50 protein-coding genes and 1 riboswitch (2 of these 51 only partly in view) are annotated in these 57,671 nt (G+C 56.7%); of the genes, 22 read left to right on the top strand and 28 right to left on the bottom strand.

The genetic code is table 11. The features are described 5' to 3' along the window. From nadC to hofC, 4 genes are all read left to right on the top strand, one after another. On the top strand, positions 1 to 156 hold the final stretch of the coding sequence (gene nadC / locus ACOTXI_RS10620) for a carboxylating nicotinate-nucleotide diphosphorylase (protein ID WP_021240514.1). Its footprint begins 738 nt before the window's first position; 156 of the gene's 894 nt are visible here — the last part of the coding sequence; the start codon falls outside the window, past its left edge; the stop codon is at positions 154 to 156. A gap of 174 nt (positions 157 to 330) precedes the next feature. Then, positions 331 to 768 (top strand): prepilin peptidase-dependent pilin, encoded by a 438-nt coding sequence (ppdD, locus tag ACOTXI_RS10615; RefSeq protein WP_008501967.1) that lies wholly within the window; start codon positions 331 to 333, stop codon positions 766 to 768. A gap of 10 nt (positions 769 to 778) precedes the next feature. After that, on the top strand, positions 779 to 2,161 hold the full coding sequence (gspE, locus tag ACOTXI_RS10610) for a type II secretion system protein GspE (protein ID WP_023326701.1): 1,383 nt from the start codon (positions 779 to 781) through the stop codon (positions 2,159 to 2,161). After that, the gene (hofC, locus tag ACOTXI_RS10605) at positions 2,151 to 3,335 is read left to right on the top strand and encodes a protein transport protein HofC (protein ID WP_058654210.1); all 1,185 of its coding nucleotides are present in this window, start codon (positions 2,151 to 2,153) and stop codon (positions 3,333 to 3,335) included. The genes gspE and hofC overlap by 11 nt, the downstream gene beginning before the upstream one ends. A 41-nt stretch (positions 3,336 to 3,376) precedes the next feature. Here the strand turns inward: hofC and ACOTXI_RS10600 are convergent, their stop codons facing one another. Next, a complete protein-coding gene (locus tag ACOTXI_RS10600) occupies positions 3,377 to 4,420 on the bottom strand; it encodes a GMP reductase (RefSeq protein ID WP_023293282.1) in 1,044 nt (347 codons plus the stop codon). A 228-nt stretch (positions 4,421 to 4,648) separates the two neighbouring features. Here ACOTXI_RS10600 and coaE point away from each other — a divergent pair, with 228 nt between their 5' ends. Genes coaE through yacG form a run of 3 tightly spaced genes read left to right on the top strand, consistent with a single transcriptional unit; the run spans position 4,649 to position 6,216 of the window. Then, positions 4,649 to 5,269 (top strand): dephospho-CoA kinase, encoded by a 621-nt coding sequence (gene coaE / locus ACOTXI_RS10595; protein WP_008501971.1) that lies wholly within the window; start codon positions 4,649 to 4,651, stop codon positions 5,267 to 5,269. Next, on the top strand, positions 5,269 to 6,012 hold the full coding sequence (gene zapD, locus ACOTXI_RS10590; RefSeq protein ID WP_008501972.1) for a cell division protein ZapD: 744 nt from the start codon (positions 5,269 to 5,271) through the stop codon (positions 6,010 to 6,012). The genes coaE and zapD overlap by 1 nt, the downstream gene beginning before the upstream one ends. Positions 6,013 to 6,021: 9 nt before the next feature. Beyond that, on the top strand, positions 6,022 to 6,216 hold the full coding sequence (gene yacG / locus ACOTXI_RS10585) for a DNA gyrase inhibitor YacG (RefSeq protein ID WP_021240519.1): 195 nt from the start codon (positions 6,022 to 6,024) through the stop codon (positions 6,214 to 6,216). A gap of 25 nt (positions 6,217 to 6,241) precedes the next feature. On the opposite strand, the gene mutT is transcribed toward yacG, so the two are convergent. The 23 genes from mutT to leuO form a co-directional block, all read right to left on the bottom strand. After that, the gene (gene mutT / locus ACOTXI_RS10580; protein ID WP_008501974.1) at positions 6,242 to 6,643 is read right to left on the bottom strand and encodes an 8-oxo-dGTP diphosphatase MutT; all 402 of its coding nucleotides are present in this window, start codon (positions 6,641 to 6,643) and stop codon (positions 6,242 to 6,244) included. Positions 6,644 to 6,700: 57 nt separating this feature from the next. Further along, entirely contained in the window at positions 6,701 to 9,406 is a 2,706-nt protein-coding gene (secA, locus tag ACOTXI_RS10575; RefSeq protein WP_008501975.1) for a preprotein translocase subunit SecA, read from the bottom strand. Between the two features lie 58 nt (positions 9,407 to 9,464). Continuing rightward, positions 9,465 to 9,968, bottom strand: a complete 504-nt coding sequence (gene secM, locus ACOTXI_RS10570; RefSeq protein WP_072205873.1) for a secA translation cis-regulator SecM — start codon at positions 9,966 to 9,968, stop codon at positions 9,465 to 9,467. Positions 9,969 to 10,246: 278 nt separating this feature from the next. Further along, positions 10,247 to 11,164 (bottom strand): UDP-3-O-acyl-N-acetylglucosamine deacetylase, encoded by a 918-nt coding sequence (gene lpxC / locus ACOTXI_RS10565; protein ID WP_008501977.1) that lies wholly within the window; start codon positions 11,162 to 11,164, stop codon positions 10,247 to 10,249. A 101-nt stretch (positions 11,165 to 11,265) separates the two neighbouring features. Further along, on the bottom strand, positions 11,266 to 12,417 hold the full coding sequence (gene ftsZ, locus ACOTXI_RS10560) for a cell division protein FtsZ (RefSeq protein ID WP_008501978.1): 1,152 nt from the start codon (positions 12,415 to 12,417) through the stop codon (positions 11,266 to 11,268). Positions 12,418 to 12,480: 63 nt separating this feature from the next. Continuing rightward, positions 12,481 to 13,737: a cell division protein FtsA gene (gene ftsA / locus ACOTXI_RS10555; protein ID WP_006173845.1), complete on the bottom strand. Its 1,257-nt coding sequence runs from the start codon at positions 13,735 to 13,737 to the stop codon at positions 12,481 to 12,483. Further along, positions 13,734 to 14,576: a cell division protein FtsQ gene (gene ftsQ / locus ACOTXI_RS10550; protein WP_008501979.1), complete on the bottom strand. Its 843-nt coding sequence runs from the start codon at positions 14,574 to 14,576 to the stop codon at positions 13,734 to 13,736. The genes ftsA and ftsQ overlap by 4 nt, the downstream gene beginning before the upstream one ends. Position 14,577: 1 nt before the next feature. Then, positions 14,578 to 15,498, bottom strand: a complete 921-nt coding sequence (locus ACOTXI_RS10545) for a D-alanine--D-alanine ligase (protein WP_008501980.1) — start codon at positions 15,496 to 15,498, stop codon at positions 14,578 to 14,580. Beyond that, positions 15,491 to 16,966, bottom strand: coding sequence for a UDP-N-acetylmuramate--L-alanine ligase (gene murC / locus ACOTXI_RS10540; protein WP_008501981.1), 1,476 nt, complete (start codon positions 16,964 to 16,966; stop codon positions 15,491 to 15,493). The genes ACOTXI_RS10545 and murC overlap by 8 nt, the downstream gene beginning before the upstream one ends. Positions 16,967 to 17,022: 56 nt before the next feature. Beyond that, complete coding sequence (gene murG / locus ACOTXI_RS10535) at positions 17,023 to 18,087, bottom strand: undecaprenyldiphospho-muramoylpentapeptide beta-N-acetylglucosaminyltransferase (RefSeq protein ID WP_008501982.1); 1,065 nt, start codon at positions 18,085 to 18,087, stop codon at positions 17,023 to 17,025. Then, positions 18,084 to 19,328, bottom strand: a complete 1,245-nt coding sequence (gene ftsW / locus ACOTXI_RS10530; protein ID WP_008501983.1) for a cell division protein FtsW — start codon at positions 19,326 to 19,328, stop codon at positions 18,084 to 18,086. The genes murG and ftsW overlap by 4 nt, the downstream gene beginning before the upstream one ends. Next, on the bottom strand, positions 19,328 to 20,644 hold the full coding sequence (gene murD / locus ACOTXI_RS10525; RefSeq protein ID WP_008501984.1) for a UDP-N-acetylmuramoyl-L-alanine--D-glutamate ligase: 1,317 nt from the start codon (positions 20,642 to 20,644) through the stop codon (positions 19,328 to 19,330). The genes ftsW and murD overlap by 1 nt, the downstream gene beginning before the upstream one ends. Positions 20,645 to 20,646: 2 nt before the next feature. Next, positions 20,647 to 21,729: a phospho-N-acetylmuramoyl-pentapeptide-transferase gene (mraY, locus tag ACOTXI_RS10520; RefSeq protein WP_008501985.1), complete on the bottom strand. Its 1,083-nt coding sequence runs from the start codon at positions 21,727 to 21,729 to the stop codon at positions 20,647 to 20,649. Beyond that, positions 21,723 to 23,081 (bottom strand): UDP-N-acetylmuramoyl-tripeptide--D-alanyl-D-alanine ligase, encoded by a 1,359-nt coding sequence (gene murF, locus ACOTXI_RS10515; RefSeq protein ID WP_008501986.1) that lies wholly within the window; start codon positions 23,079 to 23,081, stop codon positions 21,723 to 21,725. Before murF ends, mraY begins: the two co-directional genes overlap by 7 nt. Continuing rightward, on the bottom strand, positions 23,078 to 24,565 hold the full coding sequence (gene murE / locus ACOTXI_RS10510) for a UDP-N-acetylmuramoyl-L-alanyl-D-glutamate--2,6-diaminopimelate ligase (RefSeq protein ID WP_023326692.1): 1,488 nt from the start codon (positions 24,563 to 24,565) through the stop codon (positions 23,078 to 23,080). Before murE ends, murF begins: the two co-directional genes overlap by 4 nt. After that, a complete protein-coding gene (locus tag ACOTXI_RS10505) occupies positions 24,552 to 26,318 on the bottom strand; it encodes a peptidoglycan glycosyltransferase FtsI (RefSeq protein ID WP_008501988.1) in 1,767 nt (588 codons plus the stop codon). The genes murE and ACOTXI_RS10505 overlap by 14 nt, the downstream gene beginning before the upstream one ends. Positions 26,319 to 26,333: 15 nt before the next feature. After that, positions 26,334 to 26,699 carry a cell division protein FtsL gene (gene ftsL, locus ACOTXI_RS10500; RefSeq protein ID WP_008501989.1) on the bottom strand — a complete coding sequence of 122 codons (366 nt, stop codon included), beginning with the start codon at positions 26,697 to 26,699 and terminating at the stop codon, positions 26,334 to 26,336. Further along, a complete protein-coding gene (gene rsmH, locus ACOTXI_RS10495; RefSeq protein ID WP_021240527.1) occupies positions 26,696 to 27,637 on the bottom strand; it encodes a 16S rRNA (cytosine(1402)-N(4))-methyltransferase RsmH in 942 nt (313 codons plus the stop codon). The genes ftsL and rsmH overlap by 4 nt, the downstream gene beginning before the upstream one ends. 2 nt (positions 27,638 to 27,639) lie before the next feature. After that, positions 27,640 to 28,098, bottom strand: coding sequence for a division/cell wall cluster transcriptional repressor MraZ (gene mraZ, locus ACOTXI_RS10490; RefSeq protein ID WP_058654212.1), 459 nt, complete (start codon positions 28,096 to 28,098; stop codon positions 27,640 to 27,642). A 600-nt stretch (positions 28,099 to 28,698) separates the two neighbouring features. Continuing rightward, the gene (gene cra, locus ACOTXI_RS10485) at positions 28,699 to 29,706 is read right to left on the bottom strand and encodes a catabolite repressor/activator (RefSeq protein ID WP_008501993.1); all 1,008 of its coding nucleotides are present in this window, start codon (positions 29,704 to 29,706) and stop codon (positions 28,699 to 28,701) included. A gap of 179 nt (positions 29,707 to 29,885) precedes the next feature. Beyond that, positions 29,886 to 30,377 (bottom strand): acetolactate synthase small subunit, encoded by a 492-nt coding sequence (gene ilvN, locus ACOTXI_RS10480; protein ID WP_008501994.1) that lies wholly within the window; start codon positions 30,375 to 30,377, stop codon positions 29,886 to 29,888. A 1-nt stretch (position 30,378) separates the two neighbouring features. Further along, positions 30,379 to 32,103 carry an acetolactate synthase 3 large subunit gene (gene ilvI, locus ACOTXI_RS10475; protein ID WP_008501995.1) on the bottom strand — a complete coding sequence of 575 codons (1,725 nt, stop codon included), beginning with the start codon at positions 32,101 to 32,103 and terminating at the stop codon, positions 30,379 to 30,381. A gap of 380 nt (positions 32,104 to 32,483) precedes the next feature. Next, positions 32,484 to 33,428 (bottom strand): transcriptional regulator LeuO, encoded by a 945-nt coding sequence (leuO, locus tag ACOTXI_RS10470; protein ID WP_025912169.1) that lies wholly within the window; start codon positions 33,426 to 33,428, stop codon positions 32,484 to 32,486. Between the two features lie 606 nt (positions 33,429 to 34,034). Here leuO and leuL point away from each other — a divergent pair. From leuL to leuD, 5 genes are all read left to right on the top strand, one after another. After that, a complete protein-coding gene (leuL, locus tag ACOTXI_RS10465) occupies positions 34,035 to 34,121 on the top strand; it encodes a leu operon leader peptide (protein WP_071530973.1) in 87 nt (28 codons plus the stop codon). A gap of 91 nt (positions 34,122 to 34,212) precedes the next feature. Next, complete coding sequence (leuA, locus tag ACOTXI_RS10460) at positions 34,213 to 35,784, top strand: 2-isopropylmalate synthase (RefSeq protein ID WP_021240530.1); 1,572 nt, start codon at positions 34,213 to 34,215, stop codon at positions 35,782 to 35,784. Beyond that, positions 35,784 to 36,875, top strand: a complete 1,092-nt coding sequence (gene leuB / locus ACOTXI_RS10455) for a 3-isopropylmalate dehydrogenase (protein ID WP_021240531.1) — start codon at positions 35,784 to 35,786, stop codon at positions 36,873 to 36,875. The genes leuA and leuB overlap by 1 nt, the downstream gene beginning before the upstream one ends. Positions 36,876 to 36,877: 2 nt before the next feature. Continuing rightward, positions 36,878 to 38,278 (top strand): 3-isopropylmalate dehydratase large subunit, encoded by a 1,401-nt coding sequence (gene leuC, locus ACOTXI_RS10450; protein WP_058654213.1) that lies wholly within the window; start codon positions 36,878 to 36,880, stop codon positions 38,276 to 38,278. Between the two features lie 10 nt (positions 38,279 to 38,288). Then, positions 38,289 to 38,894: a 3-isopropylmalate dehydratase small subunit gene (gene leuD, locus ACOTXI_RS10445; RefSeq protein ID WP_021240533.1), complete on the top strand. Its 606-nt coding sequence runs from the start codon at positions 38,289 to 38,291 to the stop codon at positions 38,892 to 38,894. Between the two features lie 58 nt (positions 38,895 to 38,952). Here leuD and ACOTXI_RS10440 read toward each other — a convergent pair whose 3' ends face one another. Both ACOTXI_RS10440 and sgrT read right to left on the bottom strand, forming a co-directional pair. Then, positions 38,953 to 40,131: a sugar efflux transporter gene (locus tag ACOTXI_RS10440; protein ID WP_058654214.1), complete on the bottom strand. Its 1,179-nt coding sequence runs from the start codon at positions 40,129 to 40,131 to the stop codon at positions 38,953 to 38,955. Positions 40,132 to 40,251: 120 nt separating this feature from the next. Next, positions 40,252 to 40,404: a glucose uptake inhibitor SgrT gene (gene sgrT, locus ACOTXI_RS10435; protein WP_008502002.1), complete on the bottom strand. Its 153-nt coding sequence runs from the start codon at positions 40,402 to 40,404 to the stop codon at positions 40,252 to 40,254. 88 nt (positions 40,405 to 40,492) lie between these two features. Here sgrT and sgrR point away from each other — a divergent pair, with 88 nt between their 5' ends. The 4 genes from sgrR to thiQ all read left to right on the top strand — a co-directional run bounded on the left by sgrR (position 40,493) and on the right by thiQ (position 45,577). Then, complete coding sequence (gene sgrR / locus ACOTXI_RS10430) at positions 40,493 to 42,148, top strand: HTH-type transcriptional regulator SgrR (RefSeq protein WP_058654215.1); 1,656 nt, start codon at positions 40,493 to 40,495, stop codon at positions 42,146 to 42,148. Between the two features lie 36 nt (positions 42,149 to 42,184). Beyond that, a riboswitch (TPP riboswitch) is annotated at positions 42,185 to 42,285 on the top strand. Between the two features lie 31 nt (positions 42,286 to 42,316). Beyond that, on the top strand, positions 42,317 to 43,309 hold the full coding sequence (thiB, locus tag ACOTXI_RS10425) for a thiamine ABC transporter substrate binding subunit (protein ID WP_421633872.1): 993 nt from the start codon (positions 42,317 to 42,319) through the stop codon (positions 43,307 to 43,309). Further along, positions 43,285 to 44,895 carry a thiamine/thiamine pyrophosphate ABC transporter permease ThiP gene (gene thiP, locus ACOTXI_RS10420; RefSeq protein WP_058654217.1) on the top strand — a complete coding sequence of 537 codons (1,611 nt, stop codon included), beginning with the start codon at positions 43,285 to 43,287 and terminating at the stop codon, positions 44,893 to 44,895. The genes thiB and thiP overlap by 25 nt, the downstream gene beginning before the upstream one ends. Continuing rightward, entirely contained in the window at positions 44,879 to 45,577 is a 699-nt protein-coding gene (thiQ, locus tag ACOTXI_RS10415) for a thiamine ABC transporter ATP-binding protein ThiQ (protein ID WP_025912163.1), read from the top strand. Before thiP ends, thiQ begins: the two co-directional genes overlap by 17 nt. Positions 45,578 to 45,605: 28 nt before the next feature. On the opposite strand, the gene ACOTXI_RS10410 is transcribed toward thiQ, so the two are convergent. Further along, positions 45,606 to 46,373, bottom strand: coding sequence for a DedA family protein (locus ACOTXI_RS10410; RefSeq protein ID WP_058654218.1), 768 nt, complete (start codon positions 46,371 to 46,373; stop codon positions 45,606 to 45,608). Between the two features lie 128 nt (positions 46,374 to 46,501). Continuing rightward, positions 46,502 to 47,347 (bottom strand): arabinose operon transcriptional regulator AraC, encoded by an 846-nt coding sequence (gene araC, locus ACOTXI_RS10405; RefSeq protein ID WP_023293301.1) that lies wholly within the window; start codon positions 47,345 to 47,347, stop codon positions 46,502 to 46,504. Between the two features lie 337 nt (positions 47,348 to 47,684). On the opposite strand from araC, the gene araB reads away from it, so the two are divergent. The 6 genes from araB to rluA form a co-directional block, all read left to right on the top strand. Then, positions 47,685 to 49,394: a ribulokinase gene (araB, locus tag ACOTXI_RS10400; protein WP_058654219.1), complete on the top strand. Its 1,710-nt coding sequence runs from the start codon at positions 47,685 to 47,687 to the stop codon at positions 49,392 to 49,394. A gap of 10 nt (positions 49,395 to 49,404) precedes the next feature. After that, entirely contained in the window at positions 49,405 to 50,907 is a 1,503-nt protein-coding gene (araA, locus tag ACOTXI_RS10395; protein ID WP_058654220.1) for an L-arabinose isomerase, read from the top strand. An 88-nt stretch (positions 50,908 to 50,995) separates the two neighbouring features. Further along, the gene (gene araD, locus ACOTXI_RS10390; protein ID WP_058654221.1) at positions 50,996 to 51,691 is read left to right on the top strand and encodes an L-ribulose-5-phosphate 4-epimerase; all 696 of its coding nucleotides are present in this window, start codon (positions 50,996 to 50,998) and stop codon (positions 51,689 to 51,691) included. A 74-nt stretch (positions 51,692 to 51,765) separates the two neighbouring features. Then, positions 51,766 to 54,123: a DNA polymerase II gene (polB, locus tag ACOTXI_RS10385; protein ID WP_058654309.1), complete on the top strand. Its 2,358-nt coding sequence runs from the start codon at positions 51,766 to 51,768 to the stop codon at positions 54,121 to 54,123. A gap of 128 nt (positions 54,124 to 54,251) precedes the next feature. Next, positions 54,252 to 57,158 (top strand): RNA polymerase-associated protein RapA, encoded by a 2,907-nt coding sequence (rapA, locus tag ACOTXI_RS10380; RefSeq protein ID WP_008502013.1) that lies wholly within the window; start codon positions 54,252 to 54,254, stop codon positions 57,156 to 57,158. A gap of 12 nt (positions 57,159 to 57,170) precedes the next feature. Continuing rightward, on the top strand, positions 57,171 to 57,671 hold the 5' portion of the coding sequence (gene rluA / locus ACOTXI_RS10375) for a bifunctional tRNA pseudouridine(32) synthase/23S rRNA pseudouridine(746) synthase RluA (protein WP_008502014.1). It continues 159 nt past the right edge of the window; 501 of the gene's 660 nt are visible here — the first part of the coding sequence; its start codon is at positions 57,171 to 57,173; its stop codon lies beyond the right edge, outside the window.

Genomic DNA, 57,671 nt, shown 5'->3' with positions numbered 1-57,671 from the left:
GTAAAACTGACCAATGGCCGGGCCCAGCTCGAAGTCTCCGGAAACGTCACCTTCGAAACGATCCGTGAATTCGCCGAAACCGGCGTGGATTACATCTCAGTCGGCGCGCTGACCAAGCACGTTCGCGCCCTCGACCTCTCGATGCGTTTTAAATAGTGATTCCTCCCCTCTCCGCCTGGAGAGGGGAATTTCAGCCCCGCTCGCAAATCCGCTGTTCTTTCCTGCAACACCGCATTTATTCTCTGAACGCGCTTTCTCGTTCCCTTTTTTGCCCCTCGTTTCTGCCCTTTTGCGCTGACAGAGTAGCGCCACTTAACGTAAGGAGCAGATATGAACAGACAACACGGATTCACTCTTATTGAGCTGATGGTGGTCATCGGCATTATTGCGATTCTGAGCGCCATCGGCATACCTGCCTATCAGAACTACCTGCGCAAAGCGGCGCTGACCGATATGCTGCAAACCTTCGTTCCCTACCGCACCGCCATTGAACTTTGCGCGCTGGATCACGGTGGTGTGGAGAGCTGCGATGCCAACAGCAACGGCATCCCTTCCCCCACCACGACACGCTACGTTTCCGGAATGAGCGTAGCGAAAGGGATCGTGACCTTAACAGGACAGGAAAGTCTTAACGGGCTGGAAGTGGTCATGACGCCGCAGTGGAACAACGGCAACGGGATGACGGGCTGGACGCGCGTCTGCAACATCAGTGCTGATAGCGCTCTGAAGCAGGCCTGCGAAGACGTTTTCCGCTTCAGCAATAACTGAGGAGCGGAGAATGAATACCGATCAACTCGTGGCGCTTTGTCTTCGCCATCACGCACTGCTGCTATCCAGCGACAGTGAGAGGATCAACATTGCCGTCGTGGGAAAGCCCGCGACCGAACTCATGGAGGCGCTGCGTTTCGCGACCCAGAAACGGATTGATATTGAGTGCTGGAGCGCGGAGCGCATGGAAAAACACCGGCAGCTCACGTCACAATCGCATCTGCCCGGCGTTTCGCAAACACACTCTACGGTAGATGTCCTTAACCACACGCTGCAGCAGGCAATCAACCAGCGCGCCTCTGATATTCATATCGAACCGATGGAGCACGCGTGCCAGATTCGTTTACGTATCGACGGCGTACTTTGTCCGCAGCCTCCGCTTGCCGCTGAACTGGCTAACCTGTTAAGCGCACGTTTAAAAGTGCTGGGTAACCTGGATATTGCAGAACGCCGGCTGCCTCAGGACGGCCAGTTTACGATTGAACTGGCCAATGAGCCGGTCTCGTTTCGGATCGCGACGCTTCCCTGCAGCGGCGGCGAAAAAATTGTGCTGCGCCTCCTGCATCAGGTTCCGCAGGCCCTTGAGCCGAAAGCGCTTGGCATGAATGCTGAACAGTTGGCCTGTTTTAATGCGGTTCTCCACCAGCCGCAGGGGCTGATTCTGGTCACCGGCCCTACCGGCAGCGGCAAAACCGTGACGCTGTACAGCGCGCTGCAGTCGCGTAACACCCCTGACGTCAACATCTGCAGCGTGGAAGATCCTATTGAGATCCCCCTTGCCGGATTAAACCAGACGCAGATTAATCCCCGGGCGGGTTTAACCTTCCAGAACGTGCTGCGCGCACTGCTACGTCAGGATCCCGACATCATTATGGTCGGCGAAATCCGTGACGGAGAAACGGCCGGGATTGCCATTAATGCTGCCCAGACCGGGCATCTGGTGCTGTCGACCCTGCACACCAACTCGACGACGGAAACGCTGATTCGCCTGGAGCAGATGGGCGTCGCGCGCTGGATGATTTCTTCCGCGCTGACGATGGTGATTGCCCAGCGACTGGTCCGGCGTTTGTGCCCACATTGTCGCCGGGAAACCCGCGATCAGGCTCAACTACCTCGCTCAGTATGGCCCAGGCCGCTTCCACGCTGGCAGCCCACCGGCTGCGATCGCTGTTATCACGGCTTTTATGGACGCGTGGCCATTTTTGAAGTACTCGCCATCGACAATGCCCTGCGGCAGGCCATTGCCAGCGGGGCGGGAACTGACGTCATAGAGGCGAGCGCCCGGCAGGCGGGGATGGTTTCTCTTTTTGAACACGGCTGCAGGGCCGTCGAACAAGGGCTAACCACGATTGAAGAGTTGTTGCGCGTCCTGGGAATGCCCAATGGCGGCTAATCAGCTCTGGCGCTGGCGTGCGCTCACCAAAGATGGAGAACCCCGAAGCGGGACACTCTGGGCCACAGACCGCAATGCGGCCTTCACCCGGCTGATGCGTAACGACCTCCATCCTCTGACGCTGACCCGATGCGCGCAGCGACACCGCTGGCGGCCACACCACTGCGACGAGATGTTTCATCAGCTCGCCTCGCTTCTGCAGGCTGGGCTGACGCTGTCCCACAGCCTGCAAATGCTGGCAGAGCAACATCCGTTAAAACCGTGGCAGGCGCTGCTGCAAAGCATTGCCGATGAGCTCAGTGAAGGATGCCCGTTTTCTGAGTCGCTAAAAAAGTGGCCAGCCGTTTTTAGCCCGCTGCATGTCTCGATGGTGAAAACCGGAGAGCTGACCGGGAAGCTGGAGGTGTGCTGTCGTCAGCTCGCGCAGCAACAAAAATCACAGCAGCAGCTCAGTGCAAAAGTGAAAAAGGCGCTGCGCTACCCGGCGATCGTCCTGACGCTGGCTGTGCTCGTCGTGCTGGCGATGGTCACTCTGGTCCTGCCCGAGTTTGCCGCGATCTACAAAACGTTTAATACCCCGCTTCCCGTGCTGACACAGATGGTTATGGGGATGGCCGCCTTTATGCAGTCATATGCCCTTGCGTTGTTCGTCCTGCTATTAGCCCCCTTAGCCGTCGCCTGGGCTCTGCGGCAGAATCCTCGCTGGCAGTGCATCCTGCTGCATACGCCCGTGATGGGCGCACTGGCAAAAGGTCAAAAGCTGGGACACGTCTTTACCGTGCTGTCACTCACGCAACAGGCGGGTATCCCCTTTTTACAGGGCCTGGAGAGTGCCGAGGAGACCGTTGAAAGTCAGTACTGGCAGGGAATACTGCGCGACGTGCGGGAGGGCATTGAAAAAGGCCTTCCCGTCTGGTCATCCTTTCAAAGAGCGGCAATCTTTACCCCGCTGTGTGTTCAGCTTTTACGAACCGGTGAAATGTCAGGTGCGCTGGATATCATGCTGGCAAACCTTGCCCGCCATCATACGGAACAGACCTTTCAACGTGCAGAGAATCTGGCGGCGCTTCTGGAGCCAGTGCTTCTGATAGTGACGGGGGTCATTATTGGTACGCTGGTGGTGGCAATGTACCTGCCGATATTCCACCTGGGAGATGCGATGAGCGCGGGATAGTACAACAGGGCTGGCGCACGGGCATGCGCCAGCGATCGCCATTACAGGCTGTTGAATACGCGGTTTTCTTGTTCCTGAACGCGAATAAACGTTGTACGCTTTGTCAGCTCTTTCAGGCGGGAGGCGCCAACGTAGGTGCAGGCAGAGCGCAGGCCGCCGAGGATATCGCGTGCGGTGTTTTCAACCGGACCGCGCAGAGGCAGCTTGACGGTTTTACCTTCTGCCGCACGGTATTTTGCCACGCCGCCGACGTGACGGGTCATCGCAGACTCAGAGCTCATACCGTAGAACAGCATAAATTTCTCGCCGTTCTCTTCTACTACGGTACCGCCGCTCTCTTCGTGACCTGCCAGCATGCCGCCGAGCATCACGAAGTCCGCGCCGCCGCCGAAGGCCTTTGCAACATCACCCGGCATGGTGCAACCACCGTCGCTGATGATCTGGCCGCCCAGACCGTGCGCCGCATCGGCACATTCAATGACGGCAGAGAGCTGCGGATAACCGACGCCGGTTTTGACGCGCGTGGTGCATACGGAGCCCGGACCGATGCCCACTTTCACTATATCGGCACCGGAGAGGATCAGCTCTTCACACATTTCACCGGTCACCACGTTGCCCGCGATGATGGTTTTCGTCGGCCAGGCCTCACGCGCCTTGCTGACGAACTGTACGAAGTGCTCGGAGTAACCGTTCGCCACATCAATACAAACGAAGTTCAGCGCCGGGTTAGCCTTCAGAATCTGTTTGGTCTTCTCGAAATCCGCATCGGAGGTACCGGTGGAGACCATCACGTGCTTCACCACATCAGCAGAGGCGGACGCCACAAACGCATCCCACTCTTCAGGGCTGTAATGTTTGTGCACGGCGGTGAGGATGTCGAACTGTGCCAGCGCGGTTGCCATCTCAAAGGTTCCCACAGTATCCATGTTGGCAGCGATGATCGGCACGCCAGACCAGGTCTGACCGGAATGCTTAAAGGTGAATTGACGTTCGAGTTCAACGTCTGAGCGACTTTTCAGTGTAGAGCGTTTAGGGCGGATAAGAACGTCTTTGAAACCTAACTTCAGATCTTCTTCGATACGCATGTGCGGATTCCTGGGGTTAGAGGCAAATATGTTAAAAGCACAACTCCAGTGACGCTATCATACGCACTAATACCTGCTCCGCAAGACTGCGAAATTCTCTTTTTTTACGCTACAATCCTATAAATTTACCTGGTAAAAAGCCGGTAAACAGGGCTAAACAGTTGCTGGCGCACCTGAGAGTTTTAATCAACTGATTTTAATAATGAATAATTCCCAGGATTTGATTTAATGGGGTATATCGTTGCATTAACCGGTGGCATCGGTAGTGGCAAAAGTACCGTTGCAGACGCGTTTTCTCGTTTGGGTATCACGATTATCGATGCCGATATTATTGCCCGCCAGGTGGTAGAGCCCAATACACCCGCGCTTAAGGCCATCGCAGAACATTTTGGCCAGGCAATCATCAATGCCGATGGCACGCTAAATCGCCGTCAGCTTCGCGAATGCATTTTTTCCGATTCAGCGGAAAAAGCCTGGCTTAATGCCCTGCTCCATCCCATTATCCACCAGGAAACACAGCGTCAGATAGCCGAAGCCCGCTCGCCCTATGTCTTGTGGGTGGTTCCGCTGCTGGTGGAAAATCAGCTGCATCAGAAAGCCGATCGGGTACTGGTGATTGATGTCGCACCCGAGACGCAAATCCAGAGAACCATGATGCGAGACCATGTCTCGCGCGAGCATGCTGAACATATTCTCGCCGCTCAGGCCACGCGCGCTCAGCGCCTTGCCGTGGCGGATGATGTTATTGATAATAACGGCGCACCAGATGCTATTGCATCGGATGTTGCCCGTCTGCACGCGCAGTATCTGACGTTAGCCGGGCAGGCCGTTGCACAGGAAAAACCATAATGTCGACTCACATCCTTTTTGAGCATCCGCTCAACGAAAAAATGCGTACCTGGCTACGCATCGAATTCCTCATTCAGCAGCTTTCACAACATCTGCCGGTTAACGATCACGCTACGGCGTTGCACTTCTTCCGCAATGTAGGCGATCTGCTGGATGTGATTGAACGCGGCGATGTCCGCACAGAATTGCTTAAAGAGCTGGAGCGCCAGCAGCGTAAATTGCAGGCATGGGCTGAGGTTCCGGGGGTGGACGTAAGCCGTATCGATTCCCTTCGTCAGCAGCTTAAAACCAGCAGCAGCATCCTGATGGCCGCACCGCGCGTCGGGCAGTTTTTGCGTGAGGACCGCCTGATTGGCCTGGTGCGCCAGCGCCTGAGCATCCCTGGCGGTTGCTGCAGCTTCGACCTGCCGACGCTGCATATGTGGCTCCATATGCCACAAGCCCAGCGTGACGCGCAGGTGAACAGCTGGCTGGCAAGCCTGGAGCCGATGCACCAGACGCTGTCGCTGATCCTCGATCTGATCCGTAACTCAGCGCCGTTCCGCAAGCAAACCAGCCTGAACGGTTTCTACCAGGACAACGGTGATGATGCCGATCTTCTGCGCCTGAATTTATCGCTTGGCGAACAGCTTTATCCGCAAATTTCCGGGCATAAGAGCCGCTTTGCGATTCGCTTTATGCCGCTGGACAGCGAAAATGGCACCGTGCCGGAACGCCTCGATTTTGAACTGGCCTGTTGTTAAGGAGTGCCGATGTCTGATGTCACCACCGTAAACTGCCCGACCTGTGGCAAAACCGTTGTCTGGGGCGAAGTGAGTCCATTCCGCCCATTCTGCTGCAAACGCTGCCAGCTTATTGACCTGGGCGAATGGGCGGCGGAAGAAAAACGCATTCCGAGTAAAGGCGATCTTTCGGACAGCGATGACTGGAGTGAAAGCCAGCAGTAATCTGTAAAGCCTGCTGGCGCGTCGCTTAGCAGGCCTTCGGTTGTTCGACTAACCGCAGGATCACAGGCTCATTAGCTGGCGGGAATTTTTCGGCATCACTTGCCTGAAGCTCCACCCAGTTACCCGGCTGCCCCTCTTTCCCCCAGGGTTCACCTTCCCAGTTTTCCACCAGCCAGAACCACAGCGTGATGTGTCTGTCCGGAAACTGGTATTCAAGCTTATCAAACAGCGTTGCGCCAAGCGGGGTGATCCCCACCTCCTCCTGAAGCTCGCGAACCAGCGCCGCTTCCGGCGTTTCACCTGACTCGATTTTACCGCCTGGAAACTCCCACTTGTTCGCCATATGGGCGTCGGCAGCGCGCTGGGTGATGAAGATTTGATTTTGCGGGTTGCGAATAATCCCGACGGCAATTTGCAGTATTTTCATATTGTCACTTCCATAAAAAAGGCGCAGAAATCTGCGCCTTTTTGTTTTTTTATGAACTTAGCTCAGACGGCCGTGGCACGCCTTGTACTTTTTACCAGAACCGCACGGGCATGGATCGTTACGACCCACTTTACGATCGCCGGTTTGCGCGGCGATCGCCGCTGCGGCTTCGCTGTCGTCGGTCTGATGGCTCAGCTGTTGCATTTGTGCCAGACGCTCGGCTTCTTCACGACGCTGCTGTTCCATCGCTTCCACCTCTTCCGGCATACGCACCTGAACCTTGCTCAGGGTGCTGATGACTTCATACTTCAGCGACTCAAGCATAGAGGCAAACATGGAGAAGGACTCACGCTTGTATTCCTGCTTAGGATCTTTCTGCGCATAGCCACGCAGGTGGATACCCTGACGCAGGTAGTCCATCGCCGCCAGGTGCTCTTTCCACAGGGAGTCCAGCGTCTGCAGCATCACGCCTTTTTCGAAGTGACGCATCATCTCAGCGCCAACGACCTCTTCCTTGCGCTTGTAGACGTCCAGCGCGGTTTCGTAGATACGCTCGCGCAGGGTCTCTTCGTGCAGCTCAGGCTCTTTATCCAGCCACTCTTTGATTGGCAGGTCGAGGTCGAAGTCGTTTTTCAGGCGTTCCTGCAGGCCTTCGATGTCCCACATCTCTTCCAGAGACTGCGGCGGAATGTGCGCATCAATCGTGGCTTTAAACACATCTTCGCGAATGCTGTTGATGGTTTCGCTCACGTCGGACACGTCCAGCAGTTCGTTACGCTGGGTGTAGATCGCACGGCGCTGATCGTTAGCCACGTCATCGTATTCCAGCAGCTGCTTACGAATATCGAAGTTGCGGCTTTCCACTTTACGCTGTGCGTTCGCGATCGCTTTGGTAACCCACGGGTGCTCAATGGCTTCACCCGGCTTCATGCCCAGCTTACGCATCATGCCGGACACGCGGTCGGAGGCGAAAATACGCATCAGCGCATCTTCCATCGACAGGTAGAAGCGGGAAGAACCGGCATCACCCTGACGACCTGCACGACCACGCAGCTGGTTATCAATACGACGCGATTCGTGACGCTCGGTACCGATAATGTGCAGACCGCCGGATGCCAGCACCGCGTCGTGACGCACCTGCCAGTCGGCCTTAATCTGAGCAATCTGTTCAGGCGTTGGGTTTTCCAGCTCAGCCACCTCGGCCTGCCAGCTACCGCCCAGCATAATATCGGTACCACGACCCGCCATGTTGGTGGCGATGGTTACCGCAGCCGGATAACCTGCCTGCGCAACGATATCTGCTTCTTTAGCGTGGAACTTGGCGTTCAGAACGTTGTGCTTGATGCCTGCTTTAGTCAGCTCGTTAGACACCACTTCGGACTTCTCGATGGAGATGGTCCCCACCAGTACCGGCTGGCCTTTCGCGGTACGTTCGCGAATATCTTCGATGATCGCCTGAATTTTTTCCGCTTCAGTCATGTACACCAGGTCCGGCATATCCTTACGGATCATCGGACGGTTGGTTGGAACGACCACGGTATCCAGCTTGTAGATAGAGCTGAATTCAAACGCTTCGGTATCGGCTGTACCGGTCATGCCCGCCAGCTTCTCGTACAGACGGAAGTAGTTCTGGAAGGTGATAGAGGCCAGCGTCTGGTTTTCGTTTTGAATATCCACGCCTTCTTTGGCTTCTACAGCCTGGTGCAGACCGTCTGACCAGCGACGTCCCTGCATGGTACGACCGGTGTGCTCATCGACAATGATCACTTCGCCGTCTTTTACGATGTAGTCGACGTCGCGGGTGAACAGCGCGTGGGCACGCAGCGCGGCGGTCACATGGTGCATCAGCATGATGTTGCTTGGGGAGTACAGAGACTCGCCCTCTTCCATAATGCCTTCAGCCACCAGCAGCTCTTCGATTTTCACCAGACCACGCTCGGTCAGGTTCACCTGGCGCGCTTTTTCATCCACGGAGAAGTGACCTTCACCCTGGAAGGTATCCGAGTCTTCTTTCTCCTGGCGCAGCAGGTGTGGAATGATTTTGTCGACCTTACGGTACATCTCGGAGCTGTCTTCAGCCGGGCCGGAGATGATAAGCGGAGTACGCGCTTCATCGATCAGGATGGAGTCCACCTCATCCACCAGCGCGTAGTGCAGCTTACGCTGGACGCGCTCTTCAGGGCTGAACGCCATGTTGTCACGCAGGTAGTCGAAGCCGTATTCGTTGTTGGTACCGTAGGTAATGTCCGCGTTATACGCTTCACGCTTGGCTGGTGCAGGCAGGCCAGACATGTTGATGCCGACGGTCATGCCGAGGAATTCGAACAGTGGACGGTTGTTTTCGGCGTCACGCTGCGCCAGATAGTCGTTGACGGTAACGACGTGAACGCCTTTACCGGTCAACGCATTCAGGTAAGCCGGCAGCGTTGCGGTCAGGGTTTTACCTTCACCGGTACGCATTTCCGCGATGCAGCGTTCGTTAAGCACCATCCCGCCCAGCAGCTGAACGTCGAAGTGACGCATGCCGAACACGCGCTTACTTGCTTCACGCACGACAGCAAATGCTTCCGGGATCAGGCTTTCTAAGGTTTCACCTTTTTCCAGACGCGCACGGAATTCCGCCGTTTTCGCTTTCAGCTCATCATCAGAGAGCTTCTCCATCGCCGGTTCCATACCGTTGATGACGGCAACAGCTTTGCGCATACGGCGCAGGGTACGATCGTTACGACTACCAAAAACTTTAGTTAATAATTTGATTAGCATAATAAATTCTCAAACGCCCCATCATGGGCAGATAAATTAAGGTATTGAAAAAGTTAATTTAGCTGAGGCGTTGAGGCCCGGCGCGAATGCCGTGAACCTGGCTAATCCAGGTTGAAACAGAGAATGAAACAGGAGGAACGAGCGCGCGATGCGCCGTCTGGCGAACCATGACCGGCGGCTGGCTGTCCTGCGTGAGCAGCGCGTTGAGCGTGTCCAGCAGGGCAAGATGCTGCGCCTGCACCGGCAGCGCCTCTTCCGCAACAGGCATTGCCTGCGGCGCCATCGCGAAGGAGAGATGACGGATAACCGTGCGGATAGCGTGCTGGTGCCAGTAATCAACGGAGAAATTCGGGCGGCGACTGGCTTCGAGCCAGGCGAGATTTGTAAAGTTAACCCGCGTATTGAGATCGTGTTTGCTGGTAGAGGTCTTCGTCGGCGTCGCCGCTTCGGCACTGTTGCTGAGCGCAGGCAAGCCGAAACTCGCCGCGACCATCCCTAATAAGAGATGCGGCCAGAAGTAACGTCTGCCAAATTGTCGCCAGCGCGTCAGTATTCCGCTCACTTGCTCCACCACATAAGCCAGCCTGTTACAGGCTATCTTCAGTTATTTTTTTAAGCGCCCAGATATTACCACTAAAGCCAATACACATCAGCAGGAATGAGGTGCCGCCGCGGGGAAAAACGGTCAAGAATGCAGCTAACGCACACACTTTCTACGCAAGACAGACTAGAAATAACGCTGGGGCAAACAAAGAAGGGTAAAAATAAAAACGACTGGTCTTCCTGGCCGGAGAGAGTACCAGGTTAACCAGTCGATTTTTTACGAAACGGCGTGAACCGTTACGCCAGAACCATGCTTGGCGCTTTGAAAGCTAGCGGCAGTTCTGCTTCGTCTTCGAAGGTCACATATTCCCAGGCTTCCTGTTTTGCCAGGACGGCCTGCAACAGTTTGTTGTTCAGCGCATGACCGGATTTGAACGCGGTAAATGCACCAATGATGTTGTGACCACACATGAACAGGTCGCCGATAGCGTCCAGCATTTTGTGACGAACGAATTCATCTTCGAAACGCAGGCCGTCTTCGTTCAGTACGCGATAATCGTCAACAACGATGGCACAATCGAAGCTGCCGCCCAGGCACAAGCCGCGGGACTGCAGATATTCGATATCACGCATGAAGCCAAACGTACGGGCTCGGCTGATCTGGCGCATAAACGCATCGGCAGAGAAGTTCATCGCATAGCGCTGGGTGCTGGAATCAATCGCCGGATGGTTAAAGTCGATGGTAAAGTCCAGCGAGAAACCATTGTACGGTTTAAATTCAGCCCACTTGTCGCCATCTTCGACGCGAACGGTCTCTTTGATGCGGACAAATTTCTTCGCGCAGTTCAGTTCTTCGATGCCAGCATCCAGCAACAGATAGACGAACGGTGCAGCACTGCCATCCATAATCGGGATTTCTGGCGCATCGACTTCAACAATAATGTTGTCGATACCCAGACCCGCCAGGGCGGCGTTCAGGTGCTCTACGGTAGAAATCCGCACGTCATGCTCGTTCACCAGACAAGTACAGAGCATAGTATCACGCACAGATTTGGCATCGGCCGGAAAATCTACCGGTGGATTCAAGTCGGTGCGACGATAGATGACCCCGGTATTGGCCGGCGCAGGGCGTAACGTCAGCGTGACTTTCTTGCCGGTATGTAAACCGACACCCGTCGCCTGAACGATACGTTTAAGTGTCCTTTGTTTGATCATCGTATAATCTCGCCAAATTAACTATCCAACCGAGAGTGTATATCACTAACGGTGGGCCAGTTTAGCACAAAGAGCGCAAATCCCCTAATTCCAGCCAATTCTTAATCAGCTTGCTTACGCAGGAACGCCGGGATATCCAGATAATCTGGCTCTTTCGCCGTTTGCGGCGTTGGGTCGTTCACCACTTTCGCGGCCGGTTTCTGCTCCTGAGTCAGCGGAGACATACCGTGCTGCTGGTAACGATCCATTACCGGTTGCTGAGTCTGCTTGTTAGTCACTAAGGTGATCTCAGGACGCTTGTCCATACCGATACCGGTTGCCACAACGGTAACACGCAGCTCGTCGTTCATTTCAGGGTCAAGTGAAGTACCGATTACCACGGTAGCGTTGTCAGAGGCGAACGCACGGATGGTGTTACCCACGGTTTCGAACTCATCCAGACGCAGGTCAAAGCCAGCGGTAATGTTGACCAGCACGCCGCGCGCACCAGACAGGTCGATATCTTCCAGCAGTGGAGAAGAGATAGCCATTTCAGCCGCTTCTTCTGCACGGTCTTCGCCGCTCGCCACGCCAGAGCCCATCATCGCGTAGCCCATTTCAGACATCACGGTGCGAACGTCTGCAAAGTCAACGTTCATCAGGCCAGGACGGGTAATCAGTTCAGCGATACCCTGAACCGCGCCTTTCAGCACGTCGTTTGCTGCGCCGAAGGCGTCAAGCAGGGAGATACCACGACCCAGAACTTTCAACAGTTTGTCGTTCGGGATGGTGATCAGCGAGTCCACATGCTTGGACAGCTCGGTGATACCCTGCTCCGCGAAGGCCATACGCTTCTTGCCTTCAAAATTGAAAGGCTTGGTCACGACAGCAACGGTCAGGATACCTAAATCTTTAGCTACTTCAGCGACAACAGGTGCTGCGCCGGTACCGGTACCGCCCCCCATACCTGCTGCGATGAAGACCATGTCCGCACCTTCCAGTGCAGCGCGCAGGGCTTCACGATCTTCTTCAGCCGCATTGCGACCCACTTCCGGGTTAGCCCCAGCTCCCAGCCCTTTGGTGATACCACCGCCGATCTGGATAGTCTGGCCTACCGCCGTCTTACGCAGTGCCTGCGCATCGGTGTTAACCGCGAAGAATTCAACACCTTCAATGCGTTCACGCACCATATGCTCTACGGCGTTACCGCCGCCGCCACCGACGCCGATGACTTTAATCACCGCGTCGTTGGTCAGTTCCATAGGTTCAAACATAATTTCTCTCTCCGTTGTGCCTGTCGCCCGAGACCGCTAATTCTCTCCGGTCTCTTAAAAAAATTAAAACTCTTTTCGCAACCAGTTGTTCAGTCGTTTGACCCACGACCCCACTGAGACGCGTTTTTCCACTTCCGCTTCACCACTGAGATGAGATTCCTTCCCGTAGTGGAGCAGGCCCACAGCCGTTGAATAGTACGGCTCCTGAGCATAATCCGTTAAACCGGTGATATTCAGCGGCGCCCCAATACGTACCTGCGTATGGAAGACGCGCTGCGCACAGGCCGCAAGACCTTCAATTTGCGCTGCACCGCCGGTTAATACAATCCCCGCCGCAAGATGATGTTTAACACCCTGCTGACGAAGCTGTTCCTGTAACTGTAAAATTTCTTCGTTGACCAGGTTGAGCAGCTCGGTATAGCGCGGTTCGATCACCTCTGCCAACGTTTGGCGCTGCAGGCTGCGCGGTGGACGACCACCGACGCTTGGCACTTCAACGCTCTCATCTTTGCCAACGATAGAACCCAGCGCACAGCCGTGGCGCACTTTAATCGCTTCTGCATCGCTCGGTGGCGTACCAAAAGCGTAAGCAATATCGCTGGTCACGACGTTCCCTGCGTACGGGATCACTTTGGTGTGGCGCAGCGCACCGCCGGTATACACGGCCATGTCCATTGTACCACCACCAATATCGACCACACAGACACCCAGTTCACGTTCATCTTCGGTCAGTACGGAATAACTTGCCGCCAGACCGGCGAAAATAAGTTGGTCAACTTTCAGGCCACAACGTTCAACGGCTTTTACAATGTTCTTCGCCATATCGTTGTGACATGTGATCAGGTGCACTTTTGCCTGCATACGAACGCCTGACAGACCAACAGGGTTTTTGATCCCTTCCTGGTAGTCAATCGCATATTCCTGCGGGATCACGTGCAATACGCGATGCTCATCGCGAACACGCACGGACTTCGCCGTATGCACAACGTTTTCAACGTCTTCCTGCGTCACTTCCTCTTCGGAAATCGGCACCATACCGATTTCGTTCTGGCAGCTAATGTGCTTACCAGAAAGGGCAAGATAGACAGAAGAAATCTGGCAATCTGCCATCAATTCAGCCTGATCGATGGCGCGCTGGACGCATTTCACCACCGATTCAAGATCGTTTACCCCACCTTTATCCATACCACGTGACGGGCAACTGCCCACGCCAATGATATTGACCATACCGTCGGGCAGAACTTCCCCTACTAAAGCGGCAACCTTCGCGGTGCCAATCTCCAGTCCAACTACCAGTTTTCTGTCCGTCGCCTTGATCATTGTTGTTCTGCCTGTACCTGTGCCTGATTCTGTTGCTGATTAGGTTCCTCGACCGGAGCCGGTACCCAACCGACTGCTGCGCCTGAGTCATAGCGCAAATCAACGTAGCTTATCCGTTTGCCGTCAGTCTGTGCCTGCTGCTGTAAAACCGGGTAAAGTTCGACAAAACGCGCCAGACGCTTCATGGTGTCCCCGCGTCCCAGGTTGAGCTTAATGCCGTTCGTTAACGTAAGTTGCCAGGAGCGGCGCGCCGTCATTGCAGCATCTTTTAACGTAAACCTGTCCTTCGCCAGCACCTGGCCCATTTCACGAAAACCCTGTAACACCTCGTTTTCGCTGCCTTCAGGGCCATACAACATCGGTAAATTCTGCTTGTTGACACGATCGGTCGGGACGCTGAAGGAATTTCCGTCGACGTCAACCATGTGCTGATCATTCCAACGCGCAATGGGCACATATTCAACCAGATGAATCTTCAATTCATCAGGCCATTGCTTTCTTACGCTCGCCTGTTTTATCCATGGCAGACGTTCAATCTGGCTTTGGATAATATTGACGTCCTGCGTCATAAAGGTGCCAGGCGAGCCCAGCGCCAGTATTGACTGGCGAATATCGTCGTTACGCGTGTAGTGACGCTCACCGGTGACCACCAGCTTAGAAAGCGGCAACCGCTGCGCATCTTCCATCCAGCCCAGGACCATCCAGCCGCTGATAAACACGGTGCACAGCACCCCGAGCAGGAAAATGATGCCTGCAAGACGCGTTCCATTACTGCGGCGTGAAGAGGTGTATTCTTCCTCGTCATCGCGGTTGCGCGTGTTCAATGCAGCCTGAGACATATCAGCCCGCCTGGTCCAGAATGCGTACGACTAACTGCGAGAAGCTCATCCCCGCCTGACGCGCAGCCATCGGCACAAGGCTGTGGCTCGTCATACCCGGAGAGGTGTTGGCTTCCAGCAGATAAAATTGTCCATCCCGGTCCTGCATCACGTCGATGCGTCCCCAGCCCTGGCAACCCAGAACATGCCAGGCTTTAAGCACCAGGGACTGTAAATCGTCTTCACGCTCAGCTTCAAGACCACTTGGGCAGAAATATTGCGTCTCATCAGAGAGATACTTCGCCTCATAATCATAGAAGACTCCGGCGGGTTGGATACGGATTGACGGTAAAATTTCTTCGCCAAGCATCGCGACGGTAAATTCCGGCCCGCTAAGCCATTTTTCTATCAGAACTTCATCATCATGTTGAAATGCCAGCGCTAAAGCGGACGCTAAATCGTCAGCTTTGTCGACTTTGGACATTCCCACGCTGGAGCCTTCCCGGCTGGGCTTTACAATAACCGGTAAGCCCAGTTCAGCAATGCGTGCATTAACGCTATCCGGCAGGCCCAATTCAAATTCGCGACGCGTCAGTGCCACCCATGGCGCAACAGGTAAACCTGCGCCCTGCCACAGCAGCTTGCTGCGCAGTTTATCCATAGAGATAGCAGACGCCATCACGCCGCTGCCGGTGTATGGCAGACCGATCAGATCCAGAAGCCCCTGCAGGGTGCCGTCTTCGCCGCCACGACCGTGTAAAGCGATAAAGACTTTATCGAAGCCCATGGCTTTTAACTGCGTCACGTCGACCTCTTTTGGATCGACCAGGTGCGCATTGACGCCACCTTCACGCAGGCCCGCCAGTACAGCGGCGCCTGAATTCAGGGAAACCTCGCGCTCGGCGGAGGTGCCGCCAGACAGGACAGCAATCTTATCAGCCATGATGCTCATCCTCCTGGTTTTGCGGCTTCAGTTTGATTTCAGCTAAGGTACGGGCGATTTTGCCGATATTTCCCGCGCCCTGAATCAGAATCAGATCGTTACCTGTCAGGACCGGTGCCAGAATTTCCGCCACCTGCGCAGAGTCAGAAACCAGAATAGGGTCAACTTTACCGCGTCCACGAATGGTGCGACACAGAGAACGACTGTCTGCACCAGGAATCGGCGTCTCGCCTGCGGCGTACACATCCAGCATTAACAGGGTGTCTACCTGTGACAGGACGCTGGCGAAATCGTCATACAGATCGCGCGTACGCGTGAAGCGGTGCGGCTGGAACACCATCACCAGATTTTTGTCTGGCCAGCCTGCACGAGCGGCTTTAATGGTGGCGTCCACTTCGGTCGGATGGTGGCCATAGTCGTCCACCAGCATCGCCGTACCGACTTTACCGTTCACGGCATCCAGCGGGAATTCACCGAGGAAATCGAAACGACGCCCGGTGCCCTGGAAGCTTTCCAGTGCGCGCAGAATCGCATCATCATCAATGCCTTCTTCCGTCGCGACGGCCACTGCCGCTGCGGCATTGAGCGCGTTATGGCGCCCTGGCGCATTCAGCGTCACGTGCAGCAGCTCTTTGTCCTGACGCGCCAGCGTGAAGTGTCCCTGCGCGCCAATCTGTTTGTACTCTTCCACGCGGACGTCAGCGTCTTCGCTGAAGCCGTAGGTGGTGATTTGACGACCCACGCGCGGCAGCAACTCGCGGATCACCGGATCGTCCACGCACATCACCGCGCGCCCGTAGAACGGCAGGTTGTGCAGGAAGTTGATAAAGGTCTGCTTTAAGTTCTCGAAGTCACCCTGGTAGGTATCCATATGGTCAGCTTCGATGTTGGTGACAATCGCCACCATCGGCTGCAGGTGCAGGAACGACGCGTCGCTCTCGTCCGCTTCAGCAATCAGATAACGACTGTGGCCCAGACGCGCATGTACGCCCGCGGCTTTGACCAGGCCGCCGTTGACGAACGTCGGGTCGAGACCCGCTTCTGCATAAATACTGGAGACCATCGCCGTGGTCGTGGTTTTACCGTGGGTCCCGGCAATCGCGATGCCGTGGCGAAAACGCATCAGTTCCGCCAGCATTTCTGCACGGCGGATCACCGGAATGCGCGCGTCATGCGCGGCAACGATTTCCGGGTTGTCAGAGGAGATAGCGCTCGATACCACTACCACGCTCGCATCGCGCACGTTTTCCGGGCGATGATTGAAATAGATAGTCGCCCCAAGCGACGCCAGCTGCTGCGTTACAGGGTTTGGCGCCAGGTCAGACCCGCTGATCTGATAGCCTTCGTTAGCTAACACTTCGGCAATACCGCCCATGCCGGCACCACCGATGCCAACAAAGTGAATGTGCCGGACGCGACGCATCTCGGGCACGATTGAACGCAGTTTTGCCAGTTGTTGTGTATTCATTCTCTAAACGCCATCGACTACTTAAAATTCGTGCCGCGCTTCACGCGCTGCGAGGGTTAAGCCTGAGATGCCAGGCTCACTTCTTTTGCCACCCGTTCCGTCGCATCAGGGATAGCCGCTGCGCGCGCGCGTTCAGCCATCTCAAGCAATACGTCTCTGTTCCAGCCCGCCAGGGTGGTGGCGACCGCGTCGGCGGTAAATTGTGGCTGCTCAAAAATTTTCGCCGCACCGGCTTTCTCAAGCGGCAGGGCATTCCAGTACTGCTGTCTGTCTTTGTGCTGGAAAGGCACAAACAGGGCTGGCAGACCCGCGGCAGCGATTTCGCTTACCGTTAAGGCGCCAGAACGACAGACCACGACATCGGCCCAGGCATACGCTGCCGCCATGTCGTCGATAAATTCCGTCACGTTATGCTGCGGCTGCCCCGCCTCGGCGTAAGCCTGCTCAACGGTCTGCTGAGCGCCTTTTCCGCTCTGGTGCCAGATGGTGACGGCATCCCCCAGCTTTGCAGCAACCTGCGGCATCGTCTGGTTTAAAATGCGTGCCCCCTGAGAGCCACCGACGACCAGCACACGAACCGGCCCTTCACGGCCCGCCAGGCGAGCGTCCGGCAACGGCAGCGCCAGCACGTCCACACGGACCGGGTTACCTACCACGTCCGCTTTCGGGAACGCGCCGGGAAACGCCTGCATAACTTTGGTGGCGATTTTCGCCAGCCATTTGTTGGTCAGACCGGCAATACCGTTCTGCTCATGCAGCACGACGGGAATACCTAACGACCACGCTGCCAGCCCGCCCGGCCCCGAGACATAGCCGCCCATGCCCAGCACCACATCGGGCTTAAAGCGCTTCATAATGGTGCGCGCCTGACGCCAGGCGTTAAAAATGCGCACCGGAGCCAGCAGCATTGCCTTGAGGCCTTTGCCGCGCAGGCCGGAAATACGAATAAAGTCGATCTCAATACCGTGTTTCGGTACCAGGTCGGCCTCCATGCGGTCTGCGGTTCCCAGCCAGCGTACCTGCCAGCCCTGATCCATTAAATGGTGCGCAACCGCCAGTCCCGGGAATACATGTCCGCCGGTACCGCCTGCCATCACCATTAACCGCTTCGGTTGATTCATCGTGAACCTCGTGTAAACGCCTGGGCTTTTTCCAGACGCGTTTCATAATCTATGCGCAACAACAGCATGATGGCCGTCGACATAATCAACAGACTGGAACCACCATAACTGATCAACGGCAACGTCAGACCTTTGGTCGGCAGCATACCCGCTGCGGCCCCGACGTTAACCAATGCCTGGAAACTAAACCAGATACCAATTGAGCAGGCCAGGAAGCCTGAGAAACGGTGATCGATCTCCAGCGCTTTCCGGCCGATGGACATGGCGCGGAAAGCGACGAAGAATACCATTAATAGCGCTAATACCACACCGATATAACCCAGTTCTTCCGCAATAATGGAGAAGATGAAGTCAGTATGCGCTTCCGGTAAATACTCCAGTTTCTGTACCGAGTTACCCAGCCCCTGTCCCCAGAGCTCACCACGACCAAAGGCCATGAGTGACTGCGTCAGCTGATAACCGCTGCCGAACGGGTCTTCCCACGGGTTCCAGAAAGAGGTCACGCGGCGAATACGGTAAGGCTCGGCGAGGATCAACAGCACAACCGCTGAAATCCCCATCCCAATGATGGCGATGAACTGCCACAACTTCGCGCCCGCCAGGAACAGCATGGCCAGCGTGGTGACAAACAGTACAACCACCGTACCGAGGTCAGGCTGCGCCAGCAGTAAGACCGCCAGCACCAGAATCACGCCCATCGGTTTTAAGAAGCCGCGCAGGTTGTTACGCACTTCATCTACTTTACGCACCAGGTAGTTCGCCAGGTAGCAGAACAGGGAGAGCTTGGTAAATTCCGCAGGCTGAATACGCAGCGGGCCAAAGGCGATCCAGCGTGATGCCCCGTTTACGGAACTCCCCACCACCAGAACGATCAGCAGCATAATGATCGAGGCGATCAGCATCGCCGTACTGTGCCGCTGCCAGAACTCCATCGGTAGACGCAAGGTCACCAGCGCCAGGCAGAATGCCAGGATGATGTACAGACCATCACGTTTGGCAAACAGGAAAGGATCGTTCGCCAGACGCTGCCCGACGGGCATTGACGCTGACGTCACCATTATAAAGCCGACCGCCGCGAGCCCCATTGTGAGCCAGAACAGCGTGCGGTCGTACATGATCAGGCTGTCGTTATCTTTTTGACGAGAGCCCATCACCCAGCCTTTAAGCGCCGCAAACAACCACACCAGGATCCCAAATCCTGGCAGGCGCGGCATTTTCAGGCGAGGGAGAGATAAACGCATCAGCCTAACTCCTTCGCCAGGCGGGTAAAGACATCACCACGCTGTTCGAAATTCTTGAATTGATCCAGACTTGCACAGGCCGGAGAGAGCAGCACCATATCACCCGGCTTCACGCGAGGGGCAATCAGCCGCATCGCCTGTTCCATGGTTTCGGTTTGCTCGGCGATCTCAGGGCGCAGTTCAGCCAGCTCGCTGCCGTCACGGCCGAAGCAGTAGAGACGGATGTTATCGCCGGAGAGATACGGCTTCAGGGACGAGAAATCAGCTGACTTACCGTCGCCGCCCAGCAGCAGATGCAGGGTACCGTCAACGTGCAGCCCGTTCAGCGCGGCCTCCGTGCTGCCCACGTTGGTGGCTTTGGAGTCGTTGATCCAGCGCACGCCGTTGTGCTCCAGCGCCAGCTGGAAACGGTGCGCCAGGCCAGAAAACGTGGTTAACGCTTTCAGGCTCGAGGAGCGCGGCAGCCCCACGGCATCCGCCAGCGCCAGCGCCGCCAGCGCATTGGTATAGTTGTGCTGACCAGAGAGCTTCATCTCTTTCACGTTCAGCACTTTCTCACCTTTCACGCGCAGCCAGGTTTCGCCCAGCTGGCGGTTCAGATGATAATCACCCATGGTGATGCCAAAACTGATGCAGCGGTCGTCTGCGCCACGCACCGGCATGGTCAGCGCATCATCGGCGTTCACCACGCAGACTTTGGCATTCTCATAAACGCGCAGCTTGGCGGCACGGTACTGCTGCAGACCAAAGGGATATCTGTCCATATGATCTTCAGTCACGTTGAGGATCGTCGCAGCGGCAGCATGCAGGCTGGAGGTCGTTTCCAGCTGGAAGCTGGAAAGCTCGAGAACATACAGTTCACAGCCTTTATCCAGCAGCATCAGAGCAGGCAAACCAATGTTACCGCCAACGCCGACGTTCATGCCCGCCGCTTTTGCCATTTCCCCCACCAGGGTGGTGACGGTGCTTTTACCGTTAGAACCGGTAATCGCGATAACGGGCGCCTGCGCTTCGCGGCAGAACAGCTCGATATCGCCAACAATCTCAACGCCCGCATCTGCGGCAGCGCTCAGGGAAGGATGCGCCAGCGCCATACCCGGGCTGGCGACAATCAGATCGGCTGCCATCAGCCAGTCATCATTCAGACCACCCAGGTGGCGTTCAACCTGTTCCGGCAGCTTGTCCAGACCCGGCGGAGAGACACGCGTATCCATCACGCGCGGCGTCACGCCACGCGCGAGGAAAAAGTCCACGCAGGAGAGCCCCGTGAGGCCCAACCCGATGATAACGACTTTTTTGCCCTGGTAATCTGCCATGATTAACGTACCTTCAGCGTTGCCAGGCCAATCAGCACCAGCATCAGCGAAATAATCCAGAAGCGCACAATGACGCGCGGCTCCGGCCAGCCTTTCAGTTCATAGTGGTGGTGAATCGGCGCCATACGGAAGATGCGCTGACCGCGCAGCTTGAAGGAGCCGACCTGCAAAATCACCGACAGCGTCTCAACCACAAACACGCCGCCCATGATCACCAGCAGGAACTCCTGGCGCAGCAGCACGGCAATAATGCCCAGCGCGCCGCCCAAAGCCAGTGAACCGACGTCACCCATAAAGACCTGAGCCGGATAGGTGTTGAACCACAGGAAGCCAAGACCCGCACCGACAATCGCCGTACAGACGATCACCAGTTCACCCGCATGACGCAGATAAGGGATGTGCAGGTAGTTCGCAAAGTTCATGTTACCGGTCGCCCACGCCACCAGCGCAAAACCGGCCGCAACGAAGACGGTAGGCATGATTGCCAGGCCATCCAGACCGTCGGTCAGATTAACGGCGTTACCGGTGCCGACAATCACAAAGTACGCCAGCAGAATGTAGAACAGACCCAGCTGCGGCATCACGTCTTTAAAGAACGGCACGACCAGCTCGGTCGCTGGCGTGTCTTTCCCGGCAAGATACAGTGCGAAGGCCACGCCCAGCGCGATCACCGACATCCAGAAATACTTCCAGCGGGCAATCAGGCCTTTGGTATCTTTGCGGACGACTTTGCGGTAATCATCGACGAAACCGATGATCCCGTAACCCACCAGTACCGTCAGCACACACCAGACGTACGGGTTGGACGGGTACGCCCACAACAGCACGGAAACGACGATGGCAGTCAGGATCATGATCCCGCCCATGGTCGGCGTACCGCGCTTGCTGAAGTGCGATTCCGGGCCGTCATTACGCACAACCTGGCCGAAAGAGAGCTTTTGCAGACGGGCAATCATGCGCGGGCCCATCCACAACGAGATGAACAGCGCAGTCAGCAGGCTGACGATGGCGCGAAACGTCAGATACGAAAAGACGTTAAAGCCTGAGTAATATTTGACCAAATGTTCGGCCAGCCAAACTAACATGTCCCGTTCTCCTGTAATGCGTGCACAACCTCTTCCATGGCGGCACTACGTGAACCTTTCACTAACACTGTCACAATTTGTTTTTCAGTCATTAATGCCTTAAGGCGCTCAATCAAGGCGGCTTTATCGGCAAAATGCTCGCCAACGCCGCTGGCCTGGCTGATCGCCTGGCTCAGTTTTCCTGCGCTCAGTACACAGTCCAGCCCCGCCGCTTTCGCCGCTTCACCGACCTGGGTATGACAGGCTTCGCTTTCGTCGCCCAGCTCTGCCATGTCGCCAACCACCATGATGCGGTAACCCGGCATTTCAGATAACACCTGCACCGCCGCCGTCATCGAGCCAACATTCGCGTTGTAGGAGTCATCCAGCAGCAGCTTGTTTTCCGAAAGCTGAATCGGGAACAGGCGTCCCGGTACGGCTTTCAGGTTCGCCAGCCCGGCTTTAATTGCCGCATGTGAAGCGCCCACCGCCGTTGCCAGCGCCGCCGCCGCAAGGGCATTGGCGATGTTATGACGACCCGGCAGCGGCAGCAGCACCTCCACGCCACCCGTTGGGGTAGTGAGGGTGAACTCGGTGCCGTGCGACGTCACATGGATATTGGTCGCCGTAAAATCACTGTTGGCCGCATTTGGAGAGAAGCGCCAGGTTTTACGCGCACCAATGATGCTCTGCCAGTTCAGCCAGTCGTTGTTGTCGGCGTTCAGAATGGCGATACCGTTATCCGGCAGGCCGGTGTAAATCTCACCTTTCGCTTTCGCCACGCCTTCCAGCGAGCCAAAGCCTTCCAGGTGCGCAGCCGCGAGGTTATTCACCAGCGCCGCTTCCGGGCGAGTCAGGCTTACGGTCCAGGCGATTTCACCCTGGTGGTTTGCGCCTAACTCGATCACCGCATAGTCATGCTCTTTGGTCAGGCGAAGCAATGTCATCGGCACGCCGATGTCATTATTGAGGTTGCCCGCGGTAAAAAGCGTATTGCCGCACTGGCTGAGGATCGCCGCCGTCATCTCTTTCACTGACGTTTTGCCTGATGACCCTGTTAGCGCGACGACGCGAGCCGGCACCTGCTGACGAACCCAGGCAGCCAGCTCACCGAACGCGAGACGCGTATCTTTCACCACAACCTGCGGCAGATCGATATCAAGCTTGCGGCTGACCAGCAGCGCACCGGCGCCGTTCTCTTTGGCCTGCTCGGCAAAATCATGCGCGTCAAAACGCTCGCCTTTCAGCGCCACAAAGAGACAGCCTGCGGTGACTTTACGGGTGTCCGTCGTCACGGCATCGATGGTCAGGTCTTGCCCGTGCAGGTCACCGTGCAGTACTTCTGCGGCCTGGCTTAAGGAGAGGCTAATCATGCGACAACTCCCAGCAGGCGAGCTGCCGTTACGCGATCCGAGTAGTCCAGACGGCGATTGCCAACGATCTGATAATCTTCATGGCCTTTGCCCGCCAGCAGAACAACATCATTCTCCTGTGCCTGCATGATGGCGTTTGTCACGGCTTCAGCACGGCCTTCCACGACGCGCGCGCGGCCTGCGTCCAGCATACCCGCCAGAATGTCATTAATGATGGCGCGCGGCTCTTCGGTACGCGGGTTGTCATCGGTGACAACCGGAATATCCGCGAACTGTTCCGCAATCGCCCCCATCAGCGGGCGTTTGCCTTTGTCGCGATCGCCGCCGCAGCCAAACACGCACCAGAGCTTACCGGTACAGTGCAGGCGCGCCGCTTCCAGCGCTTTTTCCAGCGCATCCGGCGTGTGGGCATAATCAACCACAACGGTCGGCTTACCCGGCGCGCTAAATACTTCCATACGGCCACAAACCGGCTGCAGTCGCGCGGCGGTTTTCAGCAGTTCAGCCATCGGGTAACCCAGCGCCAGCAGCGTTGCCAGGGCCAGCAGTAGGTTGCTGACGTTAAACGCCCCCATCAGGCGGCTTTCAATTTCGCCTTCACCCCAGGAAGAGGCAAAGCGGATGGTCGCCCCGCTGTCGTGATAATTCACCTCAACCGCCTTCAGCCAGCGGCCGTGGCAGTTCGGATTGATATGGTCTTCCATCGAGACGGCAACCGCATCCGGTAGCTTCGCCAGCCAGCGGCGGCCCACTTCATCGTCGGCGTTGATGATGGCCTGACCGTAATGGTGAGTAGAGAACAGCAGCCATTTCGCGGCTTCGTAGTGCTCCATATCGCCATGATAATCAAGATGGTCGCGGCTCAGGTTGGTAAACACGGATGCAGCAAATTTCAGCGCCGCGACGCGGTGCTGTACCAAACCGTGCGAAGAGACCTCCATCGCGGCGAAGGTTGCGCCCTGCCCTGCCAGACCGGCAAGCACGTGCTGTACGTCAACCGCCGAGCCGGTGGTGTTTTCCGTCGGGCTCACTTTGCCCAGCAGACCGTTACCCACGGTTCCCATCACCGCACCGGTTTCACCCAGTAGCTGTGCCCACTGCGCCATCAGCTGCGTGGTGGTGGTTTTACCGTTCGTACCCGTTACGCCAACCAGACGCAGCTGGTCGGAAGGTTCGTGATAAAAACGTCCCGCCAGTGCGGAAAGACGTTCGTTTAACTGGCTGAGATAGATGACCGGCACGCCGTGCATTTCACGGATCTCACCGTCGGTTGCCTCATCTTTAGCCTCAGCAATAATGGCAGCCACACCTTGCGCAATCGCCTGCGGGATATAACGACGCCCGTCCGCCTGATGACCGACCACCGCCACAAAAAGATCGCCAGAAGCCGCTACGCGGCTGTCCAGAACCATCTCTCGCAGTGCTCGCTCCGGTGCATTTGGCACCCACGGAGCGAGAAGGTCGCGCAAATTACGATCTGCCACCTGTACCCTCGCCTTGATTAATTACAAATTCACTTTTTTCGCCCGTCGCCAGCGCATCCGGTTCAATGTTCATGGTGCGTAACACGCCGCCCATGATGGCCCCGAACACAGGCGCGGAGACGGCGCCGCCGTAGTATTTACCCGCCTGTGGATCGTTTATCACGACCACCAGCGCAAAACGCGGATTGCTTGCAGGCGCAACGCCTGCGGTATAGGCAATGTATTTGTTGATGTAGCGGCCGTCTGGCCCCACTTTTTTCGCTGTACCGGTTTTAATGGCGATACGATAGCCTTTAATCGCCGCCTTCACGCCGCCGCCGCCCGGCAGCGCCACGCTTTCCATCATGTGCACCACGGTACGAACGATGGATTCCGGGAAGATACGCTCGCCCGGGACCGGTGGATCAACTTTGGTAATCGACAGCGGGCGATAGACGCCATAGCTGCCAATCGTTGCGTAGACTCGCGCTAACTGTAACGGGGTTACCATTAGCCCGTAGCCGAAAGAGAAGGTGGCCCTCTCTATGTCAGACCACCGTTGTTTTTGAGGATATAAGCCACTGCGTTCTCCGACCAACCCCAAATTGGTCGCCTTTCCCAGTCCAAAACGTGAGTAAGTTTCTACTAACGCTGAGGACGGCATCGCTAACGCCAGCTTTGAAACACCGACGTTACTCGACTTCTGTAACACCCCGGTCAGGGTCAATTCGCTGTAGCGCGCCACGTCTTTTATCTCGTGGCCGTTAATACGGTATGGGACAGTGTTCAGGACCGTGTTTTCATTGACAATACCGCGCTGGAGCGCGGTCATCACCACCATCGGCTTCACCGTGGAGCCGGGTTCGAACACGTCGGTAATTGCCCGGTTACGCATGGCATCTTTTGCGGTGCCGGTAAAGTTGTTCGGGTTGTAGGACGGGCTGTTGGCCATCGCCAGCACTTCACCGGTGCTGACATCCACCAGCACGGCGCTGCCTGACTCCGCCTTGTTGAACGCCACCGCGTTGTTCAACTCGCGGTAGACCAGCGCCTGCAGGCGCTCGTCGATACTCAGGGCCAGGTTATGCGCTGCCTGACTGTCCGTGGAAGAGATATCTTCGATGACGCGCCCGTAACGGTCCTTACGCACGATTCGCTCGCCCGGCTGGCCGGTGAGCCACTTATCGAAGCTTTTCTCAACGCCCTCAATCCCCTGGCTGTCGACGTTGGTAAAACCAATGAGGTGAGCGGTTACTTCGCCGGATGGGTAGTAACGGCGGGATTCTTCACGCAGATGAATACCCGGCAGCTTCAGTTTGCGAATGTAGTCCGCCATGTCAGGGTTAACCTGACGCGCCAGATAGATAAAACGTCCTTTCGGGTTCGCGTTAACGCGGGAAGCCAGCTGATCCAGCGGCATTTTCAGCGCATCAGACAGGGCTTTCCAGCGGTTATCAAGGGTAATGCCACCGGCGTCGTGCAGCTCTTTCGGATCGGCCCAGATCGCTTTCACCGGCACGCTCACCGCCAGCGGACGACCGGAGCGGTCGGTGATCATCCCGCGGGACGTGGAAACCTCCTGAACGCGCAGAGAGCGCATATCGCCCTGGCGTACCAGCATGTCAGGGGCGACGATTTGCAGCCAGGCCACGCGGCCCAGCAGAAAACCCAGCGCCAGTAAAATGCAGCCGCAAAGCAACGCAAAACGCCAACTGATAAAGTTGGCCTGTTCTTCCTGACGTTTTGGTTTTAGCGTTTTTGCCGCTGCTTTCATGCGTCGCGTTTTCCCTTATTTTTGTACTACGATATTTTCCTGTGAAGGATCAACATGCTGCAGCTGCAGCTTTTCCGTTGCGATCCGTTCAACCCGGCTGTGATCGCCGAGCGCGTTTTCTTCAAGGATCAGATTTCGCCATTCAATATCCAGCGCATCGCGTTCCAGTACCATCTGCTCGCGTTGCGCAGTCAATAAACGTGTGTGGTGGGCGGTGGTGACCACCGTCACAGCCGTGACAATGATGCAAATGAACAGACAGAGTGGCAGTTTCCCAAACCGCAAAAGATCGTCGCCGATCACGCCAGGCAAGGCATGGCGCTCGTTGCTTCCTAACGAATCCTTAACTTTGCTTAGGGTCTCTGTCACTCTGCCGATCATGCGTTCGTCCTCTCTGCAACACGCAGCACTGAACTACGGGCGCGTGGATTCTCTGCCACCTCTTCTTCGCCCGGCATCAACTTGCCTAATGCTCGCAACTGACGGCCACCCAGCTTCCTGAGTTGTTCTTCCGTCATCGGCAGCCCCGCGGGTACCTGTGGACCGCGGCTTTGTTCACGCATAAAGCGTTTCACAATACGGTCTTCCAGCGAATGGAAGCTGATGATGGATAACCGCCCACCCGGGGCCAGCACGTCGAGCGAGCTTTTTAGCGCCAGCTCTATTTCCTCCAGTTCACTGTTTACCCAGATGCGAACCGCCTGGAAGGTACGGGTCGCGGGATGTTTGTGCTTATCCTTCACCGGCGTTGCCGCCGCGATCACCTCGGCCAACTCTTTGGTGCGGGTCATCGGCTCAATGCGATTGCGCTCAACAATGGCGCGCGCAATACGTTTGCCAAAGCGCTCTTCGCCGAAGGTTTTGATGACCCATGCAATATCCGCTTCATCAGCGGTCTGTAACCACTCGGCGGCAGACTGGCCGCGAGTCGGGTCCATACGCATGTCCAGCGGACCATCGCGCATAAAGGAGAAACCGCGTTCAGCATCATCAAGTTGGGGTGAAGAGACGCCAAGATCGAGAAGAATCCCGTCGATCTTGCCCGTCAGGCCGCGCTCAGCCACATAGTCCGCGAGCGCAGAAAAAGGTCCATGCACGATGGAAAAGCGTGGGTCATTGATAGTCTGTGCAACGGCAATTGCCTGCGGATCGCGATCGATTGCCAGCAGACGCCCCTCCTCACCCAGTTGGGAGAGGATCAAACGCGAGTGACCACCGCGACCAAAAGTGCCATCAATGTAGATGCCATCCGGACGAATATTCAGGCCGTTAACAGCCTCGTCCAGTAACACCGTTTTATGTTTATAATTTTCCATCATATTTATAGAGACAAGTCCTGCAGCCGTTCCGATAATGTCGCGGAATCAGACTGCTCAGCGTCGATATCTTCCTTGACCTGTTGATACCAGGTCGTTTCATCCCACAGTTCAAATTTGTTGAACTGCCCGACCAGCATCACTTCTTTGGTCAGACCGGCATGTTGCCGTAACACAGGCGCGATCAGTAATCGCCCTGCGTTATCCATCTGACATTCACTGGCATGTCCCAATAACAACCGCTGCACGCGGCGTTCCTGCGGGTTCATGCTCGACAGTCGCGACAGCTTTTGCTCAATAATTTCCCATTCAGGCAGGGGGTAAAGCAGCAGGCAGAGGGAGTTAATGTCAATGGTGCAAACCATTTGACCCGCAGCGTTCTCAATCAGCTGGTCGCGGTATCGGGTTGGTACCGATAAACGCCCTTTACTGTCGAGATTGACTAACGTAGCTCCACGGAACATGCCAGTCTCACCCCTCCTCACCACTTTAACCCACAAATTCCCACCTAAAGGAGTTTACGGAGCGAGGGAAAAGCTTGTCAAGCCAGGACTCTCGGCATAAGGACTCGAAAGCCCTCTATTTACAGAGATAAACAGTCCTGGTTAATAACTGCACAACTGGCGAGGCAAAATTAACGTTATGAATATTTGTAAGAAAAAAACCGAATATGCACACTAGCGTTAAGGCTCACTCAATATCATCGCAGATAAATATAAAGTGTCAGTTTGCGACGCGGGCAGCATTTTATGACAGATTCTCAGGGGATGACAGCGCCAGATTCACTCAGGCGAGCGGTAAGCGCAGTGGTTATCGCGTAAGCTGTCAAAGGAAGAGGAAAAAACGTCTGAATATTCATCGACCGAAGAGGGTTTGTAACAAAATAATACAAAGAGTGCCGTTTAAAATCGCTGAGATGTTGTTTAAAGGGCAATTTAAAAGCCAAATTTAATAAAGAAAAATAGGCGATTATGATCTCCCAAGAATTATCCTAATTTCTCTCCGGGAATTATCTGCACGAATTATTGCAGCAAAAAGGGGCAGATTTCGCCGCCCCAATCATTTCATTTTTGGCGGCTTAAAATTCCGCGATGGTAGAGATTACGTTTGATACGCGTCAGGCCCGGCTTCGGTTTGCGGGGTTCATCCAGACTCGCCAGCACAATCTCCAGCACGCGTTCAGCCACATCGCGATGGCGCTGTGCAACCGCCAGCACCGGGCACTGAAGGAAGTCGAGCAGCTCATTATCCCCGAACGTGGCAATCGCCAGATCGGAAGGCAGTTTACCTTCACGACGTAAGGTCACATCCATGACACCCTGCAAGAGCGCAAACGAGGTAGTGAACAGCGCCTGAGGCATCGGATGCGTTTCCAGCCATTTTTCGAACAGCTGCGCGGCGGCTTCACGTTCGTAGCTGTTGGCATAGAGGTAGTGAACCTCGCGCGGATCGTCTTTCCAGGCCGTTCTGAATCCCTGCTCGCGCAGGAAGCTCACGGAAAGTTCAGGCAGCGCGCCCAAATACAGTACCGTTTCCGCCGGGAACGTCCGCAGCTCTGCGGCCAGCATTTCGGCATCGTCCTGATCGGCACCCACCACGCTGGTGAAATGCTCGCGATCGAGGGCACGGTCAAGCGCAACGATCGGGAACGGATCATTCGCCCAGCGCTGGTAGAAAGGATGCTCCGGCGGTAAGGAGGTCGAAACAATAATGGCATCCACCTGGCGCTGAAGCAGATGTTCAATGCAGCGCATCTCGTTATCAGGCTGATCTTCCGAGCAGGCAATCAGCAGTTGATAGCCGCGCTGACGCGCCTGACGTTCAAGATAGTTGGCGATACGGGTATAGCTGGTGTTTTCCAGGTCCGGGATTACCAGACCAATAGAGCGGGTGCGCCCGGCGCGCAGACCGGCTGCGACAGCATTCGGATGGTAGTTATGTTCACGAACCACCGCCATAACTTTTTCAACGGTCTTGTCGCTGACACGGTACTGCTTTGCTTTACCGTTAATCACATAGCTGGCCGTTGTTCGTGACACGCCGGCTAGCCGGGCGATTTCATCCAGTTTCACAATTGCCCCTTAAAAAAAGAAAAGAGTCCATGGCCCTGTCAAGGTTATGGTTAAATCTTTTAACATCTAAACGCAGAAAAGCCTTCGCGGCAACCGCTTTTATCTGCGTTGTCGGCTGATTACGCAAAAAAAAGCCCGGCTTTGGTGACCGGGCAGAAAGAGGCGAACCTTTTTGACAACTAACGCATGATTTTCTCGCCGCGTGACAGACCCACAACCCCCGATCTCGCCACCTCGACAATTTTTGCGACATCCCGTACGGACGCCAGGAACGCATCCAGCTTGTCGCTCGTCCCGACCAGCTGAACGGTATAAAGAGAAGGCGTGACGTCGATAATCTGTCCGCGGAAAATATCCGCATTGCGTTTGACTTCTTCACGCCCGTAGCCGCTGGCCTGAATTTTCACCAGCATGACCTCACGTTCAACGTAGGCCCCTTGCCCCAGCTCGCTCACGCGCAGCACGTCGACCAGCTTATGCAGCTGTTTCTCAATCTGTTCAAGCACCTTAGCGTCGCCGACGGTTTGGATCGTCATGCGCGACAGCGTTGGGTCTTCCGTCGGGGCGACGGTCAGGCTTTCAATGTTATAGCCGCGCTGCGCAAAAAGGCCAATGACGCGCGACAGTGCGCCAGACTCGTTTTCCAGTAAAACTGATAATATCCGGCGCATATCAGGTTCTCTCCGTTTTGCTTAACCACATTTCATCCATACCACCACCCCGAATATGCATCGGATAGACGTGCTCGGTTCCATCAACAATCACATCCATAAAGACGAGGCGGTTGTTTTTAACGTGCTCAAGCGCTTGTGCGAGCTTCGTTTCCAGCTCGGCCGGATCGGTTACCCGCATGCCAACATGGCCGTAAGCTTCAGCAAGACGAACAAAATCCGGCAGCGATTTCATGTATGACTGTGAGTGGCGGCCAGAATAAATCATATCCTGCCACTGCTTCACCATGCCAAGGTAGCCGTTATTCAGGTTCAGCACGAGAACCGGCAGTTCATACTGCAGCGCGGTAGACAGCTCCTGAATGTTCATCTGGATACTACCGTCTCCGGTCACGCAGACGACGGTTTCATCCGGCAGGGCCAGCTTCACGCCCAGCGCGGCAGGCAGACCAAAGCCCATGGTGCCTAAGCCACCCGAGTTGATCCAGTGTCGCGGTTTATCAAACGGATAATACAGGGCAGCAAACATCTGGTGCTGGCCCACGTCTGAGGTCACATACGCTTCACCTTTCGTCAGTCGCCACACCGCTTCGATGACCGCCTGCGGCTTAATGTTTTCGCTCTGTGTGTCATATTTCAGGCACTGACGCGCGCGCCACTGTTCAATCTGCTGCCACCAGTCGCGGATCTCATCCAGCGGCTGGGTCGCTTTCTCCTGGGCCAGCAGCTCCAGCATCTGTTCCAGAACCTGACGGGCATCACCGACGATCGGCACATCAGCCGACACCGTTTTAGATATTGACGTCGGATCGATATCAATATGCAGCACGGTGGCATTCGGGCAATATTTCGCCAGGTTGTTGGTGGTACGATCGTCAAAACGCACACCGACGGCAAAGATCACATCGGAGTGATGCATCGTCATGTTGGCTTCATAGGTACCGTGCATACCCAGCATACCCAGCGCCTGGCGGTGGGTGGCGGGAAACGCCCCCAGCCCCATCAGCGACGACGCAACAGGAAGGTTGAGTTTTTCAATCAGTTCACGAAGCTGGGCTTCACAGGCTGCATTGATCGCTCCGCCCCCGACATAGACGACCGGTTTTTTGGCTGCCAGAAGCGTTTGCAACGCCCGCTTGATCTGACCTTTATGCCCCTGCGTTGTCGGGTTGTAAGAACGCATGCTCACCGATTCCGGCCAGACGTAAGGCAGCTTGTTTGCCGGGTTCAGAATGTCTTTAGGCAGATCGACCACCACCGGTCCCGGGCGTCCGCTTGCCGCCAGCCAGAAGGCTTTTTTCAGTACGCCGGGAATATCTTCGGTTTGCTTAACCAGGAAGCTGTGCTTCACCACGGGACGCGAAATCCCGACCATGTCGCACTCCTGAAAAGCATCGTAGCCAATCAGCGAGGTGGCTACCTGCCCGGAGAGGATCACCAGCGGGATAGAGTCCATATACGCCGTCGCAATGCCGGTAATGGCGTTTGTCGCGCCGGGGCCGGACGTGACCAGTACCACGCCCACTTCACCCGTCGCACGCGCCAGACCGTCGGCCATGTGTACGGCCGCCTGCTCGTGACGTACCAGAACATGGTCAATGCCCCCTACCGTATGGAGGGCATCATAAATATCGAGGACCGCGCCGCCAGGGTAGCCGAACACTTGCTTTACGCCCTGATCGATCAGCGACCGCACGACCATTTCCGCACCAGACAACATCTCCATGCTTTGCCTCCAGGCATTTTGTTATAGACGGACTGCCGAATTCATTTCCGCACCGTCTTACGATTGGGATGAACCAATCTTATATTTTGCAGAGTGTTCTTTACCTTAACCGCTCGTTATGAGGCAGGCAATTAGCAAACCCGGGGAGATAAACGGTGCGTAAAGCAGAAAACGCAGCCGTTAACAGAAGATATGGTTAATTCCTCTGAGAATAGAGGACGGTGTGATAAATCATCGCTGAAAAGCAGGACAATGCAGGAAATCATCTATTTTTGCGTGCCGAAGAGCCGCCCGAAAAAAAGACTCACAGAACAAAATAGCAACTATCCAAAAAAACTCAGGATAAATCACATGATCCGATGCGATTTATCCCGATGCGTTTACCGGCGACAGATACCAACCAGCAACTCTTCCATCCACTGGTGTCCTTTATCCCGTCCGGCCGCTTCATGCCAGGAGAGATAACAGGTTCGGCTATTTAACTTGAGCGGCAGTGGCAAAATTTGCAGATTTAATGGGTCAGAAAACTCTTCTGCCAGCCAGCGCGGTGCAATCGCCACCAGCTGTGTCTGGGAGACCACGTTTAATACGCTGACCATGGCCATGCCCTGATAAGCAACGCACGCCTGTTTATCCGCAGTGTCATACCACGGCAGGCTAAAGGAAGCATATCTGTCGAGAGCAACAACGGCGTGCTGTTCGTTATAAACATCGTGTTCTCGCAGCGGAGAATTCAGACGTGGGTGTTTTTTACTGGCGACGAGAACCATTTCATCTTTAAAGAGCGGTACGCAGGAAAATTCCGGACGACGGAACTCTTCATACCCCAGAACGAATTCGATCTCCTGATAGCGTAACTGATGTTCCGTGTTTTGATTCAGGGATGATTTAAAAACCAGATTGATATTTGGTGCGATTTCTTCGACTTTATTATAAATAATCGACGTTAAATAATTATCTAATGGACTGCAGACACAAAGATGGAATACGCGCTCGCTGCTCAAGGGTTCAAAGCCCGATCCCGGCAGCTCATTTTGCACCAACTGCAACGCCTGGCGGATGGAACCGAACAGCTGGAAAGCGCGTGCCGTAGGCTGGATCCCCCTCCCGTAACGAACGAATAATTCGTCGTTAAACATGAGCTTGAGTCTGGCAACGGCATTACTCACAGCAGGTTGCGACATCCCCAACGCCTGGGCGGCGCGGGTGATATTCTGTTCCTGCATGACCGCATCAAACACCGTCAGAAGATTAAGATCCACCGTGCGTAACTGCGGTTTAATCCCATCAGTAGCTTGAGGTTGTTTAATATTATTTTCTGGCACTTCTGACTCCACTGTCACGCTAAACTCCCTTTGCCAACGTACGCTAATCATCTCGAAAAATATGATTTATCATGCAAATACGATCAGCGAAAGATAATTATTTAAAATTCAGAATATATAAAGACGCTATATAAACGAAAAGAAAATAGCGCAAATGATATGTTTGACTTTAGGATTGAAATGAAACCATAAACCAAACAAATACACAATGACCGCCAGGTTAATGATGACTTAAGTATTATTAAACTGTTATCGCCACCGCTCTGCAGTTAGTTAATAACATGTTATCTCTTTTCGTTTTTCATTGAAGCGCAATAGATTCACCATGATTATAACTTAATGATATTAAAACCCTTTACGTACAGAACATTCTCAGTAACGCGCGTCACTCATTTGAAACAATTATATTTATTTGTTTCTGCAACTGTTTTCTTCAGTCCAAAATTAGACAATTAGTCGGGTCGTAAAAGCCAAAACCAGCACAATTAGCTAAAGTAATTATCCTGCTGATTACGCCCGTCGGGCCCGTTTTTATCATCAGGGGTTGACATCAACTGGCGTATCCAGTACCACTAAAAGCATATTGAATTTAACGGAGCACGATTCATGATTCGCACCATTCGTTTCACCGGTCTACTACTACTAAACGCATCCACTGTGCGCGGTAGACTGGCGGGCGAAATTCAGCGTTGAATCGTCACCAGTAAGACTAAAAACCCGCGCCACTGCGCGGGTTTTTTTATGCTCGTAGCAAGGCGCCCTAAGACTGACAAGGACCTAACCCATGAGCCAGCAAGTCATTATTTTCGATACTACTTTACGTGACGGTGAACAGGCATTACAGGCAAGCCTGAGTGTAAAAGAGAAACTGCAGATCGCGCTGGCTCTCGAACGTATGGGTGTCGACGTTATGGAGGTGGGTTTCCCGGTCTCGTCTCCGGGTGATTTCGAATCCGTCCAGACTATCGCCCGCACCATTAAAAACAGCCGCGTGTGCGGTCTGGCACGCTGTGTTGAAAAAGATATCGACGTCGCGGCTGAGTCGCTGAAAGTGGCCGAAGCGTTCCGTATTCACACCTTTATTGCCACCTCACCTATGCACATCGCCACCAAGCTGCGCAGTACGCTGGATGAGGTGATTGAGCGCGCGGTATATATGGTGAAACGCGCACGCAACTACACCGATGACGTTGAATTCTCCTGTGAAGATGCGGGCCGCACGCCAATTGAAGATCTGGCCCGTGTGGTGGAAGCCGCCATCAATGCCGGTGCCAAAACTATCAACATCCCGGACACCGTCGGCTACACCATGCCGTTTGAGTTCGCCAATATCATCACCGGCCTGTATGACCGCGTACCGAACATTGATAAAGCGATTATCTCCGTCCACACCCACGATGATTTGGGTCTGGCCGTGGGCAATGCCATCGCAGCCGTCCACGCCGGCGCGCGTCAGGTAGAAGGCGCGATGAACGGTATCGGTGAACGCGCGGGCAACTGCTCGCTGGAAGAAGTGATCATGGCGATCAAAGTGCGCAAAGACATCATGGACGTGCACACCCGCATCAATCACAACGAGATCTGGCGCACCAGCCAGACCGTCAGCCAGATTTGCAACATGCCGATTCCGGCCAACAAAGCGATCGTCGGCACGGGCGCCTTCGCGCACTCCTCCGGTATTCACCAGGATGGCGTGCTGAAGAACCGTGAAAACTACGAAATTATGACCCCGGAATCCATTGGCCTGAATCAGGTCCAGTTGAACCTGACCTCGCGTTCCGGCCGTGCGGCGGTGAAGCACCGCATGGAAGAGATGGGTTATAAGGACAGTGATTACAACATGGATCAGCTGTACGACGCTTTCCTGAAGCTGGCCGATAAAAAAGGTCAGGTGTTCGACTACGACCTGGAAGCGCTGGCCTTTATTAACAAGCAGCAGGAAGAGCCAGAGCACTTCCGTCTGGATTACTTCAACGTGCAGTCTGGCTCCAGCGACATCGCCACTGCCTCTGTCAAGCTGGCCTGCGGTGATGAAATTAAGGCCGAAGCGGCGAACGGAAACGGCCCTGTGGATGCCATTTATCAGGCGATCAACCGCGTCACCGAGTACGACGTTGAGCTGGTGAAATATGACCTGACGGCCAAGGGCCACGGCAAAGATGCGCTGGGCCAGGTCGACATTGTTGTGACCCACAATGGCCGCCGTTTCCATGGCGTGGGCCTGGCGACCGATATCGTTGAATCCTCCGCGAAAGCGATGGTGCATGTGCTGAACAACATCTGGCGCGCCGCCGAAGTCGAAAAAGAGTTGCAACGCAAAGCTCAGAATAAAGAGAACAACAAGGAAACCGTGTAATGTCGAAGAATTACCATATTGCTGTGTTACCGGGCGACGGTATTGGCCCGGAAGTGATGGCACAGGCGCTGAAAGTACTGGAAGCCGTTCGCGCGCGTTTTGCGATGAAAATCACCACCAGCCACTACGATGTGGGCGGTATTGCGATTGATAACCACGGTACGCCACTGCCGAAAGCGACCGTGGAAGGCTGTGAAAATGCCGATGCCGTGCTGTTTGGTTCCGTCGGTGGCCCGAAGTGGGAACACCTGCCGCCTGCAGAGCAGCCAGAGCGCGGCGCGCTGCTGCCGCTGCGTAAACATTTCAAGCTGTTCAGCAACCTGCGTCCGGCGAAGCTGTATCAGGGCCTGGAAGAGTTCTGCCCGCTGCGCGCGGATATCGCCGCCAACGGCTTCGACATTCTGTGCGTGCGTGAACTGACCGGCGGGATCTATTTCGGTCAGCCAAAAGGGCGCGAAGGCAGCGGCCAGCATGAGAAGGCGTTCGACACTGAGGTCTATCACCGCTTCGAAATTGAACGTATCGCCCATATCGCCTTTGAGTCAGCGCGCAAGCGCCGCCATAAAGTGACCTCCATTGATAAAGCGAACGTGCTGCAGTCTTCCATCTTGTGGCGCGAGATCGTCAGCGAAGTCGCGAAGCAGTACCCGGACGTTGAGCTGTCGCACATGTACATCGACAACGCGACCATGCAGCTGATTAAAGATCCGTCCCAGTTTGACGTGCTGCTGTGCTCCAACCTGTTCGGCGACATTTTGTCAGACGAGTGCGCGATGATCACCGGCTCTATGGGCATGCTGCCATCCGCCAGCCTGAATGAAGAAGGTTTTGGCCTGTACGAGCCGGCAGGCGGTTCCGCGCCGGATATTGCGGGCAAAAATATCGCTAACCCGATTGCGCAGATCCTCTCTCTGGCCCTGCTGCTGCGCTACAGCCTGGATGCAGGCGATGCAGCAACCGCAATTGAAAATGCCATTAACCGGGCGTTAGAAGAAGGCGTTCGTACCGGTGATTTATCACGCGGCGCGGCGGCAGTCAGTACCGATGAAATGGGCGACATTATTGCCCGCTATGTCGCTGAAGGGGTGTAATCATGGCCAAAACGTTATACGAAAAATTGTTTGATGCGCACGTTGTCTACGAGGCACCAAACGAAACCCCACTGCTGTACATTGACCGTCATCTGGTACACGAAGTGACCTCTCCTCAGGCATTTGACGGCCTGCGCGCGCACAAGCGCCCGGTACGTCAGCCGGGTAAAACCTTCGCGACGATGGATCACAACGTTTCCACCCAGACCAAAGACATTAATGCCTCGGGTGAGATGGCGCGTATCCAGATGCAGGAGCTGATCAAGAACTGCAACGAATTTGGCGTTGAGCTGTACGATCTGAACCACCCCTATCAGGGCATCGTTCACGTGATGGGGCCAGAGCAGGGAATTACCCTGCCGGGCATGACCATCGTCTGCGGCGACTCCCATACCGCAACCCACGGCGCGTTTGGCGCCCTGGCGTTCGGGATTGGCACGTCTGAAGTTGAACACGTGCTGGCGACGCAGACCCTGAAGCAGGGCCGCGCCAAAACGATGAAGATTGAAGTGAAGGGCAAAGCGGCACCTGGCATTACCGCGAAAGACATCGTGCTGGCGATCATCGGTAAAACCGGCAGCGCAGGCGGTACCGGCCACGTCGTTGAATTCTGCGGCGACGCGATTCAGGCGCTGAGCATGGAGGGTCGCATGACCCTGTGCAATATGGCCATTGAGATGGGCGCCAAAGCCGGTCTGGTCGCGCCAGATGAAACGACCTTCAACTATGTGAAGGGCCGTCTGCACGCGCCGAAAGGCCAGGATTTTGACGACGCGGTAGCGTACTGGAAAATCCTGAAAACCGACGACGGGGCAACGTTTGATACCGTTGTCACGCTGCAGGCAGAAGAGATTGCCCCTCAGGTGACCTGGGGAACCAACCCGGGCCAGGTAATTTCCGTCAACGACGCCATTCCCGATCCGGCCTCCTTCGCCGATCCGGTCGAGCGCGCCAGTGCGGAAAAAGCGCTGGCCTATATGGGGCTGAAACCCGGCGTACCGTTGACCGACGTGACCATTGATAAGGTATTTATCGGCTCCTGCACCAACTCCCGTATCGAAGATTTGCGTGCGGCGGCAGAGATTGCCAAAGGCCGTAAAGTCGCACCGGGCGTGCAGGCGCTGGTGGTTCCAGGCTCCGGTCCGGTGAAAGCCCAGGCGGAAGCCGAAGGTCTGGATAAGATCTTTATCGAAGCAGGATTCGAGTGGCGCCTGCCTGGCTGCTCCATGTGCCTGGCCATGAATAACGATCGCCTGAATCCGGGTGAGCGCTGTGCCTCCACCAGCAACCGTAACTTTGAAGGCCGTCAGGGCCGCGGTGGGCGTACCCATCTGGTCAGCCCGGCAATGGCCGCCGCTGCGGCAGTCACCGGCCATTTCGCCGACATTCGCAGCCTGAAATAAGGAGACAATCATGGCAGAGAAATTTACCCAACATACGGGCCGTGTTGTCCCGCTGGACGCCGCTAACGTTGATACGGACGCGATCATTCCTAAGCAGTTTTTGCAGAAGGTGACCCGCACCGGCTTTGGCGCGCACCTGTTCAACGACTGGCGTTTCCTGGACGATAAAGGCGAGGTGCCTAATCCGGAATTCGTTCTGAACTTCCCGGAATACAAAGGCGCAACCATCCTGCTGGCGCGGGAAAACTTTGGCTGCGGCTCGTCGCGTGAACACGCCCCCTGGGCGTTGACAGACTACGGCTTTAAGGTGGTCATTGCCCCCAGCTTCGCGGATATCTTTTACGGCAACAGCTTCAACAACCAGCTGCTGCCGGTGACGCTGAGCGACGAACAGGTCGATGAATTGTTCGCGCTGGTTAAGGCAAATCCGGGCATGTCGTTTGAAGTGGATCTGGAAGCGGAAGTGGTGAAAGCCGGGGATAAAACCTACAGCTTCAGCATTGATGCGTTCCGCCGCCACTGCATGCTGAACGGTCTGGACAGCATTGGTTTGACGCTCCAGCACGAAGACGCCATCTCCGCGTACGAGAAAAAACAGCCTGCGTTTATGGGCTAAAGACAATGGCCCGCAAAAAGCGGGCCATTGATTTGTTTCGTGAAGCCGCCTTCCAGAATCAGACATCCTTAACCCGGCAAGTCAGCCCAAGCGTAACCACCGAAATCGCGGCAATCATCCAGTAAACTGAGCCATGCCCGTAACTTTGCGCCAGCGCCCCCTGAATCACCCCCGCCAGGATCACTCCGGTCGAAATGCTGTTGGTAAAAAGCGTGGTCGCAGAGCCTGCGCGTCCGGGCATAAGATCCTGGAACCAGAGCATGCCGATCCCGGCAACGATGCCAATAAACACAGCATTAAACAGCTGCAGCGCAAGCAGCGCTTCACGCGAATGGAAAAGGATCAGTCCCGCGTAAAACAGCACCCCGGCCGCCACGGCGACGATCATCATCCGACGCTTTCCAAAGCGCTTAACGTAGTAACCCGCCAGAATCATCGCCGGAATTTCCAGCCCGGCAGCGGTCCCCATTAAGATCCCCGCGAGCTTGTCCGGTAAGCCCAGATCGCTGCTGATCCACAGCGGCATGTCGATGATGTACATGGTGTTGCAGGTCCACATCAGCGTGGAGGCAATAAACAGCATGCGGACGTTTTTGTCCTGCCAGCCGCTCACCTGGGTGAGCGGTTTATCCGCTGTCTGTTCGACGCGCGCCACGGACGGCAGCGCAAAGGCTATCAGCGCCAGGCTGATGACAAAAATCCCGGCCGCGATGGAAAACATAGCGGTAAAGCCGTAGTTCAGCGCCAGCATGAAGGCCAGCGGCGGGCCAATGACCCACGCCAGCGAGAGCTGGGCACGCATCACCGAGCTGAACATCACCACTTCCCGCGCCGAGTTATCCGCGTATTCGCGGGCCAGCGCGAACAGCTGCGGCATGGCGGTGTTCGCAAGAGAGGCCAGCAGCACGCCGCAGGTAATGAGCGTCAGGTAATGGCGGTTAAAGGCAAAGAGCAGCGCGTTGCCCACGGCCATGGCGCAGCAAAAGAGGATCAGCTTGCGGCGATCGCCCTGGCTGTCCGATCGTTTCGCCAGCGCGAGGCTGACCAGGATCCCGGCAATCGCGTTGACGGTATAAAACAGCCCCACCCAGAACGGCTGTGCCCCCACCTCGCGGCTGAGAAACAGGCTCAGCGTCGGCGCCTGCAGCGCTCCCGCCACGCCCATCATAAAGGCCACCAGCATAAAAGCGGCATACACGCCGTTCAGGCGTCGCCCCATCGTCATCAACCACAGCATGCGCAAGTCCTTGTGAAAGCGAATCGAAATTGGGTGAAAGAATAAACGAAAAAAGCCAGCAAAAACATTTTGCTGGCGGGTGATTAGCACCAATACTCAGTCACACATGATCGAGGCGAGTCAGCGAGAAGAGGCCGGTTTCGTAACGTCCCACTGCATCAGTTCTTCTAACATTTTCAGCCGTTGCTCTGCACACGGGCGGGCCAGCCAGGACGATCCTTTTGTCGCTGAAAAGTACTGCTGATAAAACTGACGTGCGGTAGACCTCTTCATCATTTACCTCCTCGCTTCATCGGGATGCATTATTGGCCTAATATAGGGATTAATAAATTGCTGGTTTTTTGTCAGGAGTTCCTCTTTTATGCCTTCCGGTCGTCTGCAGCAACAATTTATCCGCCTCTGGCAGTGCTGCGAGGGGCAATCGCAGGAAACCACGCTCAACGAGCTGGCTGACCTGCTTAGCTGTTCCCGCCGCCATATGCGCACGCTGCTCAATACCATGCAGCAGCAGGGGTGGTTAAGCTGGGAAGCGGAGGCGGGACGCGGGAAACGCTCGCGGCTGACCTTTCTCTACACCGGGCTGGCATTGCAGCAGCAGCGTGCAGAAGACCTGCTCGAGCAGGACCGTATCGATCAGCTGGTCCAGCTGGTGGGCGACAAGGCCGCCGTGCGCCAGATGCTGGTCTCCCATCTCGGACGCAGTTTTCGTCAGGGCCGACACATTCTGCGGGTGCTCTACTACCGTCCGATGAAAAATCTGTTGCCCGGCACGGCGTTACGGCGTTCTGAAACCCACATGGCCCGACAAATCTTCAGCGGCCTGACGCGGATAAATGAGGAAAACGGGGAACTGGAGGCGGATATCGCGCACCACTGGCAACAGCTTTCCCCGCGCCACTGGCGCTTCTTCTTACGCCCGGGCATCCACTTTCACCACGGTCGCGAACTGGAGATGCACGACGTCATCGCCTCTCTGGAACGCGCCCGCAGGCTGCCGCTCTACTCGCATATTTCGCGCATCCACTCCCCCACGGCCTGGACGCTGGATATTGAGCTGTCGCAGCAGGACAAGTGGCTTCCCTGGCTGCTGGGCTATGTGCCCTCAATGATTTTGCCCGCCGAGTGGGAATCATTGAACAATTTTGCCAGCCAGCCGATTGGCACCGGGCCCTACTCCGTCTCCCGCAATAACAGCAACCAGCTGAAAATCCGCGCGTTCGATGACTACTTTGGCTATCGGGCGCTGATCGACGAAGTGAACGTGTGGGTATTGCCGGATCTCAATGAAGACCTGAGCTGCGGGCTGACGCTTGAAGGCCCCACCACCGGAGAAAAGGCCGTGGAGAGCCGCCTGGAGGAGGGCTGCTACTATCTCCTCTTTGACCGCCGCACCCACCGTGGGGCAAACCCGGCTGTCCGCAAGTGGATCAGCCACGTGCTGTCTCCTTCCAATCTTATCTACCATGCGGAAGAGCAATACCAGACATACTGGTTCCCGGCGTACGGCCTGCTTCCGCGCTGGCACCATGCCCGACCAACGCGCTGCGACAAACCCGCAGGGCTGGAGTCCATCACCCTGACCTACTACCGCGATCATGTTGAGCATCGTTTTATCGCCAGAATCATGACCCGCCTGCTGGCAGCGGAGGGAGTCAGGCTGGACATCAGGGAAGTGGACTATGACGAATGGCATCAGGGGGAAATCGCCAGCGATATCTGGCTCAACAGCGCTAACTTTACCCTGCCGCTCGATTTTTCCCTCTTCTCGCATTTGTATGAAGTCCCGCTGATCCAGCACTGCATCGACCGGGACTGGCAGCAGGATGCCGCCCTGTGGCGTGCGGGCGAGATGAATCTTGCCGTGTGGTGCCAGCAGCTGCTGACCGAGCAGGCGATCGTCCCGCTGATCCACCACTGGCTGATGATCCAGGGCCAGCGCAGCATGCGCGGCCTGCGGATGAACACCCTGGGCTGGTTTGATTTTAAATCCGCCTGGTTTGCGCCCCCGGAGCCATAACGCTTTCGTAATATTCACCAAATCATTACAATAGCGCCGTTCTCAACGGGGTGCTGCATCACAGATGTGCGCTGAGATAATACCCGTCGAACCTGATCCGGATAACGCCGGCGAAGGGATTTGAGGCTGTCGCTCAAAATCCTTTGCCACTCAACCCTGAGGTGCAAAGTGTTAAAAAAAGTTCTCCCCCTGCTGGCGCTGTTCGCGCTGTTCGCGCTGCCCGCTTTAGCCAAGCCCGTTCTGACGGTCTACACCTACGACTCCTTCTCCGCCGACTGGGGCCCTGGCCCGGTTGTCAAAAAAGCCTTTGAAGCGGACTGCAACTGCGAGCTGAAGTTCGTGGCGCTGGAAGATGGCGTTTCGCTGCTCAACCGCCTGCGCATGGAAGGCAAAAACAGCAAGGCCGACGTGGTGCTCGGGCTGGATAACAACCTGCTGGAAGCCGCCTCGCAAACCAAACTCTTTGCCAAAAGCGGCGTCGCGGCAGAGGCCGTTAACGTGCCGGGCGGCTGGAAGAACGACACCTTTGTGCCGTTCGACTACGGCTACTTTGCTTTCGTCTACGATAAAAACAAGCTGAAAAACCCGCCGAAGAGCCTGAAAGAGCTGGTGGAAAGCGACCAGAAGTGGCGCGTGATTTACGAAGATCCGCGGACCAGCACGCCGGGCCTGGGCCTGCTGCTGTGGATGCAGAAAGTCTACGGCGATAAGGCGCCGGAAGCGTGGCAGAAGCTGGCCGCCAAAACCGTCACCGTAACCAAAGGCTGGAGCGAAGCCTATGGCCTGTTCCTGAAAGGCGAAAACGATCTGGTGCTGAGCTACACCACCTCCCCGGCCTACCACATTATCGCCGAGAAGAAAGACAACTATGCTGCGGCTGATTTTGCGGAAGGGCACTATCTGCAGGTGGAAGTGGCCGCGCGTACCGCCGCCAGCAAACAGCCGGAACTGGCCGAGAAGTTCCTGAAGTTTATGGTTTCACCGGCATTCCAGAACGCCATTCCAGCGGGCAACTGGATGTATCCGGTCACCAGCGTTGCGCTGCCTGCAGGTTTTGAACAGTTGACCAAGCCGAAAACCTCGCTGGAGTTTACGCCGCAGCAGGTCGCCGCGCAGCGTGCCGCATGGGTAAGCGAATGGCAACGCGCCGTCAGCCGTTAATTCCCGGCTGGTTACTCCCCGGATTGCTCGCCGCCGTCGTGATGGTGACGGTCAGTCTGGGAGCCTTTCTTGCGCTGTGGTTTAACGCACCGGAGAGCGACCTGCTCGCCCTCTGGCACGACAGCTACCTCTGGCACGTTATCCGGTTCTCCTTCTGGCAGGCGTCTCTTTCTGCCCTGCTGTCGGCGATCCCGGCTATTTTTCTTGCACGCGCGCTCTATCGGCGGCGTTTCCCCGGCAGGCAGGCCCTGCTGCGCCTGTGCGCCATGACGCTGATCCTGCCCGTGCTGGTAGCGGTATTTGGTATTCTGAGCGTTTACGGTCGTCAGGGCTGGCTGGCCTCGCTGTTCGCCCAGCTTGGTATTGAGTGGTCATTCTCGCCTTACGGACTGCAGGGCATTCTGCTGGCGCACGTGTTTTTCAATATGCCGATGGCAACGCGCCTCTTTTTGCAGGCGCTGGAGAACATTCCCGGCGAGCAGCGGCAGATTGCCGCCCAGCTCGGCATGCGCGGCTGGTCGTTCTTCCGTTTTGTCGAATGGCCGTGGCTGCGCCGCCAGCTCCCGCCCGTGGCGGCATTAATCTTTATGCTCTGCTTTGCCAGCTTTGCCACCGTGCTGTCACTTGGCGGCGGGCCGCAGGCCACCACCATTGAGCTGGCGATTTACCAGGCGCTGAGTTACGACTACGATCCCGGTCGCGCCGCACTGCTGGCGATAGTCCAGATGGCGTGCTGTCTGGTGCTGGTGCTGTTGAGCCAGCGGCTGAGTAAAGCCATTCCCGCAGGTAGTCATCAAATAACCGGCTGGCGCGATCCGCAGGACAGCCTGCACAGCCGCATCAGCGATGTTATCCTGATCGCGCTGGCGCTGCTGCTGTTGCTGCCGCCGCTGCTGGCCGTTATCGTTGACGGCCTGAACCTCAATCTTATATCCGTCCTGCAACAGCCCGTTCTCTGGCAGGCGACCTGGACCTCGGTACGCATAGCGCTGGCTGCCGGACTGCTGTGCGTTATGCTGACCATGATGCTGCTGTGGAGCAGCCGTGAGCTCTACGCCCGCCAGGCGCAAAAAGCCGGACAAATGCTGGAACTGACGGGCATGCTGATACTGGCGATGCCGGGGATCGTGCTGGCAACGGGCTTCTTTTTACTGTTCAACAGCACCCTCGGCCTGCCGGAAAGGGCCGATGGCATTGTGATATTCACTAACGCCTTAATGGCCATCCCCTACGCGCTTAAGGTGCTGGAAAACCCGATGCGCGACGTCAATAGCCGCTACGGTTTGCTGTGTCAGTCGCTGGGCATGCAGGGCTGGCAGCGGCTGAAGGTTGTGGAACTGCGCGCGCTAAAACGTCCGCTGGCTCAGGCGCTGGCGTTTGCCTGCGTGCTCTCCATTGGAGACTTTGGGGTCGTGGCGCTGTTCGGTAATGACGATTTCCGCACGCTGCCGTACTGGCTTTATCAGCAAATCGGCTCTTACCGCAGTCAGGACGGCGCGGTTACCGCGCTGTTACTGCTGCTGCTGTGCTTTGCCTTATTTACCGTTATCGAAAAACTCCCGGGGCGTGATGTTAAAACTGACTGATGTAACCTGGCTCTATCAGCATCTGCCGATGCGCTTTACGCTCTCCGTTCAGCAGGGCGAGCGGATTGCGGTGCTTGGCCCAAGCGGTGCCGGGAAAAGCACCTTGCTCAATTTGATCGCCGGTTTTCTGCAACCTGCCAGTGGGTCGATAGCCATCGATAATCGTGATTTCACCAACGCCCCTCCGGCTAAACGTCCTGTGTCGATGCTGTTTCAGGAAAACAACCTGTTTACCCATCTGACGGTGCGGCAAAACATCGCGCTGGGAATGCATCCGGGGCTCAGGCTGAACGATGCCCAACGCGAAAAACTTGAAGTGATTGCCGCACAGATGGGGATCGCTGAATTCATCGACAGGCTGCCGGGCGAGCTCTCCGGCGGCCAGCGTCAGCGCGTGGCGCTGGCGCGTTGTCTGGTGCGCGAGCAGCCGCTGCTGCTGCTGGATGAGCCGTTCTCGGCGCTCGATCCCGCGCTGCGCCAGGAGATGCTCGCCCTGGTGCAGGAGGTCTGCCAGCGCCAACAGCTTACGATGCTGATGGTGTCGCACAGTATCGAAGATGCCGCACGGATTGCGCCGCGATCGGTGGTGATCGCGGAGGGACGCATTTTGTGGGATGGAGCAACAGAAGCATTAATGAGCGGAAAAGAAAGCGCTTCTGGATTATTGGGTATAAAACCGTAGGCCGGGCAAACGCAGTGCCGCCCGGCGCTTAACGGCTCACAACTTTCAACAGGATCTCACCGTACACCGGCATCAGCGGGTGGCGAATCAGCGCCACAAGCGCCACCACGGCCACACCCAGCGTCAGCGGGGCCAGCCACAAAAGACGAGAGCGCGGAAGATAGCGCGTCAGGCGATCGACGCTCGCTTTCGCGCTGCGCCACAGCCGCCAGCAGAGCCAGACCGCCAGCCACAGCAGCACCGCCGTGCCCAGCAGCAGCCACTTAAACTCACTGCTTTGCATGCCGTCAGGAATATCAATCGCCGCACCGGCCAGAATACCCGGCAGGAAGTAGAACGGCGGCCAGAAGACGCAGCCGATAATGTTCGGCACCACAAATTTCGCGACGGGGAGATCCAGCATCCCGGCCACCATCGGCACCAGCGGACGCGTTGGCCCAACAAAGCGGCCCACGAGGATGGTAAACATGCTGTGCTGGTGCAGCGCATGCTCGGTTTTATCGAGCAACGCTTTGTTCTTTTTCATGAACGACCAGCGGTGCAACGGCTTCTTAAAGCGCCAGCCCAGCCAGAATGAGATCCAGTCCCCCAGCAGACAGCCGATAATCCCGGCCAGCCATGCCTGCCAGAAATTGACCTCACCGCTGCCGATAAGCGCCCCAAGCCCCGCCATCATCACGGTGCCGGGCAGGATTAACCCGACAAGCGCCAGCGATTCCAGAAACGCCACCAGCGCCACGGCGATGAGCGAGTACATAACGGACTGGGTAATAAAGTGTTCCAGCAATGCCTGCATAACTATTCCGGTCAGAAAACGAATCAGCGATTCTGCTTAGCGCCCCGCACCGCGTCAAGGCAACAATTGTCTGAATAGTTTACAGGTTGCTTTCCGCATTCACCTGTTTGTTTATCTTTTTTTACCGTTTATTCACATCCCGCGCGAAATTCACTGGGGCTGGCACCGGTGCATTTTTTAAATACGCGGGAGAAATAGAGCTGATCCTCAAAGCCCACGTTGCGCCCCACGGTGGCGATGGGCATCCGGGTGGTGCTGAGCAGCAGCTTCGCCTGGCTGATGCGCTGATCCTCGCGCCAGCTCAGTACGCTGACGCCAAGCTGCTGGCGGAACAGGTGCGACAGCCGCGACGGCGACAGGCAGACGTGCTGGGCGACGCTGGCAATATCAAACTGGCTATCGGCCAGGTGGTCGCTGATGTACTGGCAGGCGTCGCGCACGCGGTTATCCAGCGGCGGATTCAGCGACGCGTTAATCGCCTCCATCCGTCGCAGCAGCAGCTGTTCAAGGAGGTTTATCGCCAGCAGTTCGGCATAGCGTCCACCAGCCTGCCCCGCCTCGATTATCTGGGCAAAAAGCTCGCGAAACTGCGCCAGATGCACCTCATCCGGGCGATAAAACCCGGTGTGTGCAAAAATAGCCGGCCAGGAAAGCCACTCCTGCCAGTAGGCGCGCGGACGGAAGTATACCCACTGGTGATACCACTCTTTGGCATCCGGATGACGGCCATAGTGGTGGATCTCCCCCGGCGGGAACAGCAGGATATCCCCCGGGCGGCAGACGAACTGCTGGTCACCGTTCTTGATGATCCCTTCCCCCCGCACGGTCAGGTTGAGGATATACCCTTTCATCCCGAGCGGTCGGTCGACGTAAAAGTCGAGATATCCCTCAGCCTCGATAGGGGTCAGCCCCGCCACAAGGTGCGCGTTAAACGAGTATCCCGGCAGCAGGGGATCGTTCTGCGTTTCGGCCATAGATTCAGTTCTCCCAAGGGTCCTGAAGGAAACCAATTGTCCATATCACCAAATGCAGGTTAAAAATGGCCCGCGAAAAGATCCAAAAAGCATCACGCCGCTTTTACGTCCGCCATGTTTCAGCCTTTCCACCTGATTTCTCCGCCAGAGCAGGCAGATAACCAGTAACAAAAGTGTCTATAAGTGCGGCAGAAATGTCCACATTGAATATTTGCACGGCGTCACACTTTCCGTTGTAACAGCAATTTAGTCCATAAGATTAGCGGATCCTGCCTGACGACTTTTGTCCCCAGTCTCTAATGTTCTTCCATACCTGTTTTTTCGATGGAGCAACACCATGGCAATTGCGATTGGCCTCGATTTTGGCAGCGATTCAGTTCGCGCGCTGGCAGTGGACTGTACGTCCGGCCAGGAGATAGCAACCAGCGTTGAGTGGTATCCGCGCTGGCAAGAGGGGCGCTACTGCGATGCGCCAAACAACCAGTTCCGTCACCACCCGCGGGACTACATCGAGTCGATGGAAGCGGCGATCAAAACCGTTCTGGCAGACCTGACCGACGCCCAGCGGGCCGATGTTGTGGGGATTGGCGTCGACAGCACCGGCTCTACGCCTGCCCCTGTGGATGCCGAAGGCCGCGTGCTGGCGCTGCGTCCTGAGTTTGCCGACAACCCGAACGCCATGTTCGTGCTGTGGAAAGACCATACCGCCGTGGAAGAGGCCGAAGCCATCACCCGCTTATGCCATCAGCCGGGCAAAACCGACTACTCACGGTATATCGGCGGGATTTACTCCAGCGAGTGGTTCTGGGCCAAGATCCTGCACGTCACCCGCGCGGACGCGTCTGTCGCACAGGCAGCGGCGTCATGGATTGAGCTATGCGACTGGGTTCCCGCCCTGCTCTCCGGCACCACGCGCCCGCAGGATATCCGCCGCGGCCGCTGCAGCGCCGGGCATAAATCCCTGTGGCATGAAAGCTGGGGCGGCCTGCCTCCGGCCGCGTTCTTTGATGAGCTCGACCCGATCATCAACAAGAGCCTGTCATACCCGCTGTTTACCGACACCTTCACCGCCGATATTCCCGTCGGCACCCTCTGCGAAGAGTGGGCGACGCGTCTCGGCCTGCCGCAGAACGTAGCTATCTCCGGCGGCGCGTTTGACTGCCATATGGGCGCCGTGGGCGCGGGCGCACAGCCAAACACGCTGGTCAAAGTGATCGGCACCTCCACCTGCGACATCCTGACGGCAGATAAAGCCACCATCGGCGACCGCGCGGTAAAAGGCATCTGCGGCCAGGTTGACGGCAGCGTGGTGCCAGACTTTATCGGCCTCGAAGCCGGTCAGTCCGCGTTTGGCGATATCTACGCCTGGTTTGGCCGCGTGCTCGGCTGGCCGCTGGATCGGCTGGCGGCGGCACATCCTGAACTGAAAACCCAGATCGCCGAGAGCAAAAAGCAGCTCCTGCCGCAGCTTACCGACGCCTGGGCTAAAAATCCGTCTCTCGACCACCTCCCGGTGGTGCTGGACTGGTTTAACGGCCGCCGCACGCCGTTTGCCAACCAGCGCCTGAAAGGGGTGATTACCGACCTCAACCTGGCGACCGACGCGCCTGCGCTGTTCGGCGGTCTGATTGCCGCCACCGCCTTCGGCGCCCGCGCGATTATGGAGTGCTTCACCGAGCAGGGCATCGACGTGAATAACGTGATGGCGCTGGGCGGCATCGCCCGTAAAAACCCGGTGATCATGCAGGCCTGCTGCGACGTGCTGAACCGTCCGCTCCAGATTGTGGCCTCCGATCAGTGCTGCGCGCTGGGGGCGGCAATTTTCGCCGCCGTAGCCGCTGGCGTCCATGCGGATATCCCCACCGCGCAGCAGCATATGGCGAGTGCCGTCGAAAACACCCTTCAGCCGCGTGCCCAGCAGGCACAACGCTTTGAACAGCTTTATCAGCGCTACCAGCAATGGGCAAAAAGCGCCGAACTTCACTATCTCCCTGTCGCCGCCCCGGCCAAAAGCACCGCGGACACTACGGCAACCCTGACCCATTAAGGACACGATGATGACCATTTTTAATAACTATGAAGTGTGGTTTGTGATTGGCAGCCAGCATCTTTACGGACCGGAAGCGCTGCAGCAGGTAACGAAACACGCGGAGCATGTCGTTAACGCGCTGAACGCGGAAGCCAAACTGCCGTGCAAACTGGTGCTGAAACCGCTGGGCACGACGCCGGACGAAATCACCCACATCTGCCGCGACGCCAACTACGACGTTAAATGCGCCGGTCTGGTGGTGTGGTTGCACACCTTCTCACCGGCAAAAATGTGGATCAACGGCCTGTCTATCCTCAACAAACCGCTGCTGCAGTTCCATACCCAGTTCAACGCCTCCCTGCCGTGGGACAGCATCGACATGGACTTTATGAACCTGAACCAGACCGCACACGGCGGCCGCGAGTTCGGCTTCATCGGCGCGCGTATGCGTCAGCAGCACGCGGTGGTCACCGGCCACTGGCAGGATGGCAAGGCGCAACAGCGTATCGGCGCCTGGATGCGTCAGGCGGTCTCTAAGCAGGATACCCGCCACCTGAAAGTGGTGCGTTTCGGCGACAACATGCGTGAAGTGGCGGTCACCGACGGCGATAAAGTGGCCGCGCAGATCAAGTTCGGCTTCTCCGTGAATACCTGGGCGGTGGGCGATCTGGTGCAGGTGGTGAATGACATCAGCGATGGCGACGTGAGCGCGCTGGTGGACGAGTACGAAAGCAGCTACCGCCTGACGCCTGCGGCACAAATCAACGGCGACAAGCGCCAGAACGTGCTGGATGCGGCGCGCATTGAGCTGGGCATGAAGCGCTTCCTGGAACAGGGCGGTTTCCACGCCTTTACCACCACCTTTGAAGATCTCCACGGTCTGAAACAGCTGCCGGGTCTGGCAGTACAACGCCTGATGCAGCAGGGCTACGGCTTTGCGGGCGAAGGCGACTGGAAAACTGCCGCTCTGCTTCGCATCATGAAGGTGATGTCGACCGGTCTGCAGGGCGGCACCTCCTTTATGGAGGACTACACCTACCACTTCGAAAACGGCAATGACCTGGTGCTCGGCTCGCACATGCTGGAAGTGTGCCCTTCTATCGCCGTCGAAGAGAAACCGATCCTCGACGTGCAGTACCTTGGCATCGGCGGTAAAGCCGATCCGGCGCGTCTGATCTTCAACACCCGCACGGGCCCGGCCATCAACGCCAGCCTGATCGATCTGGGCGATCGTTTCCGCCTGCTGGTGAACTGCGTCGATGCGGTTGAAACGCCACACTCCCTGCCGAAACTGCCGGTCGCCAACGCCCTGTGGAAAGCACAGCCGGATCTGCCGACCGCGTCAGAAGCCTGGATCCTGGCCGGCGGCGCGCACCATACCGTCTTCAGCCACGCGCTGGATCTGAACGACATGCGTCAGTTCGCCGAGCTGCATGATATCGAGCTGACCGTGATTGATAACGATACCCGCCTGCCCGCCTTCAAAGACGCGCTGCGCTGGAACGAAGTCTATTACGGTTCAAAACGCTAAGCCCTGAATGCCCGGTGGCACCGCGTTTACCGGGCCTACGGTTCTGTAGGCCGGCTAAGCGAAGCGCCATCCGGCACTGGAGACAACAATGTTAGAAGAGCTCAAACGCCAGGTGCTCGAAGCCAACCTGGCGCTGCCGAAACATAATCTGGTCACCCTGACCTGGGGCAACGTCAGCGCCGTTGACCGCGATAAAGGCGTGTTTGTGATCAAGCCTTCCGGCGTCGATTACGCGGTGATGACGGCGAACGATATGGTGGTGGTCAGCATCGAAACAGGTGAAGTGGTGGAAGGGAACAAAAAGCCCTCCTCCGATACGCCAACCCACCGCCTGCTGTACCGCTCATTCCCAACCATCGGCGGCATTGTACATACCCATTCGCGCCATGCCACCATCTGGGCGCAGGCGGGCCAGTCCATCCCGGCGACCGGCACCACCCACGCGGACTACTTTTACGGCACCATTCCCTGCACGCGTCTGATGACCGATGCGGAAATCAACGGCGAGTATGAGTGGGAAACTGGCAATGTGATTGTCGAAACCTTCGAAAAACAGGGTATCGACGCCGCGCAGATGCCCGGCGTGCTGGTGCACTCCCACGGCCCGTTCGCCTGGGGAAAAAACGCGGAGGACGCGGTGCATAACGCCATCGTGCTGGAGGAAGTCGCCTACATGGGGATCTTCTGCCGCCAGCTGGCGCCGCAGCTGCCGGATATGCAGCCAACCCTGCTGGATAAGCATTACCTGCGCAAGCACGGCGCGAAGGCCTATTACGGACAATAAACTGTATATATCCCCAGCATAAAACATTCAACCAGGCTATAATCAGGCCTGGTTTTGTTTTGTGGGATAGCGGCGTGACGCAGGCGCAAGAAGGCTTTTTACTGACCCGACACTGGCGGGATACCCCTCAGGGCACCGAGGTCGCGTTCTGGCTGGCAACCGATAACGGTCCGCTATACGTTACGCTGCCCCCGCAGGAATCCGTGGCCTTTATTCCTGAAGCCCACGTCGAGAAGGTGAAACAGCTGCTGCGCGGTGAAAACGGCTGGCGCATTACCCCGCTTGAACTGAAAGATTTCCACCGTCAGCCGGTTTACGGCCTCTACTGTCGCGCCCATCGTCAGCTGATGCGCTATGAAAAACTGCTCCGTGAAGCAGGCGTGACGCTCTACGAAGCGGATATCCGCCCACCCGAACGCTTTCTGATGGAGCGGTTTATTACCGCGCCCGTCTGGGTCGATGGTTCTCCGCAAAATGGCGGTCTCATCAACGCGCGGCTAAAGCCGAACCCGCATTACCGCCCGCCGCTGAAGTGGGTCTCCCTGGATATCGAAACCACCCGTCACGGCGAACTGTACTGTATAGGACTTGAAGGCTGCGGCGATCGGGTTGTCTATATGCTTGGGCCACCGAATGGTGATGACTCCGCGCTGGATTTCCGGCTTGAGTATGTTACCAGCCGGCCGCAGCTGCTGGAGAAGCTCAACCAGTGGTTTGCCGACTTCGATCCCGACGTTCTGATCGGCTGGAATGTGGTGCAGTTCGACCTGCGCGTGCTGCAAAAACACGCCGAGCGTTACCGCATCCCGCTGATGCTCGGGCGCGGCAACAGCGAGCTTGAGTGGCGCGAACACGGTTTTAAGAACGGCGTTTTCTTCGCACAGGCGAACGGCCGCCTGATTATCGACGGCATCGAGGCGCTCAAGTCCGCCTTCTGGAACTTCTCGTCATTCGCCCTCGAAGCGGTGGCGCAGGAGCTGCTTGGCGAAGGCAAATCCATCGACAATCCCTGGGACAGAATGGACGAGATCGACCGGCGCTTTAACGAAGACAAGCCCGCGCTCGCCACCTATAACCTGAAAGACTGTGAGCTGGTCACGCGGATTTTCCACAAAACCGAAATCATGCCCTTCCTGCTGGAGCGCGCGACGGTAAACGGCCTTGCGGTCGACAGGCACGGCGGCTCCGTGGCGGCCTTTAGCCACCTCTATTTTCCCCGAATGCACCGGGCAGGATACGTCGCCCCCAACCTCGGGGACGTGCCGCCGCAGGCCAGCCCCGGCGGCTACGTCATGGATTCCCGACCAGGACTGTATGACTCCGTTCTGGTCCTGGACTACAAAAGCCTCTACCCGTCGATAATTCGCACCTTCCTGATCGATCCCGTCGGGCTGGTTGAGGGGCTGGCCCAGCCGGATGATGAACACAGCACCGAAGGCTTCCTCGGCGCACGCTTCTCGCGGGAAAAACACTGCCTGCCCGACATCGTGGGCAACATCTGGCACGGCCGCGACGAGGCCAAGCGCCACGGCAACAAGCCCCTCTCACAGGCGCTGAAAATCATCATGAACGCCTTCTACGGGGTGCTGGGCACCAGCGCCTGTCGCTTCTTCGACCCGCGGCTGGCGTCGTCGATCACGATGCGCGGGCACGAGATCATGCGCCTGACTAAAGCGCTGATTGAATTCCGGGGCTATGACGTCATCTACGGCGACACGGACTCCACCTTTGTATGGCTTAAGGGCGCGCATTCCGAAGACGATGCCGCGCAAATCGGCAAAGCGCTGGTTGCCTTCGTGAACGACTGGTGGCAGGAACATCTGCAGAAAGTGCGCTTAACCAGCGCGCTGGAGCTGGAATTTGAAACCCATTTTGCCCGCTTCTTAATGCCCACCATCCGCGGTACCGATCAGGGCAGCAAGAAGCGCTATGCCGGGCTGATTCAGGAAGGCGACGCGCAGCGGATGGTGTTTAAAGGGCTCGAGACAGTGCGTACCGACTGGACGCCGCTGGCCCAGCAGTTCCAGCAAACGCTCTATCTGCGGGTATTTCGCAATGAGCCGTATCAGGACTACGTGCGCGAGACGATAGCCAGCCTGATGGCAGGCGAACTTGACGCGCAGCTGGTGTATCGCAAACGCCTGCGCCGCCCGCTCGCGGAGTACCAGCGTAACGTTCCTCCGCACGTTCGCGCCGCGCGCCTCGCGGACGAAGAAAACGTCCGCCGTGGCCGCGCGCCGCAGTATCAGAATCGGGGAACCATCAAATACGTCTGGACGATAAACGGTCCGGAACCGGTGGATTATCAGCACTCGCCTCTGGATTATGAACACTATCTGACGCGTCAGCTTCAGCCGGTTGCCGACGGAATTTTGCCCTTCATCGACGATGATTTTGCTACACTAGTGACAGGGCAACTTGGCCTATTTTGACGCGTGACGAAATGGCTGCCATCCAGTACCATAGCGCCCTTTCCATTCCCGGACCCATTTTTCGATGACCGTCTTTTTTGACGGTGGTCGAACTATTGCCTGCAATTAAAGATTAGAGCCGAACAACTATGCCTTTTACACTTGGTCAACGCTGGATCAGCGATACAGAAAGCGAACTTGGATTAGGAACCGTCGTTGCCGTTGATGCGCGCATGGTTACCCTCCTCTTCCCTGCCACCGGTGAAAACCGCCTGTACGCCCGCAATGACTCCCCTGTAACCCGCGTGATGTTTAATCCGGGTGACACCGTGACCAGCCACGACGGCTGGCAGCTCAAGATTGAAGACGTAAAAGAAGAGAATGGACTGCTCGCCTACATCGGCACTCGCCTGGACACCGACGAGGCCAATGTCATCCTGCGCGAAGTGCTGCTCGACAGCAAGCTGGTGTTCAGCAAGCCGCAGGACCGCCTGTTTGCCGGGCAAATCGACCGTATGGATCGCTTCTCCCTGCGCTATCGCGCGCGTAAGTTCCAGAGTGAACAGTACCGCATGCCCTGGAGCGGCCTGCGCGGCCAGCGCACCAGCCTGATCCCCCACCAGCTGAACATCGCCCATGACGTGGGCCGTCGCCATGCGCCGCGCGTGCTGCTGGCAGATGAAGTGGGCCTGGGTAAAACCATCGAGGCGGGCATGATCCTGCACCAACAGCTGCTTTCCGGCGCTGCCGAGCGCGTGCTGATTGTGGTGCCAGAAACCTTACAGCACCAGTGGCTGGTTGAGATGCTGCGCCGCTTTAACCTGCGCTTCTCTCTGTTCGATGACGAACGCTACGCCGAAGCCCAGCACGATGCGGACAACCCGTTTGAAACCGAACAGCTGGTGATCTGCTCCCTGGACTTCGTGCGCCGCAGCAAGCAGCGTCTTGAGCACCTGTGCGATGCCGAGTGGGACCTGATGGTGGTCGACGAAGCGCACCACCTGGTCTGGAGCGAAGACGCGCCGAGCCGCGAATATATGGCTATCGAGCAGCTTGCCGAGCGCGTGCCTGGCGTCCTGCTGCTGACCGCTACGCCGGAACAGCTGGGTCTGGAAAGCCACTTCGCGCGTCTGCGCCTGCTCGATCCAAACCGTTTCCACGACTTCGGGCAGTTTGTGGAAGAACAGAATAACTACCGTCCGGTTGCGGATGCCGTCGCGCTGCTGCTGGCGGGCAAGCGTCTTTCTGATGATGAACTCAACACCCTGAGCGATCTGATTGGCGAGCAGGATATCGAGCCGCTGCTGCAGGCCGCTAACAGCGACAGCGACAACGCGGAATCCGCGCGTAAAGAGCTGATCGACATGCTGATGGATCGCCACGGCACCAGTCGCGTCCTGTTCCGTAACACCCGTAACGGTGTGAAAGGGTTCCCGAAACGCGAGCTGCATACCATTAAGCTGCCGCTGCCGACGCAGTATCAGACGGCAATTAAAGTTTCCGGCATCATGGGCGCGCGCAAAACGCAGGAAGAGCGCGCCCGCGACATGCTCTACCCGGAACAAATCTACCAGGAATTTGAAGGCGATACCGGCACCTGGTGGAACTTCGATCCGCGCGTAGAGTGGCTGATGGGCTACCTGACCGCGCACCGCTCCCAGAAGGTGCTGGTGATCTGCGCCAAGGCGGCCACCGCGCTGCAGCTGGAGCAGGTCCTGCGCGAGCGCGAAGGCATTCGCGCCGCCGTGTTCCACGAAGGCATGTCCATCGTTGAACGCGACCGCGCTGCGGCGTGGTTTGCCGAAGAGGACAGCGGCGCTCAGGTTATGCTCTGCTCTGAAATCGGTTCTGAAGGCCGTAACTTCCAGTTCGCCAGCAACCTGGTGATGTTCGATCTGCCGTTCAACCCGGATCTGCTGGAGCAGCGTATTGGCCGTCTGGATCGTATCGGTCAGGCGCACGATATTCAGATCCACGTGCCGTATCTGGAAAAAACGGCCCAGTCCGTGCTGGTGCGCTGGTTCCACGAAGGTCTGGATGCGTTTGAACATACCTGCCCGACGGGCCGCACCATTTACGATCAGGTGCACGGCGATCTGATCGGCTATCTGGCCGCGCCGGAAAACACCGACGGCTTTGACGATCTGATTAAGTCCTGCCGCGAGAAGCACGACGCGCTGAAAGCGCAGCTTGAACAAGGCCGCGACCGCCTGCTGGAGATCCACTCCAACGGCGGGGAAAAAGCGCAGGCGCTGGCTGAGAGCATTGAAGAGCAGGATGATGACACCAGCCTCATCAGCTTCTCCATGAACCTGTTCGACATCGTGGGCATTAACCAGGACGACCGCGGCGAGAACCTGATTGTCCTGACCCCGTCCGATCACATGCTGGTGCCAGATTTCCCGGGCCTGCCGGAAGATGGCTGCACCATCACCTTCGAGCGTGATGTGGCGCTGTCCCGCGAAGATGCCCAGTTCATCACCTGGGAACACCCGCTGATCCGTAACGGGCTGGATCTGATCCTCTCTGGCGATACCGGCAGCAGCACCATCTCGCTGTTGAAAAACAAGGCGCTGCCCGTAGGCACGCTGCTGCTGGAGCTGATCTACGTTGTGGAAGCGCAGGCGCCGAAACAGCTGCAGCTCAACCGCTTCCTGCCACCAACGCCGGTGCGTCTGCTGCTGGATAAAAACGGCACGAACCTCGCAGGACAGGTTGAATTTGAGAGTTTCAACCGCCAGCTGAGCGCGGTGAACCGCCATACCGGCAGCAAGCTGGTCAATGCGGTGCAGCAGGACGTGCATGCCATTCTCCAGCAGGGTGAAACCCAGATTGAAAAAGCGGCCAGAGCGCTGATTGACGCCGCGCGCAGTGAAGCCGACGAGAAACTGTCTGCAGAGCTGTCGCGTCTGGAGGCGTTGAAGGCCGTGAACCCGAACATCCGTGACGACGAGCTGGCGGCGATTGAAAGCAACCGTCAGCAGGTGCTGGAAAGCCTGGATCAGGCAAGCTGGCGTCTGGATGCCCTGCGTCTTATCGTTGTGACGCATCAGTAAACGGAGCGCAAGATGGTGATGGAGCCGTACAATCCGCCGCAGGATCCCTGGCTGGTCATTCTGTATCAGGATGAACACATTATGGTAGTCAACAAGCCCAGCGGGCTGTTGTCCGTGCCGGGTCGTCTGGATGAGCACAAAGACAGCGTGATGACGCGCATTCAGCGCGATTATCCTCAGGCGGAGTCGGTCCATCGCCTGGACATGGCGACCAGCGGCGTGATTGTGGTGGCGCTGAACAAAGCGGCAGAACGCGAGCTGAAGCGCCAGTTCCGCGAGCGCGAGCCGAAGAAGCAGTATGTCGCCCGCGTCTGGGGTCACCCGGCGCAGGCGGAAGGGCTGGTGGATTTACCGCTGATCTGCGACTGGCCGAATCGGCCAAAGCAGAAGGTGTGTTATGAAACCGGTAAGGCCGCGCAAACCGAGTATGAAGTGCTTGAGTACGCGCCGGATAATACCGCGCGCGTCCTGCTTAAGCCGATTACTGGACGTTCACACCAGCTGCGCGTGCAT

Origin of the sequence: Enterobacter cloacae complex sp. BZL2005 (assembly GCF_049238885.1) — a bacterium.
Lineage (GTDB): Bacteria > Pseudomonadota > Gammaproteobacteria > Enterobacterales > Enterobacteriaceae > Enterobacter > Enterobacter roggenkampii.
The sequence above is the reverse complement of the archived record's forward strand: the minus strand, read 5'-3'. Positions and strand labels throughout refer to the sequence as shown.

Coding starts and splice junctions, on each gene's coding strand:
- ppdD (WP_008501967.1), top strand. CDS start 331: ATGAACAGACAACACGGATTCACTCTTATTGAGCTGATGGTGGTCATC.
- gspE (WP_023326701.1), top strand. CDS start 779: ATGAATACCGATCAACTCGTGGCGCTTTGTCTTCGCCATCACGCACTG.
- hofC (WP_058654210.1), top strand. CDS start 2,151: ATGGCGGCTAATCAGCTCTGGCGCTGGCGTGCGCTCACCAAAGATGGA.
- ACOTXI_RS10600 (WP_023293282.1), bottom strand. CDS start 4,420: ATGCGTATCGAAGAAGATCTGAAGTTAGGTTTCAAAGACGTTCTTATC.
- coaE (WP_008501971.1), top strand. CDS start 4,649: ATGGGGTATATCGTTGCATTAACCGGTGGCATCGGTAGTGGCAAAAGT.
- zapD (WP_008501972.1), top strand. CDS start 5,269: ATGTCGACTCACATCCTTTTTGAGCATCCGCTCAACGAAAAAATGCGT.
- yacG (WP_021240519.1), top strand. CDS start 6,022: ATGTCTGATGTCACCACCGTAAACTGCCCGACCTGTGGCAAAACCGTT.
- mutT (WP_008501974.1), bottom strand. CDS start 6,643: ATGAAAATACTGCAAATTGCCGTCGGGATTATTCGCAACCCGCAAAAT.
- secA (WP_008501975.1), bottom strand. CDS start 9,406: ATGCTAATCAAATTATTAACTAAAGTTTTTGGTAGTCGTAACGATCGT.
- lpxC (WP_008501977.1), bottom strand. CDS start 11,164: ATGATCAAACAAAGGACACTTAAACGTATCGTTCAGGCGACGGGTGTC.
- ftsZ (WP_008501978.1), bottom strand. CDS start 12,417: ATGTTTGAACCTATGGAACTGACCAACGACGCGGTGATTAAAGTCATC.
- ftsA (WP_006173845.1), bottom strand. CDS start 13,737: ATGATCAAGGCGACGGACAGAAAACTGGTAGTTGGACTGGAGATTGGC.
- ftsQ (WP_008501979.1), bottom strand. CDS start 14,576: ATGTCTCAGGCTGCATTGAACACGCGCAACCGCGATGACGAGGAAGAA.
- ACOTXI_RS10545 (WP_008501980.1), bottom strand. CDS start 15,498: ATGGCTGATAAGATTGCTGTCCTGTCTGGCGGCACCTCCGCCGAGCGC.
- murC (WP_008501981.1), bottom strand. CDS start 16,966: ATGAATACACAACAACTGGCAAAACTGCGTTCAATCGTGCCCGAGATG.
- murG (WP_008501982.1), bottom strand. CDS start 18,087: ATGAATCAACCGAAGCGGTTAATGGTGATGGCAGGCGGTACCGGCGGA.
- ftsW (WP_008501983.1), bottom strand. CDS start 19,328: ATGCGTTTATCTCTCCCTCGCCTGAAAATGCCGCGCCTGCCAGGATTT.
- murD (WP_008501984.1), bottom strand. CDS start 20,644: ATGGCAGATTACCAGGGCAAAAAAGTCGTTATCATCGGGTTGGGCCTC.
- mraY (WP_008501985.1), bottom strand. CDS start 21,729: ATGTTAGTTTGGCTGGCCGAACATTTGGTCAAATATTACTCAGGCTTT.
- murF (WP_008501986.1), bottom strand. CDS start 23,081: ATGATTAGCCTCTCCTTAAGCCAGGCCGCAGAAGTACTGCACGGTGAC.
- ACOTXI_RS10505 (WP_008501988.1), bottom strand. CDS start 26,318: ATGAAAGCAGCGGCAAAAACGCTAAAACCAAAACGTCAGGAAGAACAG.
- ftsL (WP_008501989.1), bottom strand. CDS start 26,699: ATGATCGGCAGAGTGACAGAGACCCTAAGCAAAGTTAAGGATTCGTTA.
- rsmH (WP_021240527.1), bottom strand. CDS start 27,637: ATGATGGAAAATTATAAACATAAAACGGTGTTACTGGACGAGGCTGTT.
- mraZ (WP_058654212.1), bottom strand. CDS start 28,098: ATGTTCCGTGGAGCTACGTTAGTCAATCTCGACAGTAAAGGGCGTTTA.
- ilvN (WP_008501994.1), bottom strand. CDS start 30,377: ATGCGCCGGATATTATCAGTTTTACTGGAAAACGAGTCTGGCGCACTG.
- ilvI (WP_008501995.1), bottom strand. CDS start 32,103: ATGGAGATGTTGTCTGGTGCGGAAATGGTCGTGCGGTCGCTGATCGAT.
- leuL (WP_071530973.1), top strand. CDS start 34,035: ATGATTCGCACCATTCGTTTCACCGGTCTACTACTACTAAACGCATCC.
- leuA (WP_021240530.1), top strand. CDS start 34,213: ATGAGCCAGCAAGTCATTATTTTCGATACTACTTTACGTGACGGTGAA.
- leuB (WP_021240531.1), top strand. CDS start 35,784: ATGTCGAAGAATTACCATATTGCTGTGTTACCGGGCGACGGTATTGGC.
- leuC (WP_058654213.1), top strand. CDS start 36,878: ATGGCCAAAACGTTATACGAAAAATTGTTTGATGCGCACGTTGTCTAC.
- leuD (WP_021240533.1), top strand. CDS start 38,289: ATGGCAGAGAAATTTACCCAACATACGGGCCGTGTTGTCCCGCTGGAC.
- ACOTXI_RS10440 (WP_058654214.1), bottom strand. CDS start 40,131: ATGCTGTGGTTGATGACGATGGGGCGACGCCTGAACGGCGTGTATGCC.
- sgrT (WP_008502002.1), bottom strand. CDS start 40,404: ATGAAGAGGTCTACCGCACGTCAGTTTTATCAGCAGTACTTTTCAGCG.
- sgrR (WP_058654215.1), top strand. CDS start 40,493: ATGCCTTCCGGTCGTCTGCAGCAACAATTTATCCGCCTCTGGCAGTGC.
- thiP (WP_058654217.1), top strand. CDS start 43,285: ATGGCAACGCGCCGTCAGCCGTTAATTCCCGGCTGGTTACTCCCCGGA.
- thiQ (WP_025912163.1), top strand. CDS start 44,879: ATGTTAAAACTGACTGATGTAACCTGGCTCTATCAGCATCTGCCGATG.
- ACOTXI_RS10410 (WP_058654218.1), bottom strand. CDS start 46,373: ATGCAGGCATTGCTGGAACACTTTATTACCCAGTCCGTTATGTACTCG.
- araC (WP_023293301.1), bottom strand. CDS start 47,347: ATGGCCGAAACGCAGAACGATCCCCTGCTGCCGGGATACTCGTTTAAC.
- araB (WP_058654219.1), top strand. CDS start 47,685: ATGGCAATTGCGATTGGCCTCGATTTTGGCAGCGATTCAGTTCGCGCG.
- araA (WP_058654220.1), top strand. CDS start 49,405: ATGACCATTTTTAATAACTATGAAGTGTGGTTTGTGATTGGCAGCCAG.
- araD (WP_058654221.1), top strand. CDS start 50,996: ATGTTAGAAGAGCTCAAACGCCAGGTGCTCGAAGCCAACCTGGCGCTG.
- rapA (WP_008502013.1), top strand. CDS start 54,252: ATGCCTTTTACACTTGGTCAACGCTGGATCAGCGATACAGAAAGCGAA.